Source organism: Enterococcus sp. HY326, from assembly GCF_026157065.1.
Lineage (GTDB): Bacteria > Bacillota > Bacilli > Lactobacillales > Enterococcaceae > HY326.
Genome location: NZ_JANLGQ010000006.1, coordinates 114,883 through 172,553 on the forward strand (window position 1 = coordinate 114,883; position 57,671 = coordinate 172,553).

The window sequence follows — 57,671 nt, forward strand, 5'->3', positions numbered from 1 at the left end:
CAAAGAAATGCAAGAAGCGCAAACCTATCCGAAAACACAGCTTTATGATATCTGGGAGGTTTTGCTACGAAACCAATTCCACGATATTATTCCCGGATCCTCGATTAAAGAAGTCTATCAGGATCACAAAAAAGAAATTGCGGAAGTTCTTACAGAACTTGAGCAGTTAACGAATGAATTTACCACTGCTAATCAAGATAAGCTTACGCTAATCAATACAGCTAACTGGCAAAGAAATACTTTAGTGACCATTCCGGAAAAACGAACAGGAATATACAAAGACGCCACTGGAAAAGTAATTCAGAGTGTGAAAGAAGCAGATGGCTACACGCTGCTCATTGAAAATATTGAGCAGTTTGCTCAAGTAAAGCTTGAATTTGAAGAAGGGACAACAGCCAAAACTCAGAAAAAAGCAGTCAGCCAAGTTGCTGAGAACAGTTTAGAAACTGATTTCTATCATCTATCTTGGAATCAAAAAGGCCAGTTGACCAGTATTTTCGATAAAGAGGCAAGTCGTGAGGTTTTAGAAGGTAAAGGGAATGTGCTGCAGCTGTTTGAAGATAAGCCATTAAATTACGATGCTTGGGACATTGATATTTTTTACAAAGAAAAAGTAATTGAACTTGAAGCGGATTCTATCACTATCGTGGAAAATAATTCAATCTACACTTCAATTCTTTTTGAATATAGCTTTGGAAAATCTACTCTGTCGCAAGAAATGAGAATTTATAATCATACAAAACGGATTGATTTTCTGACAAAATCTCATTGGGAGGAGCGGCAGCGATTGCTGAAAGCCCGCTTCAACGTTAATATTCGTAATACCGAGGCGACTTTCGATATTCAATATGGCAATGTTAAACGGCCTACTCATAGCAATACCAGTTGGAATTTTGCTCAGTTTGAATCTGTCGGCCATCAGTGGGCTGATTTTTCAGAAAGAAATTATGGAGTCAGTCTATTAAATGATAGCAAATATGGTTATGACATCAAGGAAAATGTTATGGGATTGACGCTTCTAAAAGGCGGTATTTATCCAGATCCAACAGCAGATATCGGTGATCACGAGTTTATCTATAGTCTCTTACCACATCAGGGGGATTTTGTTGCCGGGAAAACTGTTGAAGAGGCTTGGGAAATTAATGATTCTTTAGCTGTAGCTAATGGTGTAGATCTTGAGAGTCTGAATTTTAAACTCGAAGCAGCTGACCAAGTACCACTTATGGTAGATGCTTTGAAGGTGGCTGAAGATGGTAATGGCTGGATTTTAAGAGTACATGACCATACTGGTGGCTCCAGAAAAGTGAATCTTTCAATACCTACCAAAGAAATTATTGCTACAAATTTGATGGAAAAAAATGAGGAGAAACTTGGAAATAACGCTATTGAGTTTGATTTAACTCCTTATGAGATTAAAACCTTTAGGATAGTTAAATAATTTTTTTAAACGAATAGCAAAGCCTGTGATTAAGATTACCGTGAAGGTCTTTAATCACAGGCTTTTAAAATTTCACCAAATAAATCTCATCATTTTGCCACAAGACATTAAAACGAGGCGACTGGCCTTGTGAGATATCTTTTGAAGAATAATTTTGGCTTGAACTGATGCATAGCAAATTAGTTTAATTGAGAGTCAAATTTTAACAGGAAGTTCTGTGAATTTACGAATATTGAAAAATTTGGAACAAGAAAAAAATTTTTTTCACAATTGAATAAATGCAGGTCTTTTGAATGTTGAATTTGTTAGATAAAATAATGAGAATCCGCAACAAGACACAGATATCAATTGACTTTAAACCTCGCTAGCAGTAGTATTAGGCGTTGTTTGAGAATGAAAATTTTTAGAGAGAAAATTTCAGAAAGAGGAGTAAAAATTGGATTACTTGAAACGCCTTTTAGTAGGTAAACCGTTAAAATCAGGCGACAACGACGAGCAGAAATTAAGTCGTTTTGCTGCCTTGGCCTTATTATCGTCCGATGCCTTGTCCTCGATTGCTTATGGGACAGAACAAATTGTTTTGGTACTGGTCACTTTATCAGCCGCTGCTATTTGGTATTCATTGCCGATTGCTGCCTTTGTTATTATTCTTTTAATTTCGTTGACTTTATCTTATCGACAAATTATTCACGCTTATCCCCATGGCGGTGGTGCTTATGTTGTCAGCAGTGAAAACCTCGGGAAGAACGCTGGACTGATTTCCGGCGGATCTTTATTGGTGGATTATATGCTGACGGTGGCGGTTTCGGTTTCGGCCGGCTCCGAAGCCATAATTTCTGCGATTCCCTCACTTTATGCTCATCGAGTGGCGATTTCAATTGTAATTGTATTATTGATTATGCTGATTAATTTGCGGGGTCTACGGGAATCTGCCAGCTTTTTAATGTTTCCAGTTTACGCTTTTATCGCTGTGATCACATTATTGATTTTAGTTGGCCTATTTAAAATATTTACCGGCCAAGAGCCGCTAAATGCAACAGCCATTCCGGGAACCGTGATTCCGGGCATCTCAGTGGCTTTGATTTTACGAGCTTTTTCTTCTGGCTCGTCTTCTCTGACAGGAGTGGAGGCCATTAGTAACGCGGTGCCGTTTTTCAAGAAGCCAAGAGCCAAAAATGCGGCGGGCACGCTAGCAATGATGGCGGCAATTCTAGGATTTTTCTTTGTCGGTATTACTTTTTTAAATTATTGGTACGGCATTGTGCCGGAAACAGAAGTGACGGTCTTAGCACAGATTGGCGAAGCGGTCTTCGGCGGTAAAAATATTTTATTTTATCTACTGCAATTTGCGACAGCGCTAATTTTAGCGGTGGCTGCCAACACAGGCTTCTCAGCTTTTCCAGTGCTGTCTTACAATCTATCCAAAGATAAATTTCTGCCCCACATGTATCAAGACCGTGGCGATCGCTTAGGCTATTCAAATGGTATTATCACTTTGGCTGCTGGCTCTATTGTGCTGTTAGTTATTTTTCAAGGAGCCACAGAACGCTTGATTCCGCTGTATTCAATCGGAGTCTTCATTCCCTTTGCCCTATCGCAAACCGGCATGGTTATTCATTGGCGCAAACAAGGGGAGAAGTGGCTGAAAAAATCGATTGCCAATTTAGTTGGTGCATTTATTTCTTATAGCATCATTGTGATTTTATTTGTCTATCGGTTAAATGATATCTGGCCATTTTTCATTATTATGCCAATTTTGATCTTCATATTTTATAAAATTCATGACCATTATAAAAAAGTTGCGGAACAGCTGCGCTTGGAAAAAGAAGTTGGTCAGCTTCATGATTTTGAAGGGAATACGGTGATTGTACTGGTCGGCAACGTCACACGGGCGAATATCGGTGCGTTGAATTACGCCCGCTCAATTGGCGATTACGTCGTTGCAATGCATGTTTCTTTAAATGAAGACGTTGAAAAGGAAAAAGAAATCGAAGCGGAATTCAAATCACATTTTCCAGATGTACGCTTTTCTGTGGTTCACTCTTCTTATCGTTCGATTGAAAATCCGATTATCCGTTATGTCGATTTTGTCAGCAAGCGGGCTGCCCAGCGGAATTTTACGACAACCGTCTTAATCCCGCAGTTCGTCCCCAACAAACGTTGGCAAAATATTCTCCACAATCAAACAAGTCTACGCCTGCGCTTGCGGCTAGCTTGGCGGGAAAATATTATTTTAAGTACCTATAGTTATCATTTGAAGAAGTAGTAATTTAGTTGAGAGAGTCAGAAAAGCGGTGAAGGCTTCTGACTCTTTTTTTGTGTTGAAATTGTTACCAATGTTTTTTAGGTATCTAAAAAATAATTTGCATCAAATATTGTAACCCAAAAAATTTGCCTCAACCTTCTAAAATGGGCTAACAAAATCTTTTCCCAACTTTTTTTTTAAAACTCCTGCTGAATTTCATTTTATATCATGATAAGCTGAATTTAGGAAGTGATTGGCCAATCCTCCTAATAAGTTTAGGAGTGATTTTAATGAAGTATCACGTAGAAATTTTAGCACCAGCAAAAGTTGCCTATTTAAGAAATATTGGACCTTATGGCAGTCGGGAAAATTTTGAATTAATGACGCAGTTTAAAACTTGGATTGCTGAAAACAATTTGGAGCAACAGGTTGAAAAAACGGGTATTCTAGCAATTGCCCGGGATAATCCAGCAATTACCGCACCGGAAAACTGTCGTTTTGATTTGTTGCTAAAAATCAGAGAGGATTTTTATCCAGAATTGCCGGTGCAGGTAGCTGATTTTGCAGGTGGTAAATATGCGGTCTTTGAAGTCAGCCATACACAGGAGGCGATTCAAGAGTTTTGGGCTCAGCTGCCGCAAATAATTGAAGAAAATCATTTGCAGACTAAAGAGCTGCCATTGATTGAACGCTATAAAGCAGGAATCAGTGACAAACAGCCATCTGAATTTTTGTTGCCGCTTGTTTAAGCAATGAAAATGACTTCTGTCGAATTGAAAATTAGTTTGCAAGAGAAGGGAAGTGGGGGAAGATGAAGAAAATCATAGGCGGAGTAATTGTTGGGATTGTTTTACTAATTGGCATAATCTTTTGGTGGCAAGGTCGTGATGTTTCAACGACAACTGGCACTATTGTCGATGTTTCAGAAAATTCGATTTTGCTTTTAACAGAGGAATGGATTGAGCTTGGTGGGGAAACGGCTACTGGTGATTTATCCTTTAGTTGGGAGGATGCTGAGGATTTTCAAGCTGGCGATCAGGTCAAAATCTGGATAAAAGGGCCGATAGCGACGAGTTTTCCGGCCCAAGCAACAGTTATCAAGGTGGAAAAAATTACTTGATTTTTTTGGGATAAATTAGTTTTAGCAATGAAACACCAACTAAAAAATATTCAAGAGCTGATTGAGTTTTTAGCAGAAGCTTTTTAGAAAATAGACTTTTACTTTTTGACAGTTTTTCGAATTTTTTCGCTCTATACAGAGAATCGTATATACGCAGTCCAAGAAAATATGTGTAAAACAAGTTGGCCTTAACTGGCAAAGCTCAGCTATTGCCTTTACAGACAACTTCTGCTAAAAAGAAGGGGAGGTGATTTTTGTGAATGTGCTAGAGCAGCTGACAGCAAAAAAAGATTTTACTGATACGGAGAAGCGTTTGGCGGAGTATATTTTGGCTCATCAAGAGGAAATGGCTGAGATGAATATTTCGGATTTGGCGAAAAAGGCTTACTCTTCCCATTCTGCGGTGGTGCGTTTGGCCAAGAAATTGGGCTTTGCCGGCTATCGTGAATTTAAAATTGCATTGGCGAAGGCTTTCCAAGAGAGCCGTCATATCACGAGTCAGGTGGACCCGAATTTTCCATTTCGACCGTCGGATAATGCGGCTAAAATTGCCAAGCAGGTGGCGGATTTATGCATCGAATCGATTCGCAAAACCTTCAGCGGCTTGGATAATCAAGTTTTAGATCAGGTGGCGCAGCTTTTGCTGAGTTCACAGCGGGTATTTCTCTTCGGTACTGGGGATTCTCAGATTCGCGCCCGCAGTTTTCAAAATAAATTCAATAAAATCAATCGCTATCTAATTGTGGCGGATGAATACGGCGAGTCTGAATGGAGTGCTATGAATGTGAAGCAGGCGGACTTGGCGATTTTTATCAGCTATAGCGGCGAGTCCCGCAGTTATCGCAAATTTATCCAATATCTGAATCGCAAGAAAATTAAAACAGTTTTGTTGACCAGCAATCGGGAATCGACGTTGGCTCAATTTAGCCAATTGTGTATTGAGGTACCGGCTGGCGAGTTGGAAAATGTCAAAGTGGGGACCTTTGCTTCACAAATTTCCTTTGAATATGTACTGGATACCTTGTTTTCCGTCGTGTATTCCAAAGATTACACGACCCACTTAGTTGATTTAAAAAACAAAGAATGGGTTCTAGACGAGAATTTTTTTGAAGACCAGTTGGATTAACAAACGATTTTTTTATTGGAAATTTTTTATCATCTGGCAGATGATTTCAGAATAAAACAGTTCTAAAATAGTAGATAATGCATGAGGCTATGACAATTTTTGTCATAGTCTTATTTGTTTGCTTTAAAAAAGCAGAGTTTTTGTTGAACATGATGTTTACTCTCTGGTAGGCTTCTAACAGCCTTTTTTGAAAATAGTTGAACATTTTGACCAATTTTGCGGGATTTGCTTTTTTCACTGGAAGAATCTCTTATAGTTGGCTTAACAACTAGAAAAGAGGAACGCAAATGAAATTAGCTATTACGGGTGCCGGCATGATTGTCAAAGATTTTCTGACCATTACCAAGGATTTGCGGGAGGTAGAACTACAGGCCATCGTCGGTGTCGATGCCGATTTGGAAAATATGCAGGCGCTGCAGGAGCAATACAACATCAAAGAAGTATACACCGATTATGAAACTTGTTTAAAAGAAGCGGATATTGACACGGTGTATGTGGCGGTGCCGAATCATCTCCATTACGCTTTTGCTAAAAAAGCATTGGAACACGGCAAGCATGTCGTCTGCGAAAAACCATTTACTTTAAAGCTGGCTGAATTAATTGAGTTGAAAAATTTGGCGCAAGCCGCTGATTTAATTTTAGTTGAAGCGATTACCAATCAATACTTAGCCAATTATCGGGGTATTAAAGAAGCGATTGCAACTTTAGGTGACTTGAAGTTAATCGAATGCAACTACTCCCAATATTCTTCCCGCTATGATGCCTTTAAAGCCGGTACAATTTTGCCCGCCTTTAATCCAAAAATGGGCGGCGGTGCCTTGATGGACATCAATATTTACAATATTCATTTTGTCGTTGGTTTATTAGGTCGGCCAAGTGCTGTCAACTATTTTGCGAATTTGGAAAAAGATATCGATACTTCCGGCATGCTGGTTCTGGATTATCAACAGACAAAAGTTGTTTGTATCGGGGCTAAGGATTCCACTGCCAAAATTCGTTCAACGATTCAAGGAACGAAAGGCTCGCTGATTGTCAATGGCCCGACAAATGTGGTGGACAGCTATGCAGTTGAGATGAACGGCACTGAAGCTGAGGAAATGGACCAAAAAGTTTATCCCCATCGTATGTACGAAGAATTCAAAACCTTTGCCAAAATGATTGCCGACAAGGATTTGGCGCAAGCCGCCACGATGATGAACCACAGTGAAATCGTGATGGAAGTAGTCGAAGCCGCCTTGGCGGATGCCAGAATTGCTTTAGGATAATGAACTAAAGCAGCTGCTTCAATCCGAGTCTTTTTTCTTTAAGGAATTAGCCAGTTTCATATTGTGGAGCTGGCTAAACAGAACTAAAAGCAATCCATCCTTGATAGTTAAAGATCCATTGGGTTTTTTGAAAACGCTTTGAACATGATGTTTAAAAAAGGACTCGTTGAACTAGCCAATCATGAAAATTTTTGAACATTGTGACCAATTATACAAGCAGCTGATATTTATCAAAAAATATCTTATATACTGAAGCCAGTTAAGAGGTGCTGGAAATCTAATCTCTTAAATTTAGCAACATTACTTCAACTATTTAGCAAATGTCGACAGACAGTTGCTTACAGGAATCATCAAAAAATTAATTAAGAAAGCAGGAAAAAAATATGTTAACAATTGCATACATCGGCAACGGCAAAAGTACCAACCGCTATCATTTGCCATTTTCTTTAAAGAAAGAAAATATCAAAGTCAAAACCATCTATTCACCAAAGGATAACTTAGCTTGGGAAAAAATTGCGGGAATCCATTACACCACGGATATTACAGAAGTTTTAACCGACTCAGATATTCAATTGGTAGTCATTTGTACGCCAAGTGATCAGCATTATCCATTGGCGAAAAAAGTTTTGGAAGCCGGTAAAAATGTCTTAGTTGAAAAACCTTTCAGTGAAACATCAGCGGAGGCCAAAGAATTATTTGCATTAGCGAAAGAAAAAGGTTTATTTGTTCAATGTTATCAAAATCGTCGGTTTGATTCTGACTTTTTAACCGTTCAAAAAGTCATTCAAAGTGGCAAGCTGGGGGATATTTTAGAAGTCGAAATGCATTACGACTACTACCGGCCAGAAATTCCTGAAAGCATCCACGAATTTTCGCGAATTAACAGCTATTTATATGGCCATGGCTGCCATACGTTAGACCAAGTGATTTCATTTTTCGGTGATCCTGATGATGTTCACTATGATGTCCGCCAATTATTAGGACCAAATCGGATGAATGATTATTTTGATTTGGATTTATATTACGGCACCATGAAGGTTTCAGTGAAATCCAGTTACTTCCGCCTGAAGGAACGCCCAAGCTTTGTTGTTTATGGTAAAAAAGGAGTCTTTGTCAAAGAAACCAAAGACCGTCAAGAGGAAGACTTGAAGAAATTCTATATGCCGACCAACGCAGATTTTGGAATCGATTTGCCGCAGCATTATGGCACTTTGACTTATATGGATGAAAATGGCAATTACCATGAAGAAAAAGTTGTCTCTGAAGTTGGTGATTACAGTCGCATTTATCAAGGTGTATATGAAACATTGATTAACGGCGCAGATAAAATTGTCAAAGACGAAGAAACGATTCGTCAAATTGAAATTCTTGAAGAAGGCATTAATCAAATGCGCAGCTAAGGCAATTTAGCTGACGGCTTTTGCCTAGCGGAGTCTTGTGATACGGAAAAACTGTTGATAGCAGCAAAGAAGTTTTAATCGTTTCATGCAGACTCCAGCGGGGAAGGCTAGCCATAATTATTGGAATTATCTGCAAAGATTTATTCGATAGAGTCACAGGAGGGAAAATAAATGAACAAACTAATGTCAGTTTTTGAGGAGAAAATGACACCGATTGCGATTAAGCTAGATGCCAATCGCTACTTATCGGCTGTCAAAAATGCGTTTATGGCAGCGATGCCATTGTTGATTGTCGGCTCGTTTTTCGTGTTGTTCGCCAATTTGCCAATTCAACCTTACACGGATTTTATGTTGAATACCTTTGGTGATACCTGGCAAAATATTTTCAATATGCCCAATGATATTTCCATGAGCATGATGACAGTCTATGTGGTTATCGGGGTAGCCAATGACTTGTCTCGTCGTTACAACTTGGACCGCATGGGAGGCATCTTCGCCGGCCTAGCTGCCTTTTTCGTAGTGACACCGATGTATGGTTTTGCAGATGACAGCTTAGGTGTGGGAATTCCCTTATCAAACTTAGGGGCATCAGGTTTGTTTGTTGGTATCTTAGTCGCAATTTTCGCCGTTGAACTTATGCACTTTGCCGATAAAAAAGGCTGGAAAATTAAAATGCCAGATTCTGTTCCCGCCAACGTTGCCAATTCCTTTTCAACTTTAGTTCCGATCTTATTAATTATTGTTGTCTTTAATTTCGTTAGAATTGGTTTTGAAGCAACAGCCTATGGCAATGTGCAAAATTTCATTTTTGATAATTTGCAAACACCATTAACCTCTCTAGGAAATACTTTGCCAGCAACGATTTTAGTATTATTAGTTGAAGGTGTGCTCTGGTCCTTCGGGATTCACGGAGCGAACGTAGTTGGTTCAGTTATGAACCCGATTTGGTTATCCTTAACGGCGGAAAATCTTTCAGCTGTTCAAGCAGGTATTGATGTTCCCAACATCATCAACTACCAATTCTATCAAAATTTTATTAAAATCGGTGGTTCCGGTGCGACCTTTGGTTTAGTGATTTTGTTATTCTTTTTCTCCCGTTCCAAACAGTTTAAAGCAATTGGGAAGCTGTCAATCATTCCAGAAATCTTTACAATCAACGAAACAATTATTTTCGGGATTCCGATTGTCTTGAACCCGATTATGATTATTCCTTTTATCATCACACCAATTGTGATGGCAATTGTCGCATACTTTGCCATGAGTAGTGGGCTCGTACCTTATACCAATGGTGTCAATATCCCTTGGACGACGCCACCGATTTTATCAGGATTTCTCACCTGTGGCTGGCGCGGAGCCTTGTTAAATATCGTGCAGATTGGGATTTCACTGCTGATTTATCTGCCATTCTTCAAAACTGCAGATAATTTAGCTTATACAAATGAACAAGCTCGGGAAAAAGAAGAACAATTAGCTAAAGAACAGGAAGCTGCCAATGTTATTACAGAAGGATAATGTCGAGTTAGAAAAATTATTGCAATTAGAACAGGAATTGCAGTTTGAAACTTTTGACAGTGAGATTGCTTTTAAAATTGCTGAAGAAATTAAAAATTCTGTTAGCGCTCAGAATTTATCGAGCGTTGGCATTCAAATTTACTTTGAAAATAAGGTTGTGCTGCATTATTTGATGGTCGGCCGCAAAGAAAGTCCGTGGCTGGCCCGCAAAACTAAAACAGTGATGGACAGTGGCCACAGTTCCCTATATACTTTCTATATGAAAGCGGTCAATCCAACTTTTGTGGAATGGGAAAAAACGGATGAATATGCAATTTGTGGCGGTGGTTTTCCAATTTTTCAAAACAATCAGCTAAAAGGTGCCATCTGCGTTTCTGGTTTGGATCATTTGGCTGATCACGAGTTGATTATTGCTGCTTTAACAAAACTATTGCAGAAAGGGTGAGCCTTATCAGCACACCAAATATTGCCATTGCGTTTTTCGATATCGATGGTACACTCATCAACCCCCGTCAAATGACGATGAACATCACTGACGGGATTCCTGATTCAACCCGCTTAGCCATTCAAAAACTGAAAGAAAAAGGAATTATTCCGGTGATTGCCACCGGCCGCTGGTCTGGCGTAGTCAAAGCCTTGGCAGATTCCTTGGGCATTGAAACCGTGATTACTTCTAATGGCCAAGAAATTATTCATGAAGGTCAAGCGATTTATCAAAGATTTATTGAACCAGACATCATGGCGAAAATTGTTCCAGAGATTGAAGCCCGGAACCTAGCTGTTTTCTATGATACGCAAAAGGGAATCTTTGTCCCGCAGCTAGTGCAGCCACTGATGGATCGTGGAATTTCTGTCAATCAGTTAGCGGTCGGAGAGATTCCCCAAAATGTCTTTCAAATTTTGGTAACAGCCGAAGACAAAAGTGTTGTGACCGGCTGGCTAAAGGATTTGAAGGTCGTTAAGACGGCACCAAACTCACTGGATATTTTTCCAGAAGGTGTTTCAAAAGCAGCCGGCATCAAAGTTTTATTAGAAAAACTCGGACTGACTGTTGACCAAGCTGTTGCCTTTGGCGACGAGGAAAATGATTTAGAAATGTTTGATGCTGTCGGCATCCCTGTTGCGATGGGCAATGCCATTCAGCCCTTAAAGGACAAAGCAGCTTTTGTTACCAAAGCTGTTTGGGATGATGGCATTTATTATGCTTGTCAGGAGCTGGGGTTGATTTAATGAGTTTGAAATAAAAAATTTATTTTCACTAGCCTTTGTTAAGTAACTTTCTATGTTAGTTAATAAAGGTTTTTTTGATTTTTTCGGAGTATTCATGGAACAACAAATTTTAAGCTGAAATGAATTGTTGTAGGATTTAACCAAGTTTAGAGAAAAAAATTTAAATCCAATTACAAAAATGTAAAAAACTTTTGACACCGATAAATAGTTTGCTATAATAAAAATGTCAAAAGGTTTTTACATTTAGAAAAGAGGGATTTAGATGAATAAAGGTTATCTTGCGTTATGGATTTTAGGATTTATTTTGTTGGTGTTGGATTTAGGTGTCGTTGTTTCGATTTTTAAAAAAGGTGACGAAAGACGACAGATGATTGTCTGGAAAGCTAGCACCTATGCTTTTAGTGTGATGGTGGGTGTGCTTATTTTAGAATGCTTATCAAAAATTGCAGTGTCGGCACTTGATTTGTCTAACAGTGTCTTGAATGATGGCATTAGTCCCTTTTCGTTATTGACAATCACAGCAATTGTTTACTTTATTTCCCTGAAATACAATCAGAAAAAACTTGGTGATTGAGATGGAAAATATTATTAAAAGCAAGCGAACACAACTAAAATTATCCCAAGAGGACTTGGCCAAAAAATGCAATGTCTCTCGGCAAACAATCAATGCCATTGAAAACAATAAATACGATCCTACTCTTTCTTTGGCTTTTAGTCTAGCAAAGGAATTAGCGGTGACGGTGGATGAATTATTCAATCATGGAGATTAGTTTTTCTGCCAAGACAAGAGTTAATTTAAATTGCGGAATTCGTATTTGGAATAGCAAATGAGGAAAAAACTAGAATAGTTTTTTGAGATTTTGGGATGAGAGAATGAGATTTTACAAGATAAAACAAAAAAAGTGTGGAATAAGTTTCTAGACAGATGGAAAATTCGAGCCTCTTAGTAGCCGGTAAATGTAATAACTGAGAACAGGAGCGTCACTTCTAAATAACAAGAAGCCCACATTCTCCTCAAAAAGTCTAATACATTTACCAGTTCTTACAGGAAAAGCTTCAAAATTTTTTCGTCTGTTTTGACTTATGCCACACTTAAGTGTTCTTTAAAAATAAGTTTTAGTGGATGCGGTAGTTGCCAAGCTGGAAATTTAAAAAAATTGGCGACGCAAGTAAACTAAGCGGCTTTTTCTATTTGGAAAGCCTGCTTGTCGGCAATTCTAAAGAATGGATAATACCATGCGATTGAAAGGAAAATTTCCACAATTTGCCAAACAGCACCTCGCCAGCCACTAATAAATAATCCAGATAAGATTGGCGGCATCGTCCAAGGAATATTTACGCCATTTGCAGCGGGAACTAAGCCAATGTAAGTGACTAAATAGCTTAAACTAGCAAAAATAATTGGCGATAGAATGAACGGAATCATCAAAATAGGATTCAATACAATTGGAGTCCCAAAGATTAATGGTTCATTTATATTGAAAAGAGATGGACCAATGGCAAGCTTTCCTAAAGTCTTAAATTGAGAAGACTTAGCAAAAACTAAAAATAAAATGACTAGACCGATGGTAGTTCCACAGCCGCCTAATTTTACATAATTGGCATCGAATTGAGCATTGACAATGTTAGGAATCACATCGCCAACCTTGTAGGCTTCAGAGTTTTCAACAGTTAAGGCTGTCCAAATAGGTGTCATAACCGAACCAACGATATTTGGTCCATGTAAACCAAAAGAGAAAAGTAAGGTAGCTAAAACTTGGACAATAATCGTTGCAGGAAGTGACGCACCTAGAGCGGTTAATGGTTTTTGTAATATTTCAAAAATAAAGGTTTGAGCGTCCCCATAAGGAGTCATCTTGAAGCCGAAAAAGATAAATAAATAAATTAGAAAAATGAAAACTGCAGGTATCAGGGCCTCAAATGAGCGGGAAACATTGTCTGGAACAGTATCAGGCATTTTAATTTTCCAGCCTCTGCTCAAAACAAAGCGGGTAATTTCGACAGATAAAATAGCTGTCAGCATGCCCAAGAACAATCCGGCTGCGCCAAAGTTGCTGATTGGCAGGCCGACTGCTTCGTCTGCGCCAGTAATTGTTGGGGTTAATAGGAAATAAGATAATAGTGCTGGGATAATTGAGGAAATAGTATCTAGCTTATAGTAGTTACCAAGACTTTTTGAGATACCGATAACTACGTAAATCGACATAATATTGACTGACATGTCATAGGCTCTATTACAAAATAGCACCCAGTTGTCTCCAAAAATACCATTCATAAAATCGATGAAGCCTTGGTATGGGAAATTTGGGAAAATTAAAAAAATTGAACCGACGATGATGATGGACATTGAAGCAAAAAAACCATCACGAATTGCTGCTAGATAGCGGTTTGAATTAAGCTTAGTGGCTACCGGCATAAGCTTATTGCCAAACCTATCTAAAAAACTTTCTTTCTCCATGTGAATTCCTTCTTTCTTCTTTGTTTTTGAACCTCTAAATGTAATAAACCAGCGAAAAATGATAAAGTTAAAGCGAGTAAGTCATTGATCACTAGCTGTATTAAGTGAGCACTTAGAGTTCACTTTAAGTGTTGCTAAGTAATTATAAAGCTTTTTTTCATTCAGCACTATATAAAATTTAATCAGTTCTAAATAAATAACGCTTGTATGCATTTTTAATTGTAGAAATAATTTTTGACTGACTAGGGAATCAAGAAGCGAGTTAATCGATTTTATAGTGCTAAGAACATTAATTTCATTAAATTATTGAGGAAAAAATTTTTATTAAGGATTAGGTAACAGCAAAGCGGTAGGTCAAGTATTGGTAAAATAAAAAAACATCAAAAAAATCTAGAAGTTCAATGAAAATCCCTAAATCCCCATAAAATTTCCAGAATGGTCTATGTATCCAGTGGCTTTTTTCAACTTAATTTTAATCAGCAATCAGTCTCTTTATGACTGTTTAAGCAGGACTAGTTGATTAATTTCTGCCAGGCTGTCTAAATGAGCAGACTCCTTTTACACAATTATAAACGGAAATGGTATATGCCGTTTTATAAAGCCGAAGAAAAACTTATTTGAGAAGGATTTTTTTATCTTTAGGATGGGCGTCTCGATTGCGATATAATTCTTCAGACAAGCAGATAACTTTCAAAAATAGAATTAACTGCCTATCAAAAAACTTTGATAATTGTTGATGTAACAGCAAAGTGCAATCAATTGCTATCGACTTTTTTACTAAAGTGCAATATATTGGATTGTGAAATCAGATTTTTTATCGTAAGTTGTGGAGGAAGACTAGTGGATATCAAAAATTTGTTAAAAGAAAAAAGAGCAGAGACAAAATTGACCCAAGAGCAGTTGGCGGAAAAAATTTTTGTCTCGAAAAAAACAATATCTAATTGGGAGACTGGCAAAACAACACCGGATATTGACAGCCTAGTTCTTTTGGCAAAATTATTCGACTTTTCGCTAGACACTTTATTATTGGAAGGATCTGATCTTGTGGAAAATATTAAAAAGATAGAGGCTGCTAAGGTTGCCCGCAAATATTTTTGGCTCAGCTGGGGGACGAATATTATTTTTCTGCTAATAATTAGCACCCAGAAATTTTTTGGCGAATTGTCTGCTCCGGCGTTTTCTTTAGTGACTATTGGAATCATGTTGAATTTTTTGACACTCATGTATTTTACTAAACGAGTGGCGGCAACCAATGACAATCGGACTCTCTTTCAGTTATTGAAATCAGAAAACAAGCCATTGCTGGCGGCGGTGATTGTTCTACTAATTTTTTTATTAGGTTTAATTATTATATGAGTAAGTTCTTGCTGACTTAAAATGAATCCACGGACAAAAACAAAAACACCGCAAAAAACCGACAGGGTTATTCTGTCGGTTTTTTCAGTGTATAGATATTTATTTGGGGACTATTTTATTTCACTTGTTGGACTTTTTCCTGATATTTGGTGTACTCCATAAACATAATCACAGCGTTCCCCATGATAACGAGGTCCAGCAACGCATAGACGTACCAAACATCGTAATTGGTCAGGTACAATAGCACTGCGAGTAAGGCCATTAATGCATTGAGGGCGTAGCTAATTCGGTATTGTTTTGTGTAGGTTGCCTTTTCTTGTTTGACTTCTAATTTTTTAATCATGGTGGTATCTCCTTTTATTAATTCGTCTAAAGAGACCTGAAATAAATCGCTCAGCATAACTAGACTGGTAATATCCGGCAAGCTTTTGGAATTTTCCCAGCTTGAGATGGTCTGTCTAGATACATGAACTTTTTCGGCTAAATCCTCCTGAGTTAAATTGGTTTGATTGCGATAATACTTAATGGATTCTCCGATATTCATGTCTGTCTCCTTATCATTAATTTAGTCGATACGCTAGACTCATTCTATCAAAGAGACTTTACAAATGCTATTATAACGCCAATGTAAAGGAGCTTTAACATGGGGAATGTGTGATTTTCTTGCTGGCTTAGCGCAAAATATTAAAAAAATATCTTCCAGAATAATTTTACGAATAATTCCAAACTTGCTATACTTGGAAAAAATATAAAGGTTGTGGTTCACATCAAAAAGGTAAAAGCCTTCATTTTTGATTATGATGGAACACTCAAAAATTACAATGAGCCAAGAATTACAAAAGAGATTGAAGAAACCCTTCGTGAAGTTCACCAACAGGACATCCGAATAATTTTAGCTACTGGACGTCCTCATAATCATTGCGAGTATTTACTAAAGGAAAAGCTGATTGATTGTCTCATTAGCGCTAACGGGGCACTAGTCAAAACTGAAACGCAAACAATTTTTTGCGAAGAAACGCCTCCTCAAATACTTGTGGATTTTTTTGAATTTACTCGGCAAAAGCAGATTCCAGCAACTTTTTATGCTGAAGAATTATTTTCAAACGGCATTCAAAACGAAGATATCAAAACTGGTTTAAAAGAAGCTATGGCGCTTGATGCAAATGACTTAGCTACCTTTAATCTAAAGCAAAAGGAAGCGATTTTCTTGATGTGTGCATTTATAAAGGCCAATCATGATAGCCAACTTAAAGAAAACTTCCCGGAATTAATTTTTTCTCGCTGGCACCCACAAATTGTCAGCGTCTTAACTAAATCTGTGACAAAAGTGACCGGCATTGAACAGGCATTAAACTATTATGATATTTTACCGGCCGAATGTATTGCAGTTGGTGACGGTGGAAATGATATCGAGATGCTGCAATATTGCGGATATGGGATTGCGGTAGGGAATAAGAACAGCCAATTAGTCTCGGTTGCGGATAAAGTTATTGCTAAGGTAGATAGAGGGATGTTTTCATTTATTAAAAACAGCGACTAGCCTCCGCTAGTCGCTGCTAAAAAATATCTTTCTCACCGACCTCGTCCGCTCGCCGGATCTAAACGGCGTTCGACGATACCTAATACCCAGTCGGTAATAATAGCCATCAAGGCAGTTGGCAAGGCACCAGCTAAAATAATCGCTGCACCGTCAGTGGCATTGGTTCCGCGAATAATAATATCCCCGAGACCACCCGCACCAACGAAGGCACCAATTGCGGTAATCCCGATGGCAACGACTAAGGCGTTTCGAATCCCCGCCATAATAACAGAAACCGCCAGCGGTAATTCCACCATGAAGAGGCGTTGCCAGTTGGTCATCCCCATACCTTTTCCAACGTCTAAAATATTTTTATCGACTTGAATCATGCCGGTGTAAGTATTTTTGATAATTGGTAATAGTGAATAAAGAAAGACCGTGAAAATTACCACGTTAACCCCCAGCCCCATGCCAATCATCAAAATCGAAACCATCGCTAGAGAAGGAATCGTTTGAATAATATTAGCCAAGCGAATCACCCAATTGGCTAATTTCATCCGGCGGGAAATAAAAATACCCAGCGGGATGGCCACGATTGCGGCAAAAATTACCCCATAAATGGAAATGAGAAAGTGACGCAGAAATTGCGAGAAGACATAGGCGCCATTCTCTTGGAAATAGTAGATGAATTGTTGTAATAAATTCATATCCTGCATATTACTGGTCCTCCTCAAAATAATTATTTTCCTGTAAAAATTGTTCAGCTACCATGCTAGGCTCCACCAAATTATTATCGGCTTCGAAATTTAATTCCTGCATTTTCTCAGTGGTGATGGTGCCGGCCAATTTTTCAATGGCCTCCCGCAGACCCGGAGTATCCTCTAAAGTTTGATCAGCGACAATTGGAGCTGCGTCATAGGCGGGGAAGAAATTCAAATCATCCTCTAGCGCCACTAAATCATAGCTGGCAATCCGACCATCAGTCGAGTACCCCAACACAATATCCATTTTGCCATTTGAAACGGCATCATAAACTAAACCAATCTGCATCGGCAAAATATTTGAAAAAGAAAAACCATAGGCCTCTTGGAAGCCATCATAGCCGTCACCTTCTCTGGTAATCCAGGCGGTATCAACACCGGCTACTAGTTCGCCGGCGACATTTTGTAAGTCGCTGACTGTTTTCAAATTATATTCTTCAGCGGTTTCTTTGGTAACTAAGAAAACGTAGGTGTTATCAAAGCCATAAGAATCAAAGTAAGTTTGGTGGAAACGTTCTTCGAATTCTTTTTTGACTGTTGCTAACGCAATTTCCGGATCACTTTCCGGCTCCAGACCTAAAGTTGTCGTCAAGTCAGTCCCAGTATAACGGGCGGCGGAAATTGAGGCGTCACCATTGAGCATCGCTTGATGGTTAATGGTGGTGGTGGCTAAATTATTAATAATCGTTGTATCTTTATCTGTGTAATGTTCGACCATACCTGCGACAATGCTGGCTAAAATCTGAGCTTCTGATGTCACCCCACCGGTAATCCCGATAGTCGTGTCATCAGAGCTGGCCAAGCCTGGGAAAGAACAGCCGCTGAGGAATAAAGTTGTCGCAGCTAAAACGCCGGCTAACATTTTTTTAATTCTCATGCTTCTTCCCCTCCTCTTAAGGCAATTGGTGTTAATTTTTTCTCCAGCAAACCTAAAAGCCAATCTGCTAACAAAGCTAGAATTGTTACTGGAATAGTACCGGCAAAAATTAATGGCGGCTGATAATTATTCAGCCCGCTGAAAATTAAATCTCCGAGACCACCGGCACCGATGTAAGAAGCGAGGGTTGCCCAAGCGATAACATAGACTGCTGCCAGCCGAATCCCCGCCATAATGGTCGGAATGGCAATCGGAATTTCCACGCTGACAATTGATTGTAGCTGAGTCATGCCCATGCCACGCGCAACGTCACGATAATTGGCGTCAACATTTTTCATACCAATGTAAGTGTTTCGTAAAATCGGCAGCAACGAATAGATGAACAAGGCAATTACTGCGGGCAACACACCAACACCAAGAAAAGGTACCATTAAAGCTAACAACGCTAAAGAAGGTACAGTTTGCAAGGCACTAGTGAAGCCGATGACAATGCTGGCAGCTTTCGGTGTTCTCGTCAACAAGATGCCGACCGGAACCGCAATGATAATTCCTAAGCCTAAAGCCAAGGCTGAAATATAAATGTGTTCGAAAGTTTTATTAATTATTTCTTGGCCATATTCTTGAAAGAAGGCTTGCATAATTTATTCGCCCTCCTCTGAAGGTATCGTTTCTTCCGCTTCAGCTGTTGCCGGAATAGTAATAGCTTCTACAACAACTTCATCAGCGGGGGCCGCTGGAATTTCAATTCCGGCTTCGTCACCGGAGACTGACTCGATAGCTTCGCTGATTGATTCCTCTTCACCCCAGATAACATCATAGACAATATCTACTAGTGAAGCTCTGGTCAGCATACCCATAATGCGATTTTTTTCATCGACAACTGGTACATATTTCAGTCCTCGTTTTAAAATCCGTTGCAAAGTATTTCGTAAAAAAGACGTGCTCTTCACGTAGAAAACATCTTTATTTAAAATATCGCCAACACTAGTAGCCCGACCTCGACGTTGTTGAATTGTTTGGACATCAATAAAACCTTTTAGAACATTTTCATCGTCGACCACTAACAGCGTATCAACCCGTTTTTCCCGCATCACCTTGATGGCAGCTTGTAAAGATTTTTCCGGCGTAATAGTAATTGCTGTACTCAAAGCCACCTCGCCAACTGTTGTTGTATCAGGTTTGGCTTGCAACAAGCGATCTTCACCGATTAATTCTTCGACAAATTCATTGGCAGGATTTTGTAAAATATTTGAAGGGGTGTCAGCTTGAACAATTTTTCCGTGGCTCATAATGACAATCCGACTCGCTAATTTCAGTGCTTCATCCATATCATGGGTTACAAAGACAATTGTTTTGCCTAAGCGTTCTTGTAAATCCTTGACCAAATCTTGTAGGGACTCCCGTGTAATGGGGTCTAATGCCCCAAAGGGTTCATCCATTAAAATAATATCTTGATTGGCCGCCAAAGCCCGCACAACACCAATCCGTTGTTGTTGCCCGCCGGAGAGCTCATTTGGATAACGGTCGAGCATTTCTCTAGGCAGCTCGACTAAATCAATCATTTTTTCAGCCGTTGAATTACGTTCGGCAACCGGGACTTTCAACAGACGCTGCACCAAAGTAATATTTTCACGAATGGTCATATGGGGCATTAAGCCGATATTTTGAATTACGTAACCGATTTTACGACGCAGTTCTACTGCATTAATTTTAGTAATATCCTGACCGTCAATAGTAATGGTTCCTTTAGTTGGCGTCTCCATCCGATTGATCATCCGCATGGAAGTTGTTTTTCCGCTCCCACTAGTACCGATAAAACAAATAAACTCACCATCAGCAATTGATAAATTGAAATCTTCGACAGCCACTTTATTTCCCTTGTAAATTTTTGATACATGCTCAAATTCGATCAAAAAATCCACCTCATTTTCATTTTTTTTAAACGGTCTCACTTACTAGTATGATAAAAAATGGCGAATAATTCAAATTATTTGCATTTTTTGTAAATGTTTTTGAAAAAAAGGAACGTTTACAAAAAAGAAAGAGCCTTGTCATTCGACAAGACTCTTGGCAATATAGCTAGTTAAAAATAAGAATTTTAGTAATTCAAGAATTATTTACAGGTCTTTATAGATATGGGCTTCAATTTCTTCCCGTTGACCTTGTAAAAATGGAGGCAGGGCAAAACTTTCACCTAAGGTTTCCAACGGTTCATCAATGGTAAAGCCGGGCTGCATCGTAGCAAATTCCACGCGATTGCCACCGGGTTCGCGAATATAAAGACTCTTGAAATAGCCTCGGGAAACAAGCTCTTCAATTTCCCAGTCTTGGTCTTGGGCTTTTTGATACAAAGCCTCTAAGGCGGCATCATTCTTCACCGCAAAAGCGACGTGGTCCATACTGCCACGACCCATGCGGGCTTTTTTGTCAGAATTAGTTTGAATAATTTCAACAAAATCCGTTTGATTCAATTGAATCCGACCGTTGACTGTTGACCAGCCTAAAAATTTTTCAAAAAATTCACTAGTCTTAGCTGGTTCTTTAACGTGAAATTCAGTGGAGCGCAGGCCGATAATTTGTTTATCAGCGGGAATGTCATTTTTGACGACTTGACTGGCAGCTAACGGTGCAGCCGCAACCTCCTCTAGGTAAAGTTGAACATCGTCTTTATCTTTAAAGGATAAGCTAGCTCCAGATTGTTCAAAAAGAATGTTTAAATTAGTCAAGCGTTCTTGCCAAAAAGCCAAGCTGCCACTAGGGATTTTTAAACCAATCGTTCCTAAGAAGTGGTCTTCATCATGCCGCTGTGCTAAAAGCGGCACGACAAAAAAAGTCACGACAGTCCCAGGTGCGCCGCTATAATCTCCGTAGTAGTAATGGAGCATTTTATGATTTTCTTGATTGACGGTATTTTTGACAAAGCGCAGACCTAAAACTTTGGTGTAAAAATCTAGATTTTCCTGTGCATGTCTAGTTAATAATGAAACGTGATGAAAAGTGGCCATGGAAATCCCTCCGCGTGTTTTCTTTCTTATTAATAGTAAGTATAGAAGCCTTTTAAATAGAAAGCAAATAATCTGTCGTTCGCCAAGGGTTTCAAAAAGTGATAAAATACCCAAGACAATAAAAGAAAGAGTGAAAGCTATGTTAACCACAGAAGATTTTGATTTTGATTTACCTGAAGAATTGATTGCCCAAACACCGTTACAAGATCGCTCCAGCTCCCGCCTGTTAGTTCTAGATAAAGAAACCGGTGAAATTGAAGACAAACATTTTACCGACATCTTAGATGAATTAAATCCCGGCGATGCTTTAGTCATGAATGATACCCGTGTCTTACCGGCGCGTCTCTATGGCGAAAAACCTGATACTGGTGGCCATTTGGAAGTGTTGTTGTTAAATAATATTGAAGGGGACACTTGGGAAACATTGATTAAACCGGCTAAGCGGGCGAAAGTCGGCACAGAAATTCGTTTTGGCGATGGCCGCTTAAACGCCGTTGTCACCAAAGAGTTAGAACACGGCGGCCGTATTATTGAATTTCAATACGAAGGGATTTTTCTCGAAAATTTAGAGTCCCTCGGCGAAATGCCGCTACCGCCTTACATCAAAGAACGCTTAGAAGACCCCGACCGCTATCAAACCGTTTATGCCAAAGAAAACGGCTCGGCGGCCGCACCAACGGCGGGTTTGCATTTTACACCAGAATTATTGAAACAGATTGCTGACAAAGGCGTTCACTTAGTTTATCTGACACTGCATGTTGGACTAGGCACCTTCCGCCCAGTTAGCGTGGATAATATTGCAGAGCATCATATGCACAGCGAATTTTATCGTTTGACTGAAGACGCTGCCGCAGAATTAAACCAAGTGCGTCAAGCCGGCGGAAAAATTATCGCCGTTGGCACCACCTCAATCCGGACCTTGGAAACTATCGGCACTAAATTTGACGGCGATATTAAAGCCGACAGCGGCTGGACGGATATTTTTATCACACCGGGCTATCAGTTTAAAGTTGTGCAGGCCTTCTCCACCAATTTCCATCTGCCAAAATCAACTTTGGTGATGTTGGTCAGCGCCTTTGCCGGACGGGAAAAAACTTTAGCCGCCTACCAGCATGCCATTGAAGAGCGCTACCGTTTCTTCAGTTTTGGCGATGCAATGTTTGTGAAGTAGTTGTTTGGTTTTAGCTGGAATTTATGACTGTTTTTATTTGTTTTTAGTGCAGACAGACAGTAGACGCATTTAAGCTTTTTTTCGAAAACAAAATTTAGATTTGGCGAGAGGGAAATGACGCTCGCCTACGATTGGTCGTCAAGATTACTTTTGTACCATCAGCTGAGTGCTGTTGGTGTGAGAGTGGTGTTGGCGATTTTTTTGATTTGCGAGATTCAAAGAAAAATTAACCATACACAAAAATTTAGTAATCACGAGATTTTAGATTGAAAAGTTATATGGACAAGCTAGAATCCTAGTTGCTGGATTAAAAAAAGTAAATCATAGCCATTTTCAGAAGTTTCAAACGTCCTTTGATTATGTGCAACGTGTAAGTTTATTTTTTTGAAACACTTTTCTCCTTGATGCGTCTAATGTAAAAGGAGAGAAAAAAATATGATAAATAAAACAATCAAAATTGAGCAACTTTCTAAATTACACAAGGGAAAAGAAGTAGTTAAGGATGTATCCTTCGAAGCTGAAGCTGGCAGAGTGACAGCCTTTTTAGGACCAAATGGAGCTGGCAAAAGCTCAACTCTACGGATGTTATTAGGCTTAGACTATCAAAATTACGGAACGGCTCTTTTTGGTGAAAAGAAATATTCCGAATTGGCAAGGCCATTAACAGTTGTCGGAGCATTATTTGACGGGGTTGGCGGAAACAAGTCGAGGACGGTGTCTTCCTATTTAAAAATAGCTGCGTTAAGTAACGGAATAGCATTGGTGAGAATTAATGAAGTTCTCAAGGAAGTCGGGCTTTTAGAGAAACGAAAACAAAAGTTAGGACAATTGTCTTTAGGTGAAAGTCAACGCCTTGGTTTGGCACTGGCTTTATTAGGCAATCCGCAATTTTTAGTTTTAGATGAGCCCACCAATGGTCTTGATCCTAGTGGAATTCGTTGGTTTCGCCATTTGATACGAAAGTTAGCAGATAACAAAAAAACAATTTTACTATCATCACATATGCTTGGTGAAATAGAATCAGTAGCCGATGATGTTGTCATCATTAACCGAGGTCAGATTGCTTTAAAAGGTCCATTAGGGAAGATTAAAAATGAATTATCAACTTTAGAAGAATTATTCTTTGAGTTAACGGAAAAGAATAATTTAGAGGAGCTGGTAAAATGAGGATTTCTTTCAAAGGTATTCATGCAGAATTGATTAAGATAACTTCGGTGAGCATCAATAGAATAGTGATACTAATTTTACTGGCTGCTCAAATAATAGTTGCTATAATTGATGCAAAAAGTATCCTAACTGTTGGCTTAGACGCAACACCAGAAACAAGTCCAATGTTGTTTGAAGCGATCCCACCAGTGGAATTTTTGGGATTTGACATCTTACAGTTTGGCATTGTAATTTTCATTGCACTAGCGGCACTGATGGGCGCAGCAGATTTCAGTCATCATGAATTACGTCAGGGATTTTTATTGATCTCAAAGAGAAGGACCTTAGTTAATGTTCGGTTTATTGCGAATAGTTTTGTTTTATTGATGGTGTCGAGTTTAGTCATTTCACTTTCGGTCATAACCACTCATTTGGTGATTGGCTCTCAAGAAATCCCACCGCTTTTTTTGCAGCCAAAAATTTGGCTTATGATTGATCAAGCGGTTCTTTCATGGACTTTTGCCGGAATATTTACGTTTAGTCTGGCCAGTCTACTGAGAAAAGCTCTGCCGGCTTTATTATCGATGAATAGTTTTGTGGTGGGACTGACAGCATTTATTTTAGAGAAATGGAGTTGGACTAGCTGGCTTCCAATCAATGCTTACCAAAATATTGCGTTTCACAATAGTGATTCTATGGTGAAAGATGGAATAGTCGGGACCTTCTGTATGATTGTTTGGATTATCTTTTTAAGCAAACTATCGAACCAGCAATTTTATAAAATCAATATTGGAGGGGAATATTGATGAAGGCTATTATTAAGGCAGAACTTTATAGATTTTTCTCAACTAAAAACTGTTTGCTAGGTCTTAGTCTGAGCGTTAGTTTGCCAATTGCTATCTATCTGTATCTAATTATGAATCATCAGCTAAGCACTACTATAGATAAGTCTGCAATTATCTTGATATCACTAAACTTTGTGTCGGTTGGAATTATTTTCTTTTCTGCTTATTTTTTTGGTGAAGAATATCAACAAAATTTGTTGAGGACAACTTTATTGAGTGTTCCTAATCGAGTGAAGGTGTTGCTAGCAAAATTACTCAGTTTAAATGCACTTGTTTTAGTTTCATTTTTTTTAATAGCAATCACGCTTATTAGTTTGAATCTATTTTTTAGAAATGGCACTACTCCCATCATGCTAGAAATTTTATGGAAAAGATTATTGTTAATCTTGATAAGCGAAGAATTGTTGGTTTTAATTACTTGTGGCATCTGTATCTTATTTAAGTCAACCTATCTAGCAGTTGCTTTGCTAGCTTGCCTGCAAATAGGTGGTAGCCAAATGCTCTTTGCCTTTACTGATTATGCCAAATATTTACCCGATCTTGCTGTGATTAATTTATATACATGGACACCGCAGCAAGCTTTTTTAAGTATTGGAACAGGCATGGTAGTGCAGGGGATTTGGGCAACACTAGTCTTCTTGCTATCGCTTTTGTTGTTTTTTAAGCGTGATGTAAGGTAATTAGGATATTCAGTAAAAATTCAAAATTCAGAGCTATGTTAGAATATTATAAAGGTAGGTGACATTGTGGAAGACTTTGAACGTATTTATCGTGAGCAATTTAGTATGGTTTTTGCCTATGTCATGACCTTATGTTCAGACAGTCATTTAGCTGAAGAAATTACACAGGAAGCATTTGTTAAAGCTTTGGAAAATATTGCAAAGTTTAAAGGTCAATCCAAATTATCCACTTGGCTTTGTCAGATTGCCAAAAATTGCTTTTTAAGTCATTGCCGCAAGAAGCATTTGAGTCATGCTGATTTTGCTGGTGTGACAGAAGAGTCATTAGAAATCGATGCCCTCATTTTGAATCCTGAACGTAATGAAGAATTGCATATGCTCGTTCATCAACTGCCTGATCCTTATAAAGAAGTTTTTTCTCTCCGTGTTTTTGGAGAGCTGTCGCATAAACAAATTGGAAAAATTTTTGACGAAGATCCAAGATGGGCACGCGTAGTATTTCACCGAGCAAAAAATTTGATAAAGGAGCTGATGATCTGATGCTACCCTGTGATTTAATAAGAAATTCTTTTTCAGCCTATCAGGCTAATCGGTGCTCTTTGGAGACGAAAAAAATAATTGATGAGCATCTAGAAAAATGTGAAGAATGCAGAGAAGCCTATCAAGCGTGGGTCGTTTCCAGCCAAAAAAAAGAAGAACAAAATTATCGAGACCTAATGAATTTATCCCAAAAACTGAAAACTGACCGTAGAAAAAAAATTATGAAGTGGACTGCTATTTGTTTGGCGATTATTTCAGTGCTGGTGTTTATCATTCTCATGATCTCAGGAGTACAAATAAGACGAGGATAGAAATTTAGTGAAACCATTTTAAGCTGTTATCATGTCAGAAGGCTCATCAATTTATTTTGATGGGCTTTTTTCAATTGCTAGCAATTGAAACTGTATTTTATAATTCTTTTCATTCAATAGCTATTGGAAATGTTAGCACGGAACTCATCATACTAGAACATTTATATTGAGTTACTTAAATATCTGGAAAGCAACGTTCAATGATTTATACTTTCCAGCACCTAGAAAATCCACTATTAATTCTCTTAACCAGCAGTTCAATTCTTCAAAGAAAAGTTTACTTCGCCGACATTGTAAATCTGGTTGTTCCGTTTTATGCTTAGGATAGAAAGTACAGTAATCGGAAAAGCAAAGAGGGGAAGCAAAATGAAGCTGAATGAGGTAATTTTTAAGCGGCGTAAAGAGTTGCAGCTAACACAAGAACAAGTGGCTCTCGCCTTGAATGTCTCCGCACCAGCGGTAAGTAAATGGGAGCGGGGGAGTAGTCTGCCGGATATTACGTTATTGCCTGGCCTTGCTCGACTGTTAAAAATTGATTTAAACACCCTGTTTAATTTTGAAGAAGAGCTGTCTACAATCGAGTTGGGAAATTTTATTGAAAAGCTTTTCTATACGTTAAAAGATGAAGGCTTGCCTACCGGATTGACGCTTGTCCAAGAAAAAATCAAGGAGTTTCCTCATGATGAAAAGCTGATTTTAGTTGCGACTCAACAATTGGAAGCTGAGGCTATCATGCAGGGGGATAAGGAACGAAATAAAGATATTTTTAAAGAAATCAGCCTCTTATTCGGCCTTTTAGAAAATAGTGACAATCAAAACATTCGTTTTTCAGCTCAGTTAGCCAAGGTTCGAAATTTAATTCGTTTTGGGGATTACAATTCGGCTAATCAGGTGCTAGCTCAAACAGAAAACATCCATCTGGATAAGACACCCACTGAGATTCAGCTGTTAAGGGCCGAAGGAAACGAGCAAGCAGCCTTAACCAAAATCGAAGGTGAAATTATGCGAACTGCGTCTAACCTACTTTCTTATCTATTCAGTAAATTTGAAATAGCAATCGAAAAAGCCCTCAGCGAAGAGATGAAATATTACGGAGACTTAATTATTCAAACTGTCGAAAATTACCATCTGTCTGAAATTTTTGTTCGTTTAGTCGATTTGATGATGGCTGCATTGGAAAAAAATGCAGACCAATTTTTTAAACTGTTAGAGAAGTTAGTTGATCAAGACGATTGGATTTGGAAGCCACATCAATATCATCTTTATGAGAATTTGACCGAAAATGAAGTAAACCTCGCTCAAATGTTCTATTCACAAGACTTTGAAAAGCTGTTTGAACCCGTAGACCTAACCTTTTTAAAAGGCAATCCTCAATTCCAAGTGCTCAAGGAGAAGTGGCAAAATAAGATGCAAGAAAATATTTCAAGAGAGATATAAGAATGATTTTTTTAGAAATGAGAGTCTACTAAAGCACACCGCTAAATTTCACAGCATAACAATGAATTTTTCAATCTTTTACAATAGCAAATCCACAGAAAGTTCACAAATTCCAGTTAATATGAACTCATCCCAATAAAACAAACCCAATAAAACACTTTTTCATTTTTTACTCCTAGCCCATCGGTCCCCGCCGATGGGCTCCCTTTTTGTCTTCAGAAAAGGGAACCTTTTCTGAAGATTATCGGGCCGTATAAAGTTCAACTAGGAGTGGAGCAGGAAAATATTTAAGCATGAAGAAAGTTGAACTAGTATCCTAAACCCGCCAGTCCCCGCTGGCGGGTCCCCTTTTGTCTTGAGAAAAAGAAGCTTTTTCTCAAGCACAATGGGCCGTATACAGTTCAACAAAAAGCGAAACCCAAAATTGTCTAAGCGTACAGGAAGTAGTCCTACTATATAAAGTCAAAATACTCAGACTTGATAACTCCGAGTCCTACCCATCTCTGAAAAATTATTCTTCAAATAATAATGCTGTGCCCTAAAATTAGAATCTGCTGTATCCGTATGAAGTTCTTGATAATTTTTTTGATAGAGATAGTGACAGAGGGCGGCCATCATTTGGCTGCCGTAGCCTTTGTTTTGATACTCATCGATGAGAAAAATCCATCGCAGATAGACGCGGTTTCCATCTGGAAGATAAAAAATATTACATTGTCCAATAGGCTTTTTATCTAAATAAAAAGTCAGGGTTTCAGTGTCTTCATTCGGATTAGGAGTATGCTCTAAATCCAGTTTGGTTTCTAAGGCAGATTCATTTTTTAGAATTTTTCTATAATATAGATTTTCATGTTCAATTTTAAAGCCATTTTCTAAGAGTAAGGCTTCTATATAATCAAAATTATTTGCCAATTTTCCATGGGATGAGGTGAAACTTAGACCGAATGCATGGAAAAAAGCATAATAGTGAGAAAATCCCTTTTGTCTGAAATAATTCAGCGCTTCATCAAGTAGCTTTTGACCAACAGCTTGGCTATCTTTTAAGAAATAAATATGGCGAATAACCGCAATTGGATTCAAAAAGTCTTTTTCACCATGTTCATCATAGCCGTAATTAGACAAGCCAAATTGAATAAAGCTGTCAATTTGACCGGCTTTGCGAGCCACTATTGTTGATAATTCTTTGAATTTCGGCACTCCTTCGAAATCAGTATCCTCAAAAAAAGACTGGTTCCAAGTTTGTTCCGTTGTAAAGTGAAAGTAAGGTGTCGAGCCTGCTAAATTATTTAAATAAAAATCAAATAAACCGCTTGTGTCTGTTGTTAGTTCCATCATGTGCTTCTCCCATAATTTTAGTATGAAATATTATGCCGTTGTTTTCATTGGAAGAGCCCCTTTCTGAGCTGTTTTAGATAATTGTACCATAGCCATTTAAAACTCAGAATACAGAATGACCAGTAGTCCCACAAGTTAAAATGCTGCGCAGTCAACATGATTGTTTTTTTTGATTGGAAGAACAGTGTAGAATTGAATTGAGAAAAAGTTTTGCGAAAAATTGTCAGATTTACTGTAACGAATCGTCTCAAAAACTGACTAATAGATAGAAGGGGCATCAGGGGGTGGGAACTTGAAGATAGATGAGCTGTATCAAGAATACGGTGGGTTGGTATATCGTTTTTTATTGGGACTGACAAATGATGAGTTATTGGCAGAAGATTTAACGCAAGAAACCTTCTATCAAGCAATCAAGTCGCTTGAAAATTTCCAGGGAAATTCTAAGGTTTCCACTTGGTTGTGCCAAATTTCTAAGAATCTTTGGCGGCAGCAAATGGCTAAGAACAAACAGCACAAAGTGACGGATGAAGTGCTGGCAAACTATGCAGATGGCAATCCAAGACCTGATGAACAGCTTTTGCACTCGGAAAATAAAGTGCGAATTTATCAAATTATTCATGAATTAGGTGAAACAAAAAAAGAAGTTGTTTTACTGAGGATGACGAATGATTTTTCCTTTAAAGAAATTGGCGATGTCTTTGGGAAATCTGAAAATTGGGCGAGGGTTACTTTTTACCGTGCAAAGCAGAAAATAGTTGAGAGGATGAGACAAGATGACAATTCAACATAATGTAATTAAAGATTTAATTCCTAGCTATATTGATAGTCTAACTAGCCCAGAAAGCAATCAACTAATTGAGGAGCATCTAAAAACTTGCGAAAGCTGCCGAGCCTATTATGAGTCCATGAAGGAAAGTATGGTGGTCAATCAAGACCAAGAGCTCAAAAAAATTGAACCTCTTAAAAAAATCAAACGAGTGAATCGGAGAAAAATTTTTTTCTCTGTGGTAATTACCGCTTTAGTTTTGATTAGTATCTATATTGGTGTGGCGCTGTATACCAAATCTTTTATGGCCAACTCTAGCGATATTAGTGAAGCAATCATTCATCAAAATGGGACTGTAGCACTTGATTTTTCAGATAGCACAAATCGTGACCATATCTATACACTGGCTTTGCTGGAACCAGACAGTGACTTAGAGGATGGTTACCAGCCTGTTGTTAAAATAAAACAAGCCCGCAGCTTCTTTACAGATGCATCATTGCAAGAAGCGGGAACAATCAGTTTCGTGTTTGCGTCGCCAGACTCCATTTATTTGCAAAATGAAGCCGGAATAATTTATAAACTCACCGAACAAGACACCTTAACTATCCAATATGAGGACAAAGAAGAGACTATCAAAATTAGCGAGCTGTATGATAATTCCCAGTAGAAATATTGTTGTGACTTGCGGAGTTATTCATTACTGGTAGGGTTTGAATAATCTATAGAATAATCAAATACCCGACAAAATAATAATTGTCGGGTGTTTTTATTTGTGAGGTCAAGCTAAACTGTCTGATAAATTTTTCCTTATTTCTTTACTTCATATTTTCGATTATTTTCAATCGTTTGTTGTTTAGAGCAGTATTTTCTCTGTATCATTTACTCATATAAGTTGTATATATTTTGTGTCCAGTATCTACATGGTATAATAAAGATATACTAAAAATTTAAGGGTGATGGTAATGACTAAATTGGAAAGAGCCTATAAAATTAGAAAATCAGGCAATAGTGATGTCACGACGATTCCTCAAAAAGTGAAGGATGCTTTAGATGTTAAAACGGGCGAGGCAATTGAATATGTTTTTCTAGCAGACGGTTCAGTAAAAATTGAAAAGGCTAAGGAAGCAGTCGGTGTAGATGCCATAGTTGATTCGGTGATGGCGCAATATGAAGAGGCCCTTCAGGATTTGGTTGAGTTATGATTTATCTTTCGGTGCGGGATATTGTCCGGATCAATGCCAAGCTTATCAAGCAGATTTCACCCAGTGAAATAGTAGGTATTCGCGATGCTGCGGCACTGGACATGGCTGTAAATCAGCCTCAACAAATCATTTTTGAAAAAGAATTATATCCTTCAATCTATGACAAGGCTGCAATTTTGGCAATTAACTTAGCTAAAAGACACCCGTTTCAAAATGCCAACAAACGAACAGCACTGGTGGCGATGATTACTTTTTTCAAAGTAAATCAATATGCAACAAGTTTTAGCAGAGAAGAAGCGGTTCAATTCATAGTAAACGTTGTGACGAGTCAGAAAAATTTCGATAATTTGAAAGAAGAAGTTACTTGCTATCTTAAAGAATCAGATAAAATCTTTCAGGAAAAACCGTAAAGATTTGGTTCAATGTGGCTTGGCGACTAATTTTTGATTCGATAAACATTCAAAATCAATACAGATTAAAATTGATTTCATAAATGCACCACAAAAGTTCCTAAATTTTACAATATAAAGTCCATAGAAAATTCATATTTTCGGGCTATTATGAACTCATCCCAATAAAACAAACCCAATAAAACACTTTTTCATTTTTTACTCCTAGCCCATCGGTCCCCGCCGATGGGCTCCCTTTTTGTCTTCAGAAAAGGGAACCTTTTCTGAAGAGTAGCGGGTCGTATACAGTTCAACTAGGAGTGGAGCAGGAAAATATTTAAGCATGAAGAAAGTTGAACTAGTATCCTAAACCCGCCAGTCTCCGCTGGCGGGTTCCCTTTTGTCTTCAGAAAAGAAGCTTTTTCTCAAGCGCAATGGGCCGTCTACAGTTCAACTAACTGAGAAGTAGAAAATTGTTTGGAAGTTGTAGAAAGTTGAACTAGCATCCCTATCCTATCGGTCCACTGATGGGCCTCTTTTTTTAGAAACAACTCTCCACGGATCCAATAATAAACATGAATCAAGATATCCAAAAAGGCTCTAAAACGGCAATGCAACAAGTAGTTGCCCCTGAAAATTTTAAAGGCAACGAAAAGATGTCACTCAACTGTTTGTTTTAGCTTTACAAGAGATAGCACAACCTATTACGATGAAATTGGGAGGGAAACTATGATAAACATTGGAAGCACTATACGACACTACAGAAGAAGAAAGAATCTCTCGCAAAGTCAGTTGGCGCAAAAACTACATATTTCTCGTCAAACTATCTCAAAATGGGAATTGGATAAAAGCTTGCCAACAATTGAATACTTAATTCTTCTTGGTAAAGAATTAGACGTTAGCTTAGATCAACTAGTGACTGAAAAAAAGAAAAGGGAAAGAGGAGGAAAAGAAATGAAGGCTATAATGTTAGTTCAAAGTTATACACCAAGTGATGAAGAGGGCTGGGGAAACGAAGCGAAAAATTATGGGGTCTTAAATTTGATTGCAAATTTGTCCAAACAATATCCAAAGTTTGAGTGGCGCGCTGCAAAATTCAGTGAGCTTAAAGAGATTTTTAGTCAGGAGCACATAGATTTCATTTTAGTACTGCCAGAAAGTCAGAGAAAGTTGCAAGCTTTGAAGGAAATTTTTAAAGGTGAAATACGGACCATCCGTTCAGATGAATACGTGGAGATGACGACAAACCATATTTATGAGGAGAAGTAACTAAGCAGTAAATATTCGGTTTAGGATTTTTCAAAAGAGTAGTAAGAAATACTTTCCTAATAGAGAGCTTACAGGATAGATTAAATTTCGAGTTTACTAATGAGAAAGTGTAGCTATCTCAGAAAATTTTATCCGCCCAAAAGTTTTGGGTGGATTATTTGATTGACCATACGCCTCAAAAATCCATAATTTATCAGATAAGTTTTGAAAGCTCATATCAATCGTGTCTTACCAAGATTATAAAAATTAAGCTCGCTAAGTTTTTAATATAAATAGAGTCAAAGGCTTGGTGGGAACAACTAACATTGTTGTTATATTAGGGAATACTTGTTCCAATCAATCAAAAAAGTAGTAACATTTAAAATAAAGTGGCAGCTCGATATGGATAGAAGAACTAAAAATATTGTTACTAGTCTAATACTTTTGATAACTGCTGTAGTATCTTTCCTAATTCGAGAAGAAGCTGCTGTTGGAAAACTGTTTCGTGTTTTAACTTGACAAATTAGCAGTATTTATTTTGCTTATGCTGCCAAAAAAAGCTTTCATCAAAGCTTTAAGAGGTAGCAACTATAGAAGCTAGGAATTTTATAAATTCCCCTAAGTAAAAAGTACTAACTAAGTGAGAAGGTAATCTATTCATTAGAACGATCGTTGTTGCATTAGAAAGCATAGGAGGAAGCATCATGAAAAAATTTAGTAAAAATCAAAAGCTCTTGATTGTAGTGCCAATTGTTATCATCACATTTTTAGCTGGCACAGTTTTGGCCAATCTGGTATTCAATTTTCTAGATTTTTAACATAAGATGAGGCTGTGATAGCAGTCAAAGCAGAATGGAAGAGTTTTTTTCAAGACTAATGCCACCGTCTCTTCAATTAGAAAATATTTGAACTGAGAAATTCAAACCTTAACAGATTAAACTATCACGTTTTATAATTATTCAACTTAAGTTTGTCACTTGAAAAATGTAGTGAAGATGTGTTATTGTGTTAAGTGGCTTAACTTTTAAGAGGTGAAATTATTTGAATCAAGAGGAACTGTCCGTTTTTAATGAGAAATTTCAAAAATTTGTGTCCAAATATAATGAACTTGAGCAGAGCCAACATTTTATGCAAGGAGAATTTAATTTATCCGTCGCTGAGGTTCATACGATTGTTAAAATCGGTTCTTTAGAAGGGATAAATCTGATAAATCTAGCAGCTATTCAAAATGTATCAAGAAGCGCAATTACGCAGATGGTGAATAAACTGATAAAAAAAGAAATGGTCGTAAAAAAAAGGCTAGAAGGATCAAAAAACGAATACGCCTTGTTTTTGTCAGCCAAAGGAAAGGAAATTAACACAATTCATCAAAGCCAGCATGAGTATTTGAATAAGAAAATTTTGGCGATTTTAAAAGAATACCCTGAAGACACACTAAAGAATTTGCAAAATATGATGCAATCAATTGAGGAAGTTTGGACAGAACTTCCCTGGCTTTAAATTTTTTATTTTTAAAGTTAAGCAACTTAACAAACGAGGAGAATGACATGTCAACTAAGGTCGAAATTAATTTAGAGAGCGAAGATTTGCTGGCAGATTCCGAATACAATATTATTATCGAAAATCTTACTCCCAATAGAAAATATGAGCTTCGTCAAGAGTTAATGAATTACTATTGCATTAATGCGCCAATGAAACTGGATCCCAAGGTTAATTGGCAGGCTAAAATTGTTATGCAATCTGATGCGTTTGGTCGAATCAGTTTAAAAGATAACCGTGCAATTAGTGGCTCTTATCAAGGGATAGCTCAGATGGGCCTATTTTTTAATAGCCAGCCTGAAAAAATGAGGAAGGTTTTGCTGCCGCAAAATTTTTCAGATATTCAACTAAACCAGAAATTCCAAATAAAAATTTCCGTTTCTATGGAAAACAAATTGGTGGCTGAAAACACCTTCGAAAGGTACTTCCAATCGCCTAATATTACTTCAAAAGATATTAATTTAGGGCAGGCATATGGTCGAGTTTTTTATGAGAGGGGGGCAGTAAATCAACTGGCAATTATTGTTCTTAGCGGAAGCGATGGTCGAATTGAAAAAGCTCAGAATATCGCCCAACTATTTGCAAGTCGAGGCTTTGTTGCTCTCGCTGTCTGTTTTTTTGGCTTGGCCGGGTTACCTAAAAATTTAGCGAAAATTCCTATTGAGATAGTTGCAAAAAGTGCTGACTATCTTAAAGCATTACCACAGGTAGATGAAAACAGAATCGGAATCTATGGTCGCTCAAAAGGAGCTGAGCTGGCACTAGTGGCTGCAACTTATGTTAATGAGTTTAAATGTGTGGTTGTTAATTCTCCAACAATCGTCATTTTAGAAGGCATCAAAGGATGGCGGAATTCACGTTCTTCTTCCTGGACATATGGCGGCAAAGAACTGCCCTACGTGAAGTTTCGATTGAAGGAATTCTTACAAGCAAAAATAACCAAAAAGAATATGCCGCTAGAGAATAAAATGGCGGAAATTCAAATTGAAAAATATACTGGGGCACTCCTTTGTATAGGCGCCAAGCAGGATGAAATTTGGGATAGCGGCCATGCCATCGCCCAAATCTCTAAGAAAATGAAAAAGAGAAGTAAAAGTGCTGGTATCTTTGAAGAACAACTATATGAAAACAGTGGTCACATGTTAACAATTGCCTATCAACCCAATAATCGTTATAAGAAAAAGTTTAATTGGGATAAGACGTTGCTGGATGCGACTAATTCTTGGAAACGAACAATTAATTTTTTTCAGGAAAATTTGTAGTACAGATTTTAGAACAGGTTAATTTTTTTTATCACCAATAAATTTCATGAACAACAACCTCACCCTCTAAATTCCAATAGCCATTTACACACAAAAAAATTTCCATTAAACTGAAAGTAGGAATAAAAACACATTATGGTTGGTAGTCCATAAGTATGCGGTGCATATCAGTAACCTGCCCCTCCGGGTTGTCCCTTTCCGTTATCTAATAAAAGGGGGGCCTCGTAATGAAGTTAACAATTTATTTCGATGGTAGCTATTGGTGTGGTCTGATTGAATATGTTGGAGTAGCAGGCGATTATCGAGCCTGCAACTATCTCTTCGGTGCAGAACCAAAAAATCCTGAAGTCGAAGCATTTATTTGCCAGCAGTTAAGTCAGGTAGTTTTGGAAAATGATCGAAAGCTAGCTACATCTGTAAAAACGGGCAACATCAAAAAAGAGAAAAAAGTCAGTCCTAAAAGAATGCAGAGAAAAATTAACAAGCTAAAGAAGCAACCAGCATTGTCAACTAAGGCACAACTGGCCATGAAAGAGGCACAGGAGCAGTTCAAAGTGCAAAAAAGGAAGCAAACAAAGCAACAAAAAGCGCAACAGAGGGAAGCACAATTCTTGTTGAAACAGGAAAAAAGGCTTCAAAAGAAAAAAGGACACTAGTATTTATTTCTGCAGTTTTAAAAAAGCAGACATTTCTCTAAAGTTATTTTGCTAATAACTAAATAAGCTCCTTTGATTTCTGTCTCACTAAGGAATCAAAGGAGCTTTTTTATGTTAGTTTGGATTTATAGGAATAAGACATGATTATTACTTCTCCCATTCTCAGTAATGTAAACTTTTTATGATATAGGTTCATTCTTGAAAATCGAATTTTGGTGATAATTAAGAAAAAAGCCGCTGGAGAACTTTTCTTCATATTGAAAATAAAATTATGGTCTGTAATAATTATAGAAACGAGGTGAGCGAATGAAACCATATTTGGAGATTGTTAATTATTCTGAAAGAGGGAATTATTTCCTGCATATTTACGATAACGATGGCATTGAAATATTTTTGCCCCACTGGCATCGAGATATCGAAATCGTCTATTGCGAGATTGGGACAGCCAAAATTCTTTATGAGAATGGCATGCTTACCCTATCAGAAGGTGAGATTCATTTTTTTTCTAGCGGTGAGCCCCACGCATTTTTAACTTCACCAGGAAGTAAACGTCTAGTCATTCAAGTTGACTTGCAATTTTTTAATGAGACTATTCTAAATATAAATAACGAGAAGGATCTATATGCTCTTTTCTTAGAGGGCAAGAGGTCAAGTAACGAATGGCCGGAAGAGCTAACAAACGAATTAAGAAAATCTATGAAAAGAATGTACCTTCTATCAGAATCGCAAGCTGTCGGAAAACACTATGGGATTTTCGCTTGTATGTATGATATTATTTTTTCTTTCTATAGCTTATTACCTGAAAAAGAAGCGACTGAGGAAGGTTCAGGCCAACAGTTTAGTCAGCATATAGAGGCTATTGAGCGCTTGGGAATTATTTTTCAGTATATTAAAGATCACTTCCATGATAATCTTCAGCTTAATGATATTGCAGGGATTGTTAATTTGACACCAAGTTATTTTTCCCGTTTTTTTAAGAATAGTACTGGCTATACCTTTAAAGACTTCTTAACGAGTTATCGAATTAACCAAGCGCAATTTTTATTGATAAATGATAATCAAAGTATGGATATTGTTGCGGAACAAGCTGGATTTTCCAGTACAAAAACCTTTCATCATGTTTTTAAAGAAAAAGTAGGGATTTCGCCTTTAAAATACAGAAAGATAAATTCCGGGAATTTTTAAACATAGCACAGGGAAGAAAGCCTTTTCAAAATCTTGTACACTAAACGTATAAACTAGTGAGAACAAGATTTTGAGAAGGCTTTTTGAGGTGATGATATGAAAAAATATATAGGCATTGATATTGGTGGAACTAATATTAAATACGGTTTAATTGACGACTTTGGGCAAATTCTCGATTCAGGAAAAGTAGCAACAAAAGATAATCGTAAAGAAATTTTATCAACAATTTCAGTTATTGTTGATAAATATCGTAGAAAAAACTGCATTGAATTCGTCGGAATAAGTGTACCCGGAGTAGTAAATGAGTTTGGCTATCTAGTCACAGGAGGAGCACTTCATTCCTTATACGATTTTGATTTTGAACAAAAGGTTGAGGAGCGGATAGGTTTGCCAGCCTTTGTTGAAAATGATGCCAACTGTGCTTTGTTAGCTGAGAAATGGTTGGGGGCAGCTCAAGGTGTTAAGGATTGTCTAGGAATAGTTGTCGGCACTGGAATTGGTGGGGCTATGCTGATTAACAATCAAATTTATCGAGGCTTTCAGAATAAAGCAGGTGAGTTTGGTTTTATGTTAGTAGACCAAATCATTGATGGCAATAGTCGTGATGCAACATTGAGTTTAAAAGGGTCGATTCATGACGGAGTGACAACGCCTTACAATCAAACAATGAACGAAAATTTTCGCGAAGCGTTACCCATTTTTGCAAAATATCCTGAAGATCAAGTAGCTAAAGAAATCATTGATAATTTTTACCAAGCTTTAGCAATTGGGATTTTCAATTTAGCTTTTTCTTTAGATCCTCAAAAAATATTAATTGGTGGAGCGATCAGTTCAGATAATCATTTTATTCAGAGATTAAATGCAGAAGTTGAGCAGATAAAAAATGGTCATGGGGATATGGCTAATTTAGTCACACCGCCAATTGTTGCTTGTGATTTAAAAAATGAAGCGGGGATAATTGGCGCGGTGTATTGTGGCTTAAGTTACTTGAAAAAGAATCAAGCACCAAATTTTCAAAAGGAGGGCTTCTCAATTGGCTAAGTTAAAGAAAAAATTACCAACAGCTTTTCCTGAGAATTTTTTGTGGGGTGGTGCAATTGCCGCTCATCAGGCAGAAGGTGCTTGGGATACAGATGGTAAGGGGATAAGCATCTGTGATGTGTTGACTGGTGGAAACAAAGACAAGAAAAGGGATATCACAAAAGGTGTGCAGCCTGATTACTATTATCCTAATCACACTGCCATTGATTTTTATCACACGTATAAAGAAGATATTCGTTTGTTTGCTGAAATGGGCTTTAAAGCTTTCCGGTTCTCAATTAATTGGGCCCGAATTTTTCCTAAAGGAAACGAAACGACTCCCAATGAAGCAGGATTACAATTTTATGATGATGTTTTAGATGAACTAGCAAAATATCAGATTGAGCCAATTATCACTTTATGCCATTTTGAAATGCCTTATTATTTAGTCGAACATTACGGAGGATTTAGACACCGAAAAGTCATTGATTTCTTTGTTCATTATGCAGAGACAGTCATGATCCGTTACAAAAATAAAGTGTCCTATTGGTTGACCTTTAACGAAATCAATAATCAGTTAAAACATATTGATGAATTAACTGTTTATACGAATTCAGGGATAATTTTTAAAGAAAATGAAAATCAAAAACAAGTTGTCTTACAAGCAATTCATCATGAATTGGTTGCGAGTGCTCAAGCTGTTATTGCTGGAAAACAGATTAATCCGAATTTTAAAATCGGCTGTATGCTTGCGGCTGAACCAATTTATCCGGCCTCGGACAATCCTGCAGATGTTATGACAGCTGAGATAAGCAATCGAAGCCTCTATCTGTTTGGGGATGTTTATGCTAGAGGGAAATATCCTAACTATTTTTATAGGATGTTAGAGAATGAAAATTTAACAATAGAGATAGCAGCAGATGATTTAAAGGTATTACAAAAGGGAACTGTTGATTTTATCAGTCTAAGCTATTATCAATCCAGTGTTGTTAGGTATGATAAAAAAGCTGGTTCAGTATATGTAAACAATGAATACACTCCAAAAACTAAATGGGGCTGGAGCATCGATCCGATAGGCTTACGATACAGTTTAGCCAATTTGCATGAGCGTTATCAACTGCCACTAATTATTGTTGAATATGGTTTTGGTGAAGAGGAGCATCTAGAAAACGAAACAGTTAATGATAGTGAGAGGATTGAACTGCTGAAACAGCATATCAAACAAATGGAGCTGGCAATTGTTGAAGATGGGGTTGAACTATTTGGCTTTACTCCTTGGGGCTGTATTGACTTAGTCTCATTCAGCACCGGTGAAATGAAAAAAAGATATGGTTTTATCTATGTAGATCGAAATGATCAAGGATTGGGAACAAATCAGCGATATTTAAAACAATCTTTTTACTGGTATCGAGATTTATTGGCGGTCAATGGGGATTTAAGGAGGCTAGAAAATGGACATGCAATTAAAATCAACTGAAAAAGATACACTGGGCCAAAGATTTAAACGTTTTTGGAAAACTTTTTTTAAGCAATGGGGATTGCAGGCTATGGCAATCCCAGGTGTTGTCTATATGATTATTTTCAGCTTTATACCAATCTATGGCCTGTCGATTGCTTTCAAAAATTATACTGTTATCGATACTATCGGTGGAGCCGAGTGGGTCGGCTGGGATAATTTTATGATCATTTTAAACGATAAATATTTTTGGCAGGCGGTGGTCAATACAATTGGCATTAGCGCATTAAAATTGTCCTTTGGTTTCATTGTTCCAATTATCATTGCCATCATGATTTACGAGTTGAGGGGTGGCGTATTTAAAAGGATAATTCAAACGATTTCATACATGCCCCACTTTCTTTCGTAGATTATTCTCGGTGGGATGTTGATTACTTGGTTTTCTTCTACGGGAATGATTAATCAGCTCCTAAGTTTTATCGGCTTTCAAACCCAGCAAAATCATATGCTGGATGCGGATAAGTATTGGTGGATTGCCGCCCTATCAGATGTCTGGAAAAGTGCTGGATGGGGGACCATTTTGTATTTAGCAACGATGGCCAAAATTGATCCAACCTATTATGAAGCCGCCAAGATGGATGGTGCTAGTCGCATGCGCCAAATCTGGAGCATTACGATTCCTATGATGAAAAATATTATTTCTTTAAACTTGATTCTTTCTGTTAGTGCTTTATTTAATTCTAATTTGGATCAAACTTTGGTGCTGATGAATTCGCAGAATCAACCAAAGTCTGAAGTTATCAATTCGTATGTTTACCGTGTTGGGTTGATGCAGGGAGATTTTTCTTACGCCACAGCAGTTGGTTTAGGAATCGCCATCATTTCAGTCGCCCTGCTGATTATTACAAACTTGATTACAAAAAAAATGAACGACAATCAGTCGGTACTTTAAATGGGAGGTGAAAAGATGGACATGACTGAAAAAAAACAACAGCTCACAACCAAAAAAAAGCACAAAAACAAGATTAAAGAAGGAAAGGTTTTTACAGTTGTTAATACTCTGCTGTTAATTCTGTTCACCGTTATTATTATTGTACCGCTGTGGAATGTAGTGGCTTCATCCTTTGCCTCAAACGAAGCTTTGGCTAAAGGAGACTTTATCTTTTTCCCTTCAGAGGTATCTTTAAACAATTACCAAGCAGTTTTTCAAGATAACACTATCTGGCGAGCATTAGGGGTTTCGATTGGTCGAACTGTCATTGGGGTGGTTGCTCATACTTTGTTCTGCGCAATCGTTGCCTATGCTCTTTCTAAGAGGAACTTAAAAGGGCGCAAATTATACAGCTCAATGGGCATTGTTACAATGTTTTTCGCTGGTGGAATTATCCCAACCTATTTGTTAATCAAATCGCTTGGATTGTTAAATTCATTTTGGGTGTATATCATACCAGCACTTTTTAGCTATTACGATGTGATTATCTTAATGAATTTCTTCCGGGATGTGCCTGATTCATTAGAGGAATCTGCAAAAATGGATGGAGCTAATGACTGGTTTATTTTTTCAAAAATATATTTACCCTTGTCAAAGCCGGCAATAGCAACAATTGCCATGTTCCATGGAGTCTGGCAATGGAATGACTTTATGTCAGCTAAACTTTATATTACGGACCAGACACTATATCCATTACAAATGAAGCTCTATGAAATTATTGTGCAAACACAGGCAGCAGCTCAAAATATGAACGCTGGTTTTGTAATTGAAACTACTTCAAAAGGCATACAGTTAGCAACAATTGTCATTACGACAATTCCGATTTTATTAATTTATCCATTGTTACAAAAGCATTTTGTTTCTGGAATGATGTTAGGAGCCGTTAAAGAATAGGAGAGAGAAAATGAAAAAGAAAAGTTTGATTTTTATTGCAGGTGCTACATTGTTATTGAGTGGTTGTGGAGGCGGCAGTGAAGCCAAGGATGAAAGTAGCGGGACGTTACCGGATTTAGGAGATCGCTATGAGTTGGATGCTAGCACGCCTGCTTGGCAGCTAGATACTAAAGAAGATAATAAACTGACTTGGTATGTCAATGCTGAGTGGTGGGATAGTAGCTTTGGGGAAGACTTAGTGACCAAAAAAATCAAAGAAGACTTAGATATCGATATTGAATTTATTATTGGTGACGATACTAAACTAAACACCTTCTTTGCTAGTGGAGATATGCCAGATATCATTTCTATCTTTGATGCAAATGCTTCTATTGCAAGACAAGCTGAGTCATGGGCATGGCCACTGCAAGATTTAGCAGAGAAATATGATCCTTATTTTCTGGATGTAGCTAGTGAAGAGACATTGGACTGGTACCAACTATCTGATGGCAAGTCTTATGGATATCCAGACTACTCTAATACAGCTGAGGATTATGCTAGCGGAGCTATTCATGGAAATGATGGGCTAATTATTCGTGAAGATGTTTATGAAGCAATCGGGCGACCAGATATGACGACACCCGAAGGTTTTTTAGAGGCATTGAATTCTATTAAAGAGCAATTTCCTGATTTAATTCCTCTAGGCTTTAACGATTTGCCTAAAGATGGATTAGCAACTAATTCGCTTGATCGGGTTGTTCAAGACTTGATTGGTGTTCCTTATCTTGATGGCGATCAGTATAATGATCGAAATTTAGACGAAGATTATATCACATGGTTAAAAACTTTACGCCAAGCTCATGAGAACGGAGCAATAAGTGATGACTCCTTCACTGATGATAATGAGACATTTAAAAATAAAATTTCTTCTGGAAAATATGCAGCTGTTTTGATGTCAAGCTTCATTAACCATGGTGCACCTATCCAAGCCTTTGCCTCAAGCAATCCTGATGGAGCATATATGGCTATCGATGCGGTTCAAAGTACTGTCGGCAACGAACCAATTTTAACTCAAGCAGGTATTTCAGGCTGGATGATTAATTATATAACCAAGGATGCGAAGGACCCTGCCAAAGCTATTCAAGTTTTCACCTACTTATTGAGTGATTACGGTCAAATGCTAACTACTTATGGAATTGAAGGAGAAACCTATGAATATGTTTCTGATGATGAAATCCAATTTACTCCTGAAGCTTTAGAGGTGCAGCAAAGTGATCCAGACAAGTGGAAAAAAGAATATCGAGTTGGAGAGTTTTGTCAATTTGGTCACGATAAGTATCGAGCACTAAATCCACAATCCTATCAGGAAGCACTTCATCAAATGATGGCTTGGGCAGATGACAAATTACAACCACAATTCGAAACAGAAAATATTGAACCTGATCCAGGGACAAGCGAAGCGAGGGCGTTAAGTGCTATTAAAACCAATTGGAGCACAACATTGGTTTCTGCTATCCGGGCTAGCAGTGATGAGGAAGTCGATCAACTGATTGCAGAGTATAAAACATTCCAAGATCAAAATAGCATAGAAGAGGTTAATCAAATAAAAAATGAAAAAATTGCTGAAAACAAAGAAAAATTAGGGATGTAACCACTCTTAATAGGTAAAACAAAAGTTTAGTAACTTTTGTTTTACCTTATTGCTATGGTTTAACGAGCTTTAGTTTGAGATGAAATGAGGGAAGATATGAAAACTAAAATGAAATATCTATTAATTATCAGTTTTGTGGCATGTTTTTTCCCCGTAATCGCAAAAGCTACCACACCTGATTTTGATTTTATTAAAGATATGATTGAGACAAAGCAGTCTCCTTGGTATGAGACGTATCAAGAGGTTTTAGAGGATGTAGAAAAGACTAAAGATAATTCAACTCATGCAGTTGAGAACTGGGAAGTTCCAGGTTATTATGCCAACAAAGAAGGGCATCTTGCAGCTAAGGATGGTATGGAGCAAGATGCGACTAAAGTATTATCTAATGCTATTGCATACCAGGTTACACGAGAAGAGAAATATGCAAATGAAGCCATTCAAGTCATTGACTCCTGGAGTATGACAAATAGAAAAGTATCAGGCTCCGATGGAGATTTAGTTTCTAGTTATCTAATCTCGGGAATAATTCAAGGTGCTTATTATATCAAAGATTATCCAGGTTGGTCAGAAGAATCTCAAGAAAGCTTTGAAAATTGGGTTGAGGAAGTTTTATTACCAATATGGCAAAGAAGAATTCATAACCAAAACAATTGGGGAGATTGGGCTTTATTTGCGCAGACAACCTACTATTCGTATAAAGGAGATGTCGCTAAGCTACAAGAGAATGCCAATATTTTAAAGGCGAAAATTGAAAGTAATATAACAACCGATGGATTTATGCCACATGAAGCTAGAGGAGGAGCATCCTTCTGGTATCATTATTTTGCATTATCCCCTATGACAAATGCCGCAAAAATCATTTATGACGAGATTGGAATTGATCTATTAAATTATGAAAATGAAGATGGTATTGGCTTGAGAAAAGCGGTGACCAATATTGTCGATTTTGCTAGTGGAAAAAAATCTTTTGTTGATTGGCCACATGAGTATGGTGGAAATAACCAAGGTTATGTAAAATTTTTAACAGCTAATGAATATCCTTTAGCAATGGTTGAAGGACTAGCCGATTTTTATCAAGACAAAAATTTTGAAACATTTACCAGACCGTATCGTCCGGTTGCTGGACATATAAATGTTGATACCGGTAACTATCATCATTTCACATGGCAGTATTCTGGATTGTTTAGGACTAACTCAGTTTTACTTTCCAATAACTCATATGAGAGAATTGAGGCAGAGAGAGTATCAGGAAAAGAAAAGATTGATATAGAAAATTTTCCCAATCAAACAGAGAACCAGATTTTGACTAAGTTAGATAACGGTGATTATTTTTGGTATAACTATGTAAATTTTGGCGTTAGTGGCATGGATTATATTGATGTAAATTATACAGCCAATTCTAATGATGGTGGATTAATTGTTAGAAAGGATTCGCTGAACGGACCAATCATAAGTCAGGTCAATCTTACATCAACTGGTGGATGGAATAATTATCAAACTAAACGGGTACCGATAGTTGTTACCAATGACGTTCAAAATATTTTTATATCTGTTGAAAAAGATTCTAAAGGAAGTGCGGGAAACATAGATTGGTTAGCATTTGGCCGTTTTGATGATTCAGAAGAAATTGATTTTAGCCACTTAAATAAAGAATTGAATGTATTTGATTCTTTGACACCCGAAATTTATGTTCGTGAGACTTGGATTGCTTATGAAAATGAAATTACTTTGGGGAAAGCGATGTTGACTGAAACAGATATAACTCAACGTGAAATTAATCAAAAAATTATTGATATTCAAACTGCTTATAATTTACTAGAAACTGATTTACAATTTGTTGAACCTTTGATAATTTCTGACGAGATAACCAGTTTATTTGAGGATAAGGCTTTCAAAAAGAATGGTTCACTACATCCAGCTTCTAGTCAAAGTAGCTTGTCCTATTATATAGATGTGCCGAAAACAGGAGCGTACAAGCTGAAGTTTCGTCTGACAAACTCCTCTTCAATTGTTGATGGATTAAGTGTTAGGGCGAAAAGTGAGACTGTTGCGAAACTGAGTTTTCCTTATATTTGGAATGATACGAATGAGGTTAATTACTTAATTAATTTGGATGAAGGAACGCAAGTTTTAGAATTTACATCTACAGCTCAAAACTATTCTATTTTTGAAATACAGTTAAGTGAGGTTCAATTTCAACCAATCAATTACCAACAGCAAATCTTTCCAATAGAAAACTATCTATCTGATTCCTACTCTCAAGGTCATATTTTAGAAATGAAAACTGACCGTTTCAATTTAGGCTATTTGGATGTTGATACTCAGATTGTTTTGCCTGTAGCAATTGAAGAAAGTGGATGGTACGACTTCTCTGTAGAATATTCTTATAAAGGTGATTTACTGCCGGAAATAGTTTTACCTTCTACCAGCATGTCACTCCCAGAAACATCTGATTACTCCAAGTATCAAAAATCAGAAGATGTAGAGATCTGGCTTGAAAAAGGACAGCAAATGGTACCAATAAATTTCAATAATTCAGGCGTCAATCTACGAGAGATTTACTTTGTAAGGAAATAAAAATCACGGAGGAATAGAAAATGGAAAGACGAAATGTTATTGATACGAAAATCTATCAAATTTTAACTAGAGGTTATCAATTAATCGTGTTAAATTTGCTGATGCTTTTATTTTCTCTTCCTCTGATAACAATAGGAAGTGTCTTGGCTTCGGGATATGAAATTTCCTTTAAAATGCAACGTCACCAAGAAAAACATTTGGCTAAAGAATTTATTGAAATGTTTTGTAAAAATTTTAAAAAAGCAACAATCAGTTGGTTGATTTTTTTACTAGGGCTAGGCGGAGTTTTTGTTTTTTCTGGAACCATCCAAGCTACTTTAAATGTTGGTGGTCTTGTGAGATATTTAATTCTGCTGCTTGTAACTGTCTATATTTTGGCCTTTCTATATGTATTTCCGTTAATTGGTTATTCTGAAAACAGCGTAAAGGCGCATTTTGTTGTTGGGTTGGTCATGTCATTTAAAAATATGGGACAAAGTATTTTAGTATTCTTAATCTTTGCTTGTGCAGTAGTGTTGCCACTATATATGCCAATGACTATCATTTTGGTACTTTTTGTCGGAATTTCTTTACCAGTATTCTTGAACTCAATCATTTTTAAAAAGGTTTTTGAAAAATATCAGTTCAGTAATACACAAGAGAGAGATTAATTATGAAAAGGAGTCAGTATGGGAACTTTTGAAATAAAAGAAGATTTTTTATTAGACGGTCAGCCTTTTCAAATCATTTCTGGGAGTATTCATTACTTTAGAGTAGTGCCGGAATATTGGCTTGACCGCCTTGAAAAATTGAAACTAATGGGATGCAATACTGTAGAAACCTATGTGCCTTGGAATTTGCATGAAGCTCAAGAGGGAGTATTCAATTTTGAAAAGGGCTTGGATTTGCGGCGCTTTATCCAGACTGCTCAACAGGTCGGTCTCTATGTAATCTTACGCCCAGCACCATATATTTGTGCTGAATGGGAATTTGGTGGTTTACCTTATTGGCTGCTAAAAGATCCTTTCATGAAAATCAGATTTAGTTACCCACCTTATTTAGAAAAGGTGAAAAACTATTTTGATCGGCTTTTCTTGGAATTTATTGACCTCCAAATTGACCAAGAAGGGCCAATTATTTTAATGCAGGTTGAAAATGAGTACGGCGGATATGGCAATGATAAAAATTATCTATACCAACAAGCTCAGCTGATGAGAGAACTTGGTGTGACAACGCCCTTAATAACTTCAGATGGCCCTTGGCTAGACAACTTGGAGAACGGCTCGATTCCTGATGTTGCACTACCAACAATCAATTGCGGGTCCAAAATTAAAGAAAACTTCCAAAAATTAACAATTTTTCATGGAGAAAAACGACCTAAGATGGTCACAGAATTTTGGATTGGCTGGTTTGATGCTTGGGGGGATGAAACTCATCATCAAACGGATAGATTTGATGCAAATCAGGAGTTAGCAGATGCGTTGCATGAAGGTTCTGTAAACATCTATATGTTTCATGGCGGGACAAACTTTGGCTTTATGAATGGAGCAAATTACTATGAAAAATTAGCGCCAGATGTGACTAGCTATGACTACGATGCGCCCTTAAGCGAATCAGGGGAGATTACCCCGAAGTATTTAGCTTTTCAAAAGACCATCTCCCAGTTTGTTTCACTGCCTTCTTTTCCATTGAGTACAACGATTAAGAAAATAAATTATGGTGAAATTAAGTTAAGGGATAGCGTCTCATTAGTAGCTACTCTATCCAAAATTAGCCAACCAATCTCTTCACCTTACCCAGTCTCGATGGAGATACTAGACCAAGGATACGGTTATATTTATTATCAAAGTGAGATTGGGACAGCTCGAAAAATTGAAGACTTTCGTTTGATAAATTGCAATGATCGTGCTCAAATCATGTTAAATAATCAGCCTTTATTCACTCAGTATGACAAAGAAATTGGTGAGAAAGTTGCGTTTGATTTAACAGAGTCAAAAAATACATTAGGTATTTTGGTTGAAAATATGGGGCGGGTGAATTATTCGGTAAAAATGAATCATCAAACCAAAGGGATTCGTGATGGTGTCATTCTCAATGGTGCTTTTCAGAGCCAGTGGCAAATCTATTCTTTGCCGATGGACAATTTAGAGAAAGTCGATTTTTCTGGGGATTTCATTTATGGTACGCCTAGCTTTTACAGATTTACCTTCGACGTGACTGAGATTGGCGATACCTTTATTGATTGTCGTGGCTGGGGTAAAGGTTTTGTTACTGTGAATGGGTTTAACATTGGTCGCTTCTGGGAAATTAGCCCGCAGGAGCGATTATATATACCTGGTCCTTTGTTAAAGTTAGGTGAAAATGAAATTGTTATTTTTGAAACAGAAGGAAAATTTGGCAATAAGATTGTACTTTCAAATGAAGCTAAATTAGGATAGAAATCATAAATTACGAAGGAGTTAGCATATGTTTGATAAACGTAATCGCCTAGTGTTCGTCGGTGATTCTATCACTGATTGTAATCGCAATTACAATACAACAGTTGGTGCTGTCGATTCTCTAGGGCAAGGGTACGTTAGTTTGATTAATGCTTACACCACAGCATTCCATCCTGAAAAAGAGTTGATGATAATTAATCAAGGTGTTGGTGGTAATCGAGTAACGGATTTAAAAGCACGTTGGCAAGATATTTTAGATTTGAAGCCTGATTATTTAACAATTATGATAGGGATAAATGATGTCTGGCGTCATTTTGATAATAAATTTACCCAGATAGAACAAGTTAATAAAACACTTTTTGAGCAGACTTATACGGAACTTATCATACAGAGTTTAGCCATACATTCAAAGATCATCTTGCTATCTGCATTCATGCTAGAAGCAAATAATCTTGATCCGATGAAACAGATGGTCGCAGAATATAATGAAATCACAAAAAAGATTGCAGCTAATTTTTCATTGACATATATTGATATTCAAGCTGAAATGGACAAATTTACAGCAATTCAATCCTCCTATGCTCTATCGTCAGACCGTGTACATCTGTCACTGCCTGGACATGCAATTATTGCAAAATCTTGGTTGGAAGCTGTGGATTTGGATAGATGAAATGTGGCTTCATATTAGCGGCATAGTTGATGACACACTTACTTGTTTTAAGGTGCATCAATTAACAGCTTTCATAAACTCGCCACAAACGTTTCTAAATTTTACAATATAAAGTCCACAAAAAATTTATAACTTCAAGTTATTATGAACTCATCCCAATAAAACAAACCCAATAAAACACTTTTTCATTTTTTACTCCTAAACCCGCCAGTCCCCGCTAGCGGGTTCCTTTTGTCCTTGAGAAAAAGGAAATTTTTCTGAAGAGCAACAGGTCGCATACAGTTCAACTAGGAGTGAAGCTGAAAATGGTATAAGAGTTGATGAAAGTTGAACTAGCATCCTAGCCCATCGGTCCCCGCCGATGGGCTCCCTTTTTGTCTTCAGAAAAAAATTTTTTCTAAAAGTAAACGGCCATACACATTTCAACTAAAGATTGATTGGAAAATTGTTTAAACATTTAAAAGTCAAACTAGCATCATAAGCGGAATTTTTTGATTCCTAGCTCATTTTTTTGGGGATTCAGCGGAGAAGTGTCAGTTTCATGGCAAAAAAATAAGCATCTGCCTTTTTATCGGTAGATGCTTTCAGTACGAATAGCTGTTGTCCATTAGAGGTTTCCACTCCTTATGCGATTTTTTCTAATTCAAGTACTGCATTTTCAATGGTGGTGCCAGTCGCAAATTTAGATTCGTCTTCTTTGTTAAAAACAATAAAGATATTTAATTGTGTATCTAAAGTCACTCTGTATTCCACGTTGTTGTTAGTGAATGTCATATCCATTCTCCTTTCTCTATAGTGACGAAAGGTAACGATAACGTTCATAGCGAAATTCTATAAGCTTATCATAACATAGGAAGAGGAAATATACATTTTTGAAGATTGGGGACATCTTCATCCAATAAATGTTCCCTCTCGGTTGGTGAATTCAACCTCATCAATCAGGACGCTTGTAGACTAAACGAGCTTAAACCTCATGAAATTTCAGAAGGAGGAACTGTTTTTGAAACTTATTTTTTACAAGATAAATAATTTCAAAAAATGCTGCCTATTAGGTTAACTGAGAAGCTGGGTAGCGTATCAAGGATTCTTAATCCTTTCACACCTGAATGGTATTGCGGCTAAGCTTAAAGTAAATGAAAAAGAAAATCCATTTTTTAATCCTTGAAGAGTTCCAAGCATATCGTTTAACTTACTTTTAGTTAGAAGGTATACTGAAAAAGAAGCTGAAAGGAAAGAGGGATAGTTGTGACTAGAGAAAACGAGAACATGATACCTTACTTTGATAAAAGTAAAGGGATGGAATTTGGAATTTATACTTTAGGAGATCGTTTGCCAAATCCTCACACTGGAAAAATGATTTCTGAGAAACAACGGCTTGACGAGCTAAAACAAATGGCGATTTTGAGTGAACAAGCAGGCATCGATGCCTTCGTTCTTGGCGAAAGTCATCAGGATTATTTTGTTTCACAGGCCCATGCATTAATTTTAGCCAATATTGCCGCAGCAACCAAGAAAATAAAACTATCTAGTGGCGCAACAATTATCAGCACTTCTGATCCTGTTCGTGTATATGAAAATTTTTCAACATTAGATTTACTTAGTGACGGGCGTGCTGAAATTGTCGCCGGACGCGCATCTCGTGTCGGTCTTTTTGAGTTGCTAGGATATGATTTGGCAGATTATGAGGAGTTATTTGAAGAAAAGTTTAACCTGCTACTGGAATTAAATAAAAATGAAGTTGTAACATGGAATGGAAACTATCGAAAACCTTTGAACAATGCTCATGTTCTTCCTCGACCATTTGCTGAAGAAATGCCGATTTGGCGAGCTGTCGGCGGAAATCGTGCCAGTGCAATTAAGGCAGGTTTCGCTGGTGTACCAATGTATATGGCCCATCTTGGCGGCATGGCACAAATTTTCAAAACAACAATTGATTCATATCGCTTAGCGGCCAAAGAGGCGGGCTTTGATGAAACCTCATTGCCCGTTGCAACAGGTGGTTTTTTCTATTTAGCAGAGGACACCAAAACGGCTTTGCAGGAATATTATCCCCATATTAATGAAGGCATGGCTAAAACAAATGGCCAGGGATTCCCAAAACAAGCTTTCGCTCAAGCTTATGATAGTAGAAGCATCATAAATGTTGGTTCCCCTGAAGAAATCATTGAAAAAATTTTATACCAACATGAAATGTTTGATAACCAACGTTACATTGCTCAAATTGATTTTGGCGGCGTTCCTTTTGATAAAATTCAAAAAACGATTGAGCTAATTGGGACTAAAGTATTGCCTGCTGTAAAAAAATACACAAGGAGTTAACATCGAATGAAAATCGCCCTACTCTCTTCTTCAATTGTTGGTAGTAAAACACGAAATGCACTAGCTGTTGTGGAAGAAAACTTAAAAACCACTTATCCTGAAGCTGAAGTAACCCTATTAGATTTAAAAAACTTGAATCTACAGTTTAGTGATGGCCGTAATTATATGGATTATACCGGAGATACTGGTTTGCTTACCAAGACCTTGATGGATGCAGAGGTCATTATTATTGCAACACCAACGTATCAGGCATCTATCCCAGGAACACTAAAAAATATTTTTGATCTTCTACCTCAAAAAGCATTTTACAAAAAAACTGTCAGTTTCATAATAACTGCCGGCTCTGCGAAGCATTTTCTTGTAGCGGAAAATCAATTAAAACCGATTCTTAGCTATATGAAAGCGAATCTGCTTCCTTATTATGTATTCATTGAAGAGTCAGACATTGTAGGAAACCAGATTATCAATGATGATGTCATCTTCCGTCTGCGTAACTTTGTGCAAGATACCATGGTGCTGTCTAAAACGTACCAAGCCATCTGGCAAGAGGAAGAAGAGCAGTACGATTTTTAAAAAGAGACGTCCCTTGTAAATAAGTTTGTGAGCTTGATACTTTTATGATTATTGCGAAGAGAAATGGAAATTACAGCATCAAACTTAAACATTTCAAATTAGACTGGCAGCATATTATAAAAAATCATAATTTTTGAGAAATAAAACTCAGTGTAACACTAAACCCCTAGAGAGTATGGCTTCTCTAGGGGTTTTTGAGATAGTATTGGCAAGGTTATTGAAAATAGTCTAATGGAAAACCAATCAAAAGGTATCCTTCAGGACTTAATGGTTTCAGTTGTTTAAAGTAATAATGAAACAGGTTGTGTAAATTTCAATTTGTTTTACAAATGTTAAAATAACAGATGAATTTTAATATAAAAACTATTGTTCTTTTTCTTTGTAGAGTATAAACTAACGAAGTTGTTTTATTGTGAAGAATTAGATTAATAGTCAGCTAAATATAGTTTATCTAAATTCTTACAACTAACAATTGTAGGAAATAATTTCCCACAGAGTTAATCACCGAATCTATATATTACAGTTTAAGTGCAGATTCTTCAATTGTCAACACTATTAAAAAAAATATTTATTATTTTTGACGGATTATCTGAATTTTGAAAAGCTAAAGGTTCTTGGTAAAAAAATACAGCAAACTATTTTAAAAAAATTAAGAAAAAAAATTGCATACTGAATTGTGAAAAATATAGTATTCAGAAAAGATACTAAGTCGTCTTCGGTCTAGTATAAAAGTGTTGCTTTTTTTGACTTTAAATAACCAATATTTTTTCTTTTTTGTGAAATAATTATGCTAAAAAAAAGCCTATCCAATTTTACGCCGTCAAAAAAATAGTCAGTTAGAAAGGATGTTCCTCAATTAGTAAACGTGGGAAAAATATTTATAAAAGAAAAGATGGTCGTTGGGAAGGGCGATACATAAAAGATCGCACTTCAGATAAAAAAATAAAATATGGCTATGTTTATGGGAAAAGTTTTTCTGAAGTTAAAAGCCAATTAAACATACTTCAAGCAAAGCATATCTGGATACCCAATAGTTTTTCAAAACTGTCTAATATTAAGTTTGAAGATTGGTATAGTAAAAGTTTTCTTCCATCAATAAGGAATAGAGTAAAAATTTCTACTTATTCGAACTATCTTAGGACAAGTGCCACCTATATATTACCTTTTTTTCAAGGATGCAAATTTCTGATATAACAGACCAAGTTTTACAGGAATTCGTGACTTACCTGTCCAGAAAGGGACTATCTGTAAATACTATTCGTTTAATCTTAAGCTTGGTTAAGCAGTCGGTAAACGAGGCATATTTTCAAGGACTGATTACTAATAAGATTGAAAGGAAAATTGTTTTACCCAGAGAAACGCCCAAAAAGGTGCATGCTCTCCATCTATCTCAGCAGATTGTATTGGAATCACTTGCAAGAAACGATTTACATGGATTGCCAATCCTTCTTTCTCTTTATGCCGGCCTGCGCATAGGTGAAATAAGCGGGTTAACATGGGAGGATATCGATTTTGAACGTAATTTACTGCATGTTAATAAAACTGTTGTCCGGATAAAAGCGACAGGTATGTATGAGAAAAGAACTCAAGTCATTGTAGACAGTCCTAAAACGACACTATCAAATAGAGTTGTTCCTCTAAGTAAAAAATTGAAGGAATACCTAGTTGCAGAAAAAGCAAAAGGATATTCAAAATACCTTGCTTTTACCAAAAATGGCTTTGCGGAACCAAGAGTTATCAACTATAGGTTTAAGAAGCTAATTAAGTATACTGATTTTGCAGATGCCCACTTCCATATGCTGCGTCACACTTTTGCTACTAGAGCAATTGAGCAAGGGATGGACATTGTGAGCTTGAGTAGAATTTTGGGACATCAATCTGCTAAATTAACATTAGATACCTACAGTGACTCTATGATAGAGCAACGTCAAAGCGAGATACTTAAACTTGATAACATTTTCAATTAACAGTTTTTCAGCATCGCAAAATTGGTGATAGCAGAAACTATTTTTAACTAAATGCTTATTTTCAAGAACTGGATTAATTACCAGTTCTTTTTTTTTGCCGTCAAAAACCCCGTCAAAGATTTAAAAAATCTATTTGCTTATTTGGCTAAATGCCTATATTTCCTACAATTGTTAGTTATCAGAAAAATATGACTTTTATATAACACACGAATACTAGTGTTTAGTTTCTATATAGTCAAGTTTTATGTGTTATACATTTAGAAATTTTAAATATTTTATTGCCAAAATTCAATTTTAATTAAAACAACTTGTAGTAGGAGGAATAAATGAAACAAATTCTTTTTTTAACTCAAAATCTCTATACAGATACTGACTGGCAAGACAAGTTTCAAAAATTAGGATACGAAGTTTTCTGCTCTAGTCGGATTTTAGATGATTTTTTGAGTAAAAAAAATTTTTCACTATTCAACTATTTTCAATATTTAGTTTTTAGTGAAAGTATTTCAAATATGAATGTTCAAAGGATTATTAAAAATCTTGAGGGAAAAAACATTGTTCTCTTTAGAATTGACAACGAAATAATCTCTTCAACTGATTCAAGTGTGGAGGATTGTCAAGAAGAAGTTTATTTTCTAAATTCAAGAATGTCAATTTCGGAAATTCGTGAATTATTCAGTAAAACTCACTTAAATGAACCCCTCTTGAGTTCTAATCAAATAAGTAAGTTTGCGGCCGAAGCTGACTATATTTCACCTCGATTAATAGGTCTGTTTTTTTCTAGCCTATCCAAAAAGGAACAAGAATTTATTAGAATCCTTTTTGACAATAAAATTACCTTTGTTCAACGTAAAGATTTATGTAAAGAGCTTTGGGTTCAAGGTGCTTCGAACTCAACTTTAACGCAGTTATCACAAATCATGGGAAGAGTTAAGGTGAAACTCAAGCAATTTGATTTAAGTGACTCCCTTATAGAAACTCATTGGACTAAGGGTTATGCGTTGAAGCCTGCTTTGTATGAAAGTCTTGAAGTTTTTTTTCAAGACTTTAAGTGACAAGCAGCACATTTTAATATGTGTCACAGCAGTAGCCCTTTTTAAATAAATTTTGACTAGGGTGAAAAATCTCTTATTGGAACCAGGGTAAACATCTAACCTTATAGAAAGGGGGAATGTTGGTTATCTTGGCAACCATCAAATGATATTGAAAAGTTGCTAAAGAACAGTTAACGAAAGGTTGTTTTAAAAGCAAAGGTAATGGGACAGGAGGGAAGAGTGAATGAAATGAAAAATAAACGTAAACAATTGTTTTTATGGATTAACTTAATCGCTGTACTATCTGTACTTGCTGTAGCAGTGAACCAGATCGCTACTGGTGCAATGGAGAAAACTATAAATCATACTCAGTTAAGTTTGTCATCGAGTGAAGATTTGACTAGTCTAAAAACAGGGGAAGGATTTCAGGTAATTATCTCTAAAAACTCCGATGTCAGAAGTACAGCAGACTCTTCAGATGACAGTCCGGTACAAACTGGCGATTCAGATGATGCATTAAGTTCAAAGTCGCATCAATGGACAATGGTTTTACCTGAAGGGATTAGTTTCGATGAAGCGACAGAGAAAAAAAATCTTCAAGATTTTGATGAACCAAAACCCAATTTTAACTATGAAGAAAAAACAAGACAATTAACAATTTCTGTTGACTCATCTATTAAAGAGGTACCTATATTCCTTATTGCTGATCAGGAAGGGTCATATGAGTTATGTGTATCGGATGCAAATCTTGATAACGTAAAATCAAAAAAAACTGAAGTATTAGTTAATGACAGAGAACCGAGCTTGGACAAACTGCAGTCTGAACGTTCGGGATTATCAATCAGTCCTATGGCAGAAAATACAGCCGTTGTGTCAACTTGGGATGAGTTTGTTACAGCTTTAGGAACGCAGAGCATAACTCAAATTACGTTAGCAGGAGATATAACTGCATCGAATAAAACCAATGTTGCTGGGGTGTTTACTGAGACTGACGCAAGTGTGGGTACGAATGATTCAATTCCTGCTGCTTTAAGAGGATATGATCCTACAAGTTATGAGTATTTCTATGTTCAAAAAGATGTCTCTAGGAGTCTGGTCATTGAGGGTCAAGGAAATACCTTTGATTTTAATAATGTTGCTATCGGATTTGCCGATTCTTCTGATACATCTGGAGCTTCAAACGGGTACTGGAATATCAAAATGCAAAATATTCATGTTGAGTCAACAAATCCTTATGCACCGTTTTATTATCCAAAATTGAGGTATGCGGGAGAACATGGACTCACTTCTACAGGGTTATCACAAGCTCGGTTGACGTATGGTAATTCAACAAGTGCAACAGACCTTAATGGAAGCGATTATACACATACAAAATACGTTAAAGACATGGGTGAATTTTTTATTGCTTATGCCAACCGCAGTGTTACTAAAATCCAATTAGTTGACGATATTGTTTTTCCATCTGGTAGTGGAACACGAATTGATTATCAATTACCTAGATTAGCTGATAACGCTGCGACCAATGTCTTCACCGACACAACAAAGACGAATGATTCTAATGGAGCCGTCTTTGTATACACACAAATCACAGGCGCTGCTCGTGCAGTTACGATTGATGGAGAGAAAGCTGGTGGCAAGCGATACACAATGGATTTTGGTGCAATAACACTATGTGTATCAGCTAATAATAATACCCTTGAAGATTATAGTGGCAGTGACAATTTGCGATGGTACCAGACAATCCAAAATATTAATTTCTATCATGGAAATTACTGGGGTCCAATTGAAATCCAAGATTTAAGTGATCAATATGAAAAAGATTGCTGGCAAAGATTTGTAAATGTGACAGATTATGGCGCGCAATTTTTGCAGGCACAGTCATCTGTATTATATCTTGCTGGAGATATTCATTTAGAACAGCGTGAATATTATCAAGCTGTAGATAGTGACGGTCAGCCTCTAAGAACTGATGGAATCAATTATGCTAGTTCGACTGACAGCTCTTATTGGCGGTCAAATGATATTCGAAATCAAACATTAGGTGTTTGGTCTACCACTATTGAAGATAACGCAAATGTTACTTTGTCATCTTTAGGTGGTCCCGTACTTGACCTCTATGAAGGTGGGAGTGGATTAGAGATTGGCGAGAACGTTACTCTTAATGCTACTCGAGGAGGTAATGCTACTTCTGGTGATGGAAACGGGGCAGTATTTAGTCTACGAGGCGGCAGTGTTTCAGTAGGGAAAGGTTCAGTTGTAAATTTAACGTCTACTAATACTTCTAGTCAAAATGGAGTTCTTAGTTTAAATTCTAATTCGGCTGCCATTGACATTGAAGAAGGAGCAGAAGTTAATCTGTATCGGACGAACAGCACGAATGGCGGAAATGGTAATACCAGTAATCCCATTTATATGAATAGCGGTGGATCCATTAATGTCAATGGTTCATTAAATATCTATGGAACTGGAATGGGAAATTCTTCGACTGACATGATCTATTCTTCATCCAGTGTCAACTTTGTTATTGGTGAAAATGGTAGCTTAGATGTTCAAAGTGATAGTACCAATAGAGATCAGTATTTGCTTCGTTTTGGAAGCGGCTCTACATTTAAATTTGCGGATGCAAAACGAGTAAATCTTCAACGAACTAATACATTGAGCGGTGGATCAGATACAAATAATGGTTTGATTTACTACAGTGGTGAACTTGATGTGTCTGTCCAAAATGTTTATCAGTGGACTCTCAATAATATGAGCATTGGTAATGATGGAGATATTGATGGTGGATTTACATTTGAATACGCACCGATGTCCAAAATGTTAATAAACTATTCTAATTATACAACTAGCATAACATCAGCTAATTCGATGTATTCCGCAACATTAGATAGTTTCTATAAAAACTTTACTACAAGAGGACAGCAAAGAGTGCTTTTCACTCAGATACCTAATCCTAATGTATCAATCCAAAATGAACCGAATGACAATCCAGACATGGAAGACTCCTATATCGTTAAAGGCTATGCCAGACCAGGCTCTTATATTCGTCTATGGGAGGAACCTTTGAATGGAACGACTTCTGCCAAAAGTATCGGCACAGGAGAT

Annotated in this window: 51 protein-coding genes and 3 pseudogenes (2 of these 54 only partly in view); 45 read left to right on the forward strand and 9 right to left on the reverse strand. The window is 37.1% G+C overall.

Annotated elements, in window-relative coordinates; all coding sequences use genetic code 11:
• The 12 genes from ORH16_RS15120 to ORH16_RS15175 form a co-directional block, all read left to right on the forward strand.
• A protein-coding gene (locus ORH16_RS15120; RefSeq protein ID WP_265459686.1) for an alpha-mannosidase crosses the window boundary here: on the forward strand, window positions 1–1,438 show its 3' portion. Its footprint begins 1,655 nt before the window's first position; only the last 1,438 of its 3,093 coding nucleotides appear in the window; the start codon falls outside the window, past its left edge; it ends in the stop codon at window positions 1,436–1,438.
• Between the two features lie 436 nt (window positions 1,439–1,874).
• Entirely contained in the window at window positions 1,875–3,704 is a 1,830-nt protein-coding gene (locus tag ORH16_RS15125) for an APC family permease (protein WP_265459687.1), read from the forward strand.
• 269 nt (window positions 3,705–3,973) lie between these two features.
• A complete protein-coding gene (locus ORH16_RS15130) occupies window positions 3,974–4,432 on the forward strand; it encodes an AraC family transcriptional regulator (RefSeq protein WP_265459688.1) in 459 nt (152 codons plus the stop codon).
• Between the two features lie 62 nt (window positions 4,433–4,494).
• On the forward strand, window positions 4,495–4,803 hold the full coding sequence (locus ORH16_RS15135) for a DUF3221 domain-containing protein (protein WP_265459689.1): 309 nt from the start codon (window positions 4,495–4,497) through the stop codon (window positions 4,801–4,803).
• A gap of 256 nt (window positions 4,804–5,059) precedes the next feature.
• Complete coding sequence (locus ORH16_RS15140) at window positions 5,060–5,929, forward strand: MurR/RpiR family transcriptional regulator (RefSeq protein WP_265459690.1); 870 nt, start codon at window positions 5,060–5,062, stop codon at window positions 5,927–5,929.
• A gap of 287 nt (window positions 5,930–6,216) precedes the next feature.
• The gene (locus ORH16_RS15145) at window positions 6,217–7,194 is read left to right on the forward strand and encodes a Gfo/Idh/MocA family protein (RefSeq protein WP_265459691.1); all 978 of its coding nucleotides are present in this window, start codon (window positions 6,217–6,219) and stop codon (window positions 7,192–7,194) included.
• 383 nt (window positions 7,195–7,577) lie between these two features.
• Window positions 7,578–8,594: an oxidoreductase gene (locus ORH16_RS15150; protein WP_265459692.1), complete on the forward strand. Its 1,017-nt coding sequence runs from the start codon at window positions 7,578–7,580 to the stop codon at window positions 8,592–8,594.
• A gap of 171 nt (window positions 8,595–8,765) precedes the next feature.
• Window positions 8,766–10,106 carry a PTS sugar transporter subunit IIC gene (locus tag ORH16_RS15155; RefSeq protein WP_265459693.1) on the forward strand — a complete coding sequence of 447 codons (1,341 nt, stop codon included), beginning with the start codon at window positions 8,766–8,768 and terminating at the stop codon, window positions 10,104–10,106.
• Window positions 10,087–10,551 carry a heme-binding protein gene (locus tag ORH16_RS15160; RefSeq protein WP_265459694.1) on the forward strand — a complete coding sequence of 155 codons (465 nt, stop codon included), beginning with the start codon at window positions 10,087–10,089 and terminating at the stop codon, window positions 10,549–10,551. Before ORH16_RS15155 ends, ORH16_RS15160 begins: the two co-directional genes overlap by 20 nt.
• The gene (locus ORH16_RS15165) at window positions 10,548–11,336 is read left to right on the forward strand and encodes a Cof-type HAD-IIB family hydrolase (protein WP_265459695.1); all 789 of its coding nucleotides are present in this window, start codon (window positions 10,548–10,550) and stop codon (window positions 11,334–11,336) included. The genes ORH16_RS15160 and ORH16_RS15165 overlap by 4 nt, the downstream gene beginning before the upstream one ends.
• Before the next feature lie 262 nt (window positions 11,337–11,598).
• On the forward strand, window positions 11,599–11,910 hold the full coding sequence (locus ORH16_RS15170) for a hypothetical protein (protein ID WP_265459696.1): 312 nt from the start codon (window positions 11,599–11,601) through the stop codon (window positions 11,908–11,910).
• A 1-nt stretch (window position 11,911) separates the two neighbouring features.
• Window positions 11,912–12,106: a helix-turn-helix transcriptional regulator gene (locus ORH16_RS15175; protein ID WP_265459697.1), complete on the forward strand. Its 195-nt coding sequence runs from the start codon at window positions 11,912–11,914 to the stop codon at window positions 12,104–12,106.
• A gap of 404 nt (window positions 12,107–12,510) precedes the next feature.
• Here ORH16_RS15175 and ORH16_RS15180 read toward each other — a convergent pair whose 3' ends face one another.
• Entirely contained in the window at window positions 12,511–13,794 is a 1,284-nt protein-coding gene (locus ORH16_RS15180; RefSeq protein WP_265459698.1) for a PTS sugar transporter subunit IIC, read from the reverse strand.
• Window positions 13,795–14,634: 840 nt separating this feature from the next.
• On the opposite strand from ORH16_RS15180, the gene ORH16_RS15185 reads away from it, so the two are divergent.
• Window positions 14,635–15,150: a helix-turn-helix transcriptional regulator gene (locus ORH16_RS15185; RefSeq protein WP_265459699.1), complete on the forward strand. Its 516-nt coding sequence runs from the start codon at window positions 14,635–14,637 to the stop codon at window positions 15,148–15,150.
• A gap of 342 nt (window positions 15,151–15,492) precedes the next feature.
• Here ORH16_RS15185 and ORH16_RS15190 read toward each other — a convergent pair.
• Window positions 15,493–15,694, reverse strand: a pseudogene (locus tag ORH16_RS15190) (helix-turn-helix transcriptional regulator); the annotation flags it as partial.
• A gap of 213 nt (window positions 15,695–15,907) precedes the next feature.
• Here ORH16_RS15190 and ORH16_RS15195 point away from each other — a divergent pair.
• On the forward strand, window positions 15,908–16,690 hold the full coding sequence (locus ORH16_RS15195) for a Cof-type HAD-IIB family hydrolase (protein ID WP_265459700.1): 783 nt from the start codon (window positions 15,908–15,910) through the stop codon (window positions 16,688–16,690).
• Between the two features lie 32 nt (window positions 16,691–16,722).
• Here ORH16_RS15195 and ORH16_RS15200 read toward each other — a convergent pair whose 3' ends face one another.
• The 5 genes from ORH16_RS15200 to ORH16_RS15220 all read right to left on the reverse strand — a co-directional run bounded on the left by ORH16_RS15200 (window position 16,723) and on the right by ORH16_RS15220 (window position 21,312).
• Window positions 16,723–17,385, reverse strand: coding sequence for an ABC transporter permease (locus tag ORH16_RS15200; protein ID WP_322597308.1), 663 nt, complete (start codon window positions 17,383–17,385; stop codon window positions 16,723–16,725).
• A gap of 1 nt (window position 17,386) precedes the next feature.
• Entirely contained in the window at window positions 17,387–18,307 is a 921-nt protein-coding gene (locus ORH16_RS15205) for an osmoprotectant ABC transporter substrate-binding protein (protein WP_265459702.1), read from the reverse strand.
• Window positions 18,304–18,945, reverse strand: a complete 642-nt coding sequence (locus tag ORH16_RS15210) for an ABC transporter permease (protein WP_265459703.1) — start codon at window positions 18,943–18,945, stop codon at window positions 18,304–18,306. The genes ORH16_RS15205 and ORH16_RS15210 overlap by 4 nt, the downstream gene beginning before the upstream one ends.
• Window positions 18,946–18,948: 3 nt before the next feature.
• Window positions 18,949–20,229 (reverse strand): betaine/proline/choline family ABC transporter ATP-binding protein, encoded by a 1,281-nt coding sequence (locus ORH16_RS15215; RefSeq protein ID WP_322597309.1) that lies wholly within the window; start codon window positions 20,227–20,229, stop codon window positions 18,949–18,951.
• 195 nt (window positions 20,230–20,424) lie between these two features.
• Window positions 20,425–21,312 (reverse strand): VOC family protein, encoded by an 888-nt coding sequence (locus ORH16_RS15220; protein ID WP_265459706.1) that lies wholly within the window; start codon window positions 21,310–21,312, stop codon window positions 20,425–20,427.
• Window positions 21,313–21,451: 139 nt separating this feature from the next.
• Between ORH16_RS15220 and queA the strand changes: the two genes are divergently transcribed.
• The 7 genes from queA (at window position 21,452) to ORH16_RS15255 (ending at window position 27,442) form a co-directional block, all read left to right on the forward strand.
• The gene (gene queA / locus ORH16_RS15225; RefSeq protein WP_265459707.1) at window positions 21,452–22,483 is read left to right on the forward strand and encodes a tRNA preQ1(34) S-adenosylmethionine ribosyltransferase-isomerase QueA; all 1,032 of its coding nucleotides are present in this window, start codon (window positions 21,452–21,454) and stop codon (window positions 22,481–22,483) included.
• Window positions 22,484–22,918: 435 nt separating this feature from the next.
• Window positions 22,919–23,650: an ABC transporter ATP-binding protein gene (locus ORH16_RS15230; protein ID WP_416207870.1), complete on the forward strand. Its 732-nt coding sequence runs from the start codon at window positions 22,919–22,921 to the stop codon at window positions 23,648–23,650.
• Complete coding sequence (locus tag ORH16_RS15235) at window positions 23,647–24,435, forward strand: hypothetical protein (protein WP_265459709.1); 789 nt, start codon at window positions 23,647–23,649, stop codon at window positions 24,433–24,435. The genes ORH16_RS15230 and ORH16_RS15235 overlap by 4 nt, the downstream gene beginning before the upstream one ends.
• Window positions 24,435–25,154 (forward strand): hypothetical protein, encoded by a 720-nt coding sequence (locus tag ORH16_RS15240; RefSeq protein ID WP_265459710.1) that lies wholly within the window; start codon window positions 24,435–24,437, stop codon window positions 25,152–25,154. The genes ORH16_RS15235 and ORH16_RS15240 overlap by 1 nt, the downstream gene beginning before the upstream one ends.
• 66 nt (window positions 25,155–25,220) lie before the next feature.
• A complete protein-coding gene (locus tag ORH16_RS15245; RefSeq protein ID WP_265459711.1) occupies window positions 25,221–25,694 on the forward strand; it encodes an RNA polymerase sigma factor in 474 nt (157 codons plus the stop codon).
• Window positions 25,694–26,005, forward strand: a complete 312-nt coding sequence (locus tag ORH16_RS15250) for a zf-HC2 domain-containing protein (protein WP_265459712.1) — start codon at window positions 25,694–25,696, stop codon at window positions 26,003–26,005. Before ORH16_RS15245 ends, ORH16_RS15250 begins: the two co-directional genes overlap by 1 nt.
• A gap of 366 nt (window positions 26,006–26,371) precedes the next feature.
• Entirely contained in the window at window positions 26,372–27,442 is a 1,071-nt protein-coding gene (locus tag ORH16_RS15255) for a helix-turn-helix domain-containing protein (RefSeq protein WP_265459713.1), read from the forward strand.
• A 471-nt stretch (window positions 27,443–27,913) separates the two neighbouring features.
• Here ORH16_RS15255 and ORH16_RS15260 read toward each other — a convergent pair whose 3' ends face one another.
• Window positions 27,914–28,771: a GNAT family N-acetyltransferase gene (locus tag ORH16_RS15260; protein WP_265459714.1), complete on the reverse strand. Its 858-nt coding sequence runs from the start codon at window positions 28,769–28,771 to the stop codon at window positions 27,914–27,916.
• Window positions 28,772–29,066: 295 nt separating this feature from the next.
• On the opposite strand from ORH16_RS15260, the gene ORH16_RS15265 reads away from it, so the two are divergent.
• The 18 genes and pseudogenes from ORH16_RS15265 to ORH16_RS15350 all read left to right on the forward strand — a co-directional run bounded on the left by ORH16_RS15265 (window position 29,067) and on the right by ORH16_RS15350 (window position 48,676).
• A complete protein-coding gene (locus ORH16_RS15265) occupies window positions 29,067–29,564 on the forward strand; it encodes an RNA polymerase sigma factor (RefSeq protein WP_265459715.1) in 498 nt (165 codons plus the stop codon).
• Window positions 29,548–30,207, forward strand: a complete 660-nt coding sequence (locus ORH16_RS15270) for a zf-HC2 domain-containing protein (RefSeq protein WP_265459716.1) — start codon at window positions 29,548–29,550, stop codon at window positions 30,205–30,207. The genes ORH16_RS15265 and ORH16_RS15270 overlap by 17 nt, the downstream gene beginning before the upstream one ends.
• Before the next feature lie 295 nt (window positions 30,208–30,502).
• Entirely contained in the window at window positions 30,503–30,742 is a 240-nt protein-coding gene (locus ORH16_RS15275) for an addiction module antitoxin (protein WP_265459717.1), read from the forward strand.
• Window positions 30,739–31,152, forward strand: coding sequence for a type II toxin-antitoxin system death-on-curing family toxin (locus tag ORH16_RS15280; protein ID WP_265459718.1), 414 nt, complete (start codon window positions 30,739–30,741; stop codon window positions 31,150–31,152). Before ORH16_RS15275 ends, ORH16_RS15280 begins: the two co-directional genes overlap by 4 nt.
• A 708-nt stretch (window positions 31,153–31,860) precedes the next feature.
• The gene (locus ORH16_RS15285) at window positions 31,861–32,400 is read left to right on the forward strand and encodes a helix-turn-helix domain-containing protein (protein WP_265459719.1); all 540 of its coding nucleotides are present in this window, start codon (window positions 31,861–31,863) and stop codon (window positions 32,398–32,400) included.
• A gap of 1,020 nt (window positions 32,401–33,420) precedes the next feature.
• The gene (locus ORH16_RS15290) at window positions 33,421–33,879 is read left to right on the forward strand and encodes a MarR family transcriptional regulator (RefSeq protein ID WP_265459720.1); all 459 of its coding nucleotides are present in this window, start codon (window positions 33,421–33,423) and stop codon (window positions 33,877–33,879) included.
• Between the two features lie 47 nt (window positions 33,880–33,926).
• The gene (locus ORH16_RS15295) at window positions 33,927–35,180 is read left to right on the forward strand and encodes an acyl-CoA thioester hydrolase/BAAT C-terminal domain-containing protein (RefSeq protein WP_265459721.1); all 1,254 of its coding nucleotides are present in this window, start codon (window positions 33,927–33,929) and stop codon (window positions 35,178–35,180) included.
• A gap of 227 nt (window positions 35,181–35,407) precedes the next feature.
• Window positions 35,408–35,836, forward strand: a complete 429-nt coding sequence (locus ORH16_RS15300) for a YjdF family protein (RefSeq protein ID WP_265459722.1) — start codon at window positions 35,408–35,410, stop codon at window positions 35,834–35,836.
• A gap of 306 nt (window positions 35,837–36,142) precedes the next feature.
• Window positions 36,143–37,021, forward strand: a complete 879-nt coding sequence (locus ORH16_RS15305) for an AraC family transcriptional regulator (RefSeq protein WP_265459724.1) — start codon at window positions 36,143–36,145, stop codon at window positions 37,019–37,021.
• 96 nt (window positions 37,022–37,117) lie between these two features.
• Entirely contained in the window at window positions 37,118–38,062 is a 945-nt protein-coding gene (locus ORH16_RS15310) for an ROK family protein (protein ID WP_265459725.1), read from the forward strand.
• Window positions 38,055–39,518 (forward strand): 6-phospho-beta-glucosidase, encoded by a 1,464-nt coding sequence (locus ORH16_RS15315; RefSeq protein WP_265459726.1) that lies wholly within the window; start codon window positions 38,055–38,057, stop codon window positions 39,516–39,518. Before ORH16_RS15310 ends, ORH16_RS15315 begins: the two co-directional genes overlap by 8 nt.
• Window positions 39,499–40,449, forward strand: a pseudogene (locus tag ORH16_RS15320) (ABC transporter permease). The gene ORH16_RS15315 and the pseudogene ORH16_RS15320 overlap by 20 nt, the downstream one beginning before the upstream one ends.
• Before the next feature lie 21 nt (window positions 40,450–40,470).
• The gene (locus tag ORH16_RS15325; protein WP_265459862.1) at window positions 40,471–41,382 is read left to right on the forward strand and encodes a carbohydrate ABC transporter permease; all 912 of its coding nucleotides are present in this window, start codon (window positions 40,471–40,473) and stop codon (window positions 41,380–41,382) included.
• A gap of 10 nt (window positions 41,383–41,392) precedes the next feature.
• Window positions 41,393–43,012, forward strand: a complete 1,620-nt coding sequence (locus tag ORH16_RS15330; RefSeq protein WP_265459727.1) for a sugar ABC transporter substrate-binding protein — start codon at window positions 41,393–41,395, stop codon at window positions 43,010–43,012.
• 96 nt (window positions 43,013–43,108) lie between these two features.
• Window positions 43,109–45,589 carry an alginate lyase family protein gene (locus ORH16_RS15335; RefSeq protein WP_265459728.1) on the forward strand — a complete coding sequence of 827 codons (2,481 nt, stop codon included), beginning with the start codon at window positions 43,109–43,111 and terminating at the stop codon, window positions 45,587–45,589.
• A 20-nt stretch (window positions 45,590–45,609) separates the two neighbouring features.
• The gene (locus ORH16_RS15340) at window positions 45,610–46,239 is read left to right on the forward strand and encodes a DUF624 domain-containing protein (RefSeq protein WP_265459729.1); all 630 of its coding nucleotides are present in this window, start codon (window positions 45,610–45,612) and stop codon (window positions 46,237–46,239) included.
• A gap of 18 nt (window positions 46,240–46,257) precedes the next feature.
• Window positions 46,258–48,006, forward strand: a complete 1,749-nt coding sequence (locus tag ORH16_RS15345; RefSeq protein ID WP_265459731.1) for a glycoside hydrolase family 35 protein — start codon at window positions 46,258–46,260, stop codon at window positions 48,004–48,006.
• A gap of 28 nt (window positions 48,007–48,034) precedes the next feature.
• Window positions 48,035–48,676, forward strand: coding sequence for an SGNH/GDSL hydrolase family protein (locus tag ORH16_RS15350; protein ID WP_265459732.1), 642 nt, complete (start codon window positions 48,035–48,037; stop codon window positions 48,674–48,676).
• Window positions 48,677–49,300: 624 nt separating this feature from the next.
• Here the strand turns inward: ORH16_RS15350 and ORH16_RS15355 are convergent.
• Window positions 49,301–49,450, reverse strand: coding sequence for a hypothetical protein (locus ORH16_RS15355; protein ID WP_265459733.1), 150 nt, complete (start codon window positions 49,448–49,450; stop codon window positions 49,301–49,303).
• Between the two features lie 492 nt (window positions 49,451–49,942).
• Between ORH16_RS15355 and ORH16_RS15360 the strand changes: the two genes are divergently transcribed.
• The 6 genes and pseudogenes from ORH16_RS15360 to ORH16_RS15380 form a co-directional block, all read left to right on the forward strand.
• Window positions 49,943–50,995: an LLM class flavin-dependent oxidoreductase gene (locus ORH16_RS15360; RefSeq protein WP_265459863.1), complete on the forward strand. Its 1,053-nt coding sequence runs from the start codon at window positions 49,943–49,945 to the stop codon at window positions 50,993–50,995.
• A gap of 6 nt (window positions 50,996–51,001) precedes the next feature.
• Window positions 51,002–51,568, forward strand: a complete 567-nt coding sequence (locus ORH16_RS15365; protein WP_265459734.1) for an NADPH-dependent FMN reductase — start codon at window positions 51,002–51,004, stop codon at window positions 51,566–51,568.
• 1,175 nt (window positions 51,569–52,743) lie between these two features.
• Window positions 52,744–52,887 (forward strand): annotated as a pseudogene (locus tag ORH16_RS18955) (phage integrase SAM-like domain-containing protein); the annotation flags it as partial.
• An 84-nt stretch (window positions 52,888–52,971) separates the two neighbouring features.
• The gene (locus ORH16_RS15370) at window positions 52,972–53,535 is read left to right on the forward strand and encodes a site-specific integrase (protein ID WP_265459735.1); all 564 of its coding nucleotides are present in this window, start codon (window positions 52,972–52,974) and stop codon (window positions 53,533–53,535) included.
• Window positions 53,536–53,861: 326 nt separating this feature from the next.
• The gene (locus ORH16_RS15375) at window positions 53,862–54,587 is read left to right on the forward strand and encodes a helix-turn-helix domain-containing protein (RefSeq protein ID WP_265459736.1); all 726 of its coding nucleotides are present in this window, start codon (window positions 53,862–53,864) and stop codon (window positions 54,585–54,587) included.
• A gap of 228 nt (window positions 54,588–54,815) precedes the next feature.
• Window positions 54,816–57,671, forward strand: the 5' portion of a protein-coding gene (locus ORH16_RS15380) for a pectate lyase-like adhesive domain-containing protein (RefSeq protein WP_322597310.1). The gene runs 1,485 nt beyond the window's last position; only the first 2,856 of its 4,341 coding nucleotides appear in the window; its start codon is at window positions 54,816–54,818; its stop codon lies off the right edge, out of view.

Bases quoted from the DNA above. Each gene is read 5' to 3' on its own strand.
- ORH16_RS15130 (WP_265459688.1), top strand. From the start codon at position 3,974: ATGAAGTATCACGTAGAAATTTTAGCACCAGCAAAAGTTGCCTATTTA.
- ORH16_RS15135 (WP_265459689.1), top strand. From the start codon at position 4,495: ATGAAGAAAATCATAGGCGGAGTAATTGTTGGGATTGTTTTACTAATT.
- ORH16_RS15145 (WP_265459691.1), top strand. From the start codon at position 6,217: ATGAAATTAGCTATTACGGGTGCCGGCATGATTGTCAAAGATTTTCTG.
- ORH16_RS15150 (WP_265459692.1), top strand. From the start codon at position 7,578: ATGTTAACAATTGCATACATCGGCAACGGCAAAAGTACCAACCGCTAT.
- ORH16_RS15155 (WP_265459693.1), top strand. From the start codon at position 8,766: ATGAACAAACTAATGTCAGTTTTTGAGGAGAAAATGACACCGATTGCG.
- ORH16_RS15160 (WP_265459694.1), top strand. From the start codon at position 10,087: ATGTTATTACAGAAGGATAATGTCGAGTTAGAAAAATTATTGCAATTA.
- ORH16_RS15170 (WP_265459696.1), top strand. From the start codon at position 11,599: ATGAATAAAGGTTATCTTGCGTTATGGATTTTAGGATTTATTTTGTTG.
- ORH16_RS15175 (WP_265459697.1), top strand. From the start codon at position 11,912: ATGGAAAATATTATTAAAAGCAAGCGAACACAACTAAAATTATCCCAA.
- ORH16_RS15180 (WP_265459698.1), bottom strand. From the start codon at position 13,794: ATGGAGAAAGAAAGTTTTTTAGATAGGTTTGGCAATAAGCTTATGCCG.
- ORH16_RS15200 (WP_322597308.1), bottom strand. From the start codon at position 17,385: ATGCAGGATATGAATTTATTACAACAATTCATCTACTATTTCCAAGAG.
- ORH16_RS15205 (WP_265459702.1), bottom strand. From the start codon at position 18,307: ATGAGAATTAAAAAAATGTTAGCCGGCGTTTTAGCTGCGACAACTTTA.
- ORH16_RS15210 (WP_265459703.1), bottom strand. From the start codon at position 18,945: ATGCAAGCCTTCTTTCAAGAATATGGCCAAGAAATAATTAATAAAACT.
- ORH16_RS15220 (WP_265459706.1), bottom strand. From the start codon at position 21,312: ATGGCCACTTTTCATCACGTTTCATTATTAACTAGACATGCACAGGAA.
- queA (WP_265459707.1), top strand. From the start codon at position 21,452: ATGTTAACCACAGAAGATTTTGATTTTGATTTACCTGAAGAATTGATT.
- ORH16_RS15230 (WP_416207870.1), top strand. From the start codon at position 22,919: ATGATAAATAAAACAATCAAAATTGAGCAACTTTCTAAATTACACAAG.
- ORH16_RS15235 (WP_265459709.1), top strand. From the start codon at position 23,647: ATGAGGATTTCTTTCAAAGGTATTCATGCAGAATTGATTAAGATAACT.
- ORH16_RS15240 (WP_265459710.1), top strand. From the start codon at position 24,435: ATGAAGGCTATTATTAAGGCAGAACTTTATAGATTTTTCTCAACTAAA.
- ORH16_RS15250 (WP_265459712.1), top strand. From the start codon at position 25,694: ATGCTACCCTGTGATTTAATAAGAAATTCTTTTTCAGCCTATCAGGCT.
- ORH16_RS15255 (WP_265459713.1), top strand. From the start codon at position 26,372: ATGAAGCTGAATGAGGTAATTTTTAAGCGGCGTAAAGAGTTGCAGCTA.
- ORH16_RS15260 (WP_265459714.1), bottom strand. From the start codon at position 28,771: ATGGAACTAACAACAGACACAAGCGGTTTATTTGATTTTTATTTAAAT.
- ORH16_RS15270 (WP_265459716.1), top strand. From the start codon at position 29,548: ATGACAATTCAACATAATGTAATTAAAGATTTAATTCCTAGCTATATT.
- ORH16_RS15275 (WP_265459717.1), top strand. From the start codon at position 30,503: ATGACTAAATTGGAAAGAGCCTATAAAATTAGAAAATCAGGCAATAGT.
- ORH16_RS15280 (WP_265459718.1), top strand. From the start codon at position 30,739: ATGATTTATCTTTCGGTGCGGGATATTGTCCGGATCAATGCCAAGCTT.
- ORH16_RS15285 (WP_265459719.1), top strand. From the start codon at position 31,861: ATGATAAACATTGGAAGCACTATACGACACTACAGAAGAAGAAAGAAT.
- ORH16_RS15295 (WP_265459721.1), top strand. From the start codon at position 33,927: ATGTCAACTAAGGTCGAAATTAATTTAGAGAGCGAAGATTTGCTGGCA.
- ORH16_RS15300 (WP_265459722.1), top strand. From the start codon at position 35,408: ATGAAGTTAACAATTTATTTCGATGGTAGCTATTGGTGTGGTCTGATT.
- ORH16_RS15305 (WP_265459724.1), top strand. From the start codon at position 36,143: ATGAAACCATATTTGGAGATTGTTAATTATTCTGAAAGAGGGAATTAT.
- ORH16_RS15310 (WP_265459725.1), top strand. From the start codon at position 37,118: ATGAAAAAATATATAGGCATTGATATTGGTGGAACTAATATTAAATAC.
- ORH16_RS15325 (WP_265459862.1), top strand. From the start codon at position 40,471: ATGACTGAAAAAAAACAACAGCTCACAACCAAAAAAAAGCACAAAAAC.
- ORH16_RS15330 (WP_265459727.1), top strand. From the start codon at position 41,393: ATGAAAAAGAAAAGTTTGATTTTTATTGCAGGTGCTACATTGTTATTG.
- ORH16_RS15335 (WP_265459728.1), top strand. From the start codon at position 43,109: ATGAAAACTAAAATGAAATATCTATTAATTATCAGTTTTGTGGCATGT.
- ORH16_RS15340 (WP_265459729.1), top strand. From the start codon at position 45,610: ATGGAAAGACGAAATGTTATTGATACGAAAATCTATCAAATTTTAACT.
- ORH16_RS15345 (WP_265459731.1), top strand. From the start codon at position 46,258: ATGGGAACTTTTGAAATAAAAGAAGATTTTTTATTAGACGGTCAGCCT.
- ORH16_RS15350 (WP_265459732.1), top strand. From the start codon at position 48,035: ATGTTTGATAAACGTAATCGCCTAGTGTTCGTCGGTGATTCTATCACT.
- ORH16_RS15355 (WP_265459733.1), bottom strand. From the start codon at position 49,450: ATGACATTCACTAACAACAACGTGGAATACAGAGTGACTTTAGATACA.
- ORH16_RS15360 (WP_265459863.1), top strand. From the start codon at position 49,943: ATGATACCTTACTTTGATAAAAGTAAAGGGATGGAATTTGGAATTTAT.
- ORH16_RS15365 (WP_265459734.1), top strand. From the start codon at position 51,002: ATGAAAATCGCCCTACTCTCTTCTTCAATTGTTGGTAGTAAAACACGA.
- ORH16_RS15375 (WP_265459736.1), top strand. From the start codon at position 53,862: ATGAAACAAATTCTTTTTTTAACTCAAAATCTCTATACAGATACTGAC.